At 61.1% G+C, this 57,671-nt stretch carries 38 protein-coding genes, 6 tRNA genes and 3 rRNA genes (2 of these 47 cut by a window edge); 37 read left to right on the top strand and 10 right to left on the bottom strand.

Annotated features, from left to right (window positions below; all coding sequences use genetic code 11):
- Positions 1-1,707, top strand: the 3' portion of a protein-coding gene (locus tag NTU39_RS25355; RefSeq protein ID WP_257958834.1) for a TonB-dependent siderophore receptor. It extends 819 nt beyond the left edge of the window; only the last 1,707 of its 2,526 coding nucleotides appear in the window; the start codon falls outside the window, past its left edge; its stop codon occupies positions 1,705-1,707.
- A 128-nt stretch (positions 1,708-1,835) separates the two neighbouring features.
- On the opposite strand, the gene NTU39_RS25350 is transcribed toward NTU39_RS25355, so the two are convergent.
- Positions 1,836-3,482: a phospholipase D-like domain-containing protein gene (locus tag NTU39_RS25350; protein ID WP_257958832.1), complete on the bottom strand. Its 1,647-nt coding sequence runs from the start codon at positions 3,480-3,482 to the stop codon at positions 1,836-1,838.
- A 697-nt stretch (positions 3,483-4,179) separates the two neighbouring features.
- Here NTU39_RS25350 and NTU39_RS25345 point away from each other — a divergent pair.
- The 21 genes from NTU39_RS25345 (at position 4,180) to NTU39_RS25245 (ending at position 29,869) form a co-directional block, all read left to right on the top strand.
- A 16S ribosomal RNA gene (locus tag NTU39_RS25345) occupies positions 4,180-5,712 on the top strand.
- Positions 5,713-5,776: 64 nt separating this feature from the next.
- Positions 5,777-5,853 (top strand) — tRNA-Ile (locus NTU39_RS25340).
- A gap of 52 nt (positions 5,854-5,905) precedes the next feature.
- Positions 5,906-5,981: transfer RNA gene (locus NTU39_RS25335), tRNA-Ala, on the top strand.
- Positions 5,982-6,279: 298 nt separating this feature from the next.
- Positions 6,280-9,157: ribosomal RNA gene (locus NTU39_RS25330) — 23S ribosomal RNA — on the top strand.
- A 131-nt stretch (positions 9,158-9,288) separates the two neighbouring features.
- Positions 9,289-9,401, top strand: a 5S ribosomal RNA gene (rrf, locus tag NTU39_RS25325).
- The 16S, 23S and 5S rRNA genes sit together here with 2 tRNA genes alongside, the layout of an rRNA operon.
- A gap of 472 nt (positions 9,402-9,873) precedes the next feature.
- Positions 9,874-10,638: a glycosyltransferase family 25 protein gene (locus NTU39_RS25320; RefSeq protein ID WP_174985230.1), complete on the top strand. Its 765-nt coding sequence runs from the start codon at positions 9,874-9,876 to the stop codon at positions 10,636-10,638.
- Between the two features lie 162 nt (positions 10,639-10,800).
- Positions 10,801-10,886: transfer RNA gene (locus NTU39_RS25315), tRNA-Tyr, on the top strand.
- A gap of 75 nt (positions 10,887-10,961) precedes the next feature.
- A tRNA-Gly gene (locus NTU39_RS25310) sits at positions 10,962-11,035 on the top strand.
- A 31-nt stretch (positions 11,036-11,066) separates the two neighbouring features.
- Positions 11,067-11,141 (top strand) — tRNA-Thr (locus NTU39_RS25305).
- Between the two features lie 70 nt (positions 11,142-11,211).
- The gene (tuf, locus tag NTU39_RS25300) at positions 11,212-12,420 is read left to right on the top strand and encodes an elongation factor Tu (protein ID WP_257958831.1); all 1,209 of its coding nucleotides are present in this window, start codon (positions 11,212-11,214) and stop codon (positions 12,418-12,420) included.
- A gap of 65 nt (positions 12,421-12,485) precedes the next feature.
- Positions 12,486-12,561, top strand: a tRNA-Trp gene (locus NTU39_RS25295).
- A gap of 22 nt (positions 12,562-12,583) precedes the next feature.
- The gene (gene secE, locus NTU39_RS25290) at positions 12,584-12,964 is read left to right on the top strand and encodes a preprotein translocase subunit SecE (RefSeq protein ID WP_039393786.1); all 381 of its coding nucleotides are present in this window, start codon (positions 12,584-12,586) and stop codon (positions 12,962-12,964) included.
- Between the two features lies 1 nt (position 12,965).
- A complete protein-coding gene (gene nusG / locus NTU39_RS25285) occupies positions 12,966-13,523 on the top strand; it encodes a transcription termination/antitermination protein NusG (protein WP_039393784.1) in 558 nt (185 codons plus the stop codon).
- Positions 13,524-13,666: 143 nt separating this feature from the next.
- Positions 13,667-14,098: a 50S ribosomal protein L11 gene (gene rplK / locus NTU39_RS25280; RefSeq protein WP_039393782.1), complete on the top strand. Its 432-nt coding sequence runs from the start codon at positions 13,667-13,669 to the stop codon at positions 14,096-14,098.
- Entirely contained in the window at positions 14,098-14,793 is a 696-nt protein-coding gene (rplA, locus tag NTU39_RS25275) for a 50S ribosomal protein L1 (protein ID WP_046290063.1), read from the top strand. Before rplK ends, rplA begins: the two co-directional genes overlap by 1 nt.
- Positions 14,794-15,115: 322 nt before the next feature.
- The gene (gene rplJ / locus NTU39_RS25270) at positions 15,116-15,613 is read left to right on the top strand and encodes a 50S ribosomal protein L10 (protein WP_046290062.1); all 498 of its coding nucleotides are present in this window, start codon (positions 15,116-15,118) and stop codon (positions 15,611-15,613) included.
- Between the two features lie 60 nt (positions 15,614-15,673).
- Positions 15,674-16,051 (top strand): 50S ribosomal protein L7/L12, encoded by a 378-nt coding sequence (gene rplL, locus NTU39_RS25265; protein WP_150666799.1) that lies wholly within the window; start codon positions 15,674-15,676, stop codon positions 16,049-16,051.
- 528 nt (positions 16,052-16,579) lie between these two features.
- A complete protein-coding gene (gene rpoB / locus NTU39_RS25260) occupies positions 16,580-20,686 on the top strand; it encodes a DNA-directed RNA polymerase subunit beta (protein WP_150666800.1) in 4,107 nt (1,368 codons plus the stop codon).
- Positions 20,687-20,712: 26 nt separating this feature from the next.
- Complete coding sequence (gene rpoC, locus NTU39_RS25255) at positions 20,713-24,924, top strand: DNA-directed RNA polymerase subunit beta' (protein ID WP_150666801.1); 4,212 nt, start codon at positions 20,713-20,715, stop codon at positions 24,922-24,924.
- A gap of 247 nt (positions 24,925-25,171) precedes the next feature.
- Complete coding sequence (locus NTU39_RS25250) at positions 25,172-26,596, top strand: mannose-1-phosphate guanylyltransferase/mannose-6-phosphate isomerase (RefSeq protein ID WP_257958827.1); 1,425 nt, start codon at positions 25,172-25,174, stop codon at positions 26,594-26,596.
- 195 nt (positions 26,597-26,791) lie between these two features.
- Complete coding sequence (locus tag NTU39_RS25245) at positions 26,792-29,869, top strand: Fic family protein (protein WP_257958825.1); 3,078 nt, start codon at positions 26,792-26,794, stop codon at positions 29,867-29,869.
- Positions 29,870-29,929: 60 nt separating this feature from the next.
- Here the strand turns inward: NTU39_RS25245 and NTU39_RS25240 are convergent, their stop codons facing one another.
- Positions 29,930-32,089: a TonB-dependent receptor family protein gene (locus tag NTU39_RS25240; protein WP_257958824.1), complete on the bottom strand. Its 2,160-nt coding sequence runs from the start codon at positions 32,087-32,089 to the stop codon at positions 29,930-29,932.
- Between the two features lie 498 nt (positions 32,090-32,587).
- Here NTU39_RS25240 and hpaH point away from each other — a divergent pair, with 498 nt between their 5' ends.
- From hpaH to NTU39_RS25210, 6 genes are all read left to right on the top strand, one after another.
- Entirely contained in the window at positions 32,588-33,397 is an 810-nt protein-coding gene (gene hpaH / locus NTU39_RS25235) for a 2-oxo-hept-4-ene-1,7-dioate hydratase (protein ID WP_257958822.1), read from the top strand.
- Positions 33,398-33,466: 69 nt separating this feature from the next.
- Positions 33,467-34,240, top strand: a complete 774-nt coding sequence (gene hpaI, locus NTU39_RS25230) for a 4-hydroxy-2-oxoheptanedioate aldolase (RefSeq protein ID WP_150666806.1) — start codon at positions 33,467-33,469, stop codon at positions 34,238-34,240.
- A complete protein-coding gene (locus NTU39_RS25225) occupies positions 34,237-35,712 on the top strand; it encodes an aldehyde dehydrogenase family protein (protein ID WP_257958821.1) in 1,476 nt (491 codons plus the stop codon). The genes hpaI and NTU39_RS25225 overlap by 4 nt, the downstream gene beginning before the upstream one ends.
- A gap of 59 nt (positions 35,713-35,771) precedes the next feature.
- Entirely contained in the window at positions 35,772-36,635 is an 864-nt protein-coding gene (locus NTU39_RS25220; RefSeq protein ID WP_150666808.1) for a DODA-type extradiol aromatic ring-opening family dioxygenase, read from the top strand.
- A 12-nt stretch (positions 36,636-36,647) separates the two neighbouring features.
- Positions 36,648-37,601, top strand: a complete 954-nt coding sequence (locus NTU39_RS25215; protein ID WP_150666809.1) for a fumarylacetoacetate hydrolase family protein — start codon at positions 36,648-36,650, stop codon at positions 37,599-37,601.
- 4 nt (positions 37,602-37,605) lie between these two features.
- Positions 37,606-38,607 carry a 2-dehydropantoate 2-reductase gene (locus NTU39_RS25210; RefSeq protein WP_257958820.1) on the top strand — a complete coding sequence of 334 codons (1,002 nt, stop codon included), beginning with the start codon at positions 37,606-37,608 and terminating at the stop codon, positions 38,605-38,607.
- Between the two features lie 78 nt (positions 38,608-38,685).
- Here the strand turns inward: NTU39_RS25210 and NTU39_RS25205 are convergent, their stop codons facing one another.
- Together NTU39_RS25205 and NTU39_RS25200 are read right to left on the bottom strand one after the other, a co-directional pair.
- Entirely contained in the window at positions 38,686-39,972 is a 1,287-nt protein-coding gene (locus tag NTU39_RS25205) for an MFS transporter (RefSeq protein ID WP_150666811.1), read from the bottom strand.
- Positions 39,973-40,053: 81 nt separating this feature from the next.
- Positions 40,054-41,253 carry an amino acid aminotransferase gene (locus tag NTU39_RS25200; protein WP_257958819.1) on the bottom strand — a complete coding sequence of 400 codons (1,200 nt, stop codon included), beginning with the start codon at positions 41,251-41,253 and terminating at the stop codon, positions 40,054-40,056.
- Between the two features lie 128 nt (positions 41,254-41,381).
- Between NTU39_RS25200 and NTU39_RS25195 the strand changes: the two genes are divergently transcribed.
- A complete protein-coding gene (locus tag NTU39_RS25195; RefSeq protein ID WP_150666813.1) occupies positions 41,382-42,314 on the top strand; it encodes a LysR family transcriptional regulator in 933 nt (310 codons plus the stop codon).
- A 272-nt stretch (positions 42,315-42,586) separates the two neighbouring features.
- Positions 42,587-46,048, top strand: a complete 3,462-nt coding sequence (locus NTU39_RS25190) for an autotransporter family protein (protein WP_150666814.1) — start codon at positions 42,587-42,589, stop codon at positions 46,046-46,048.
- Positions 46,049-46,104: 56 nt separating this feature from the next.
- Here the strand turns inward: NTU39_RS25190 and NTU39_RS25185 are convergent, their stop codons facing one another.
- Positions 46,105-46,587, bottom strand: a complete 483-nt coding sequence (locus tag NTU39_RS25185) for a hypothetical protein (protein WP_150666815.1) — start codon at positions 46,585-46,587, stop codon at positions 46,105-46,107.
- Between the two features lie 276 nt (positions 46,588-46,863).
- Between NTU39_RS25185 and NTU39_RS25180 the strand changes: the two genes are divergently transcribed.
- Both NTU39_RS25180 and NTU39_RS25175 read left to right on the top strand, forming a co-directional pair.
- Positions 46,864-47,316: a DUF302 domain-containing protein gene (locus NTU39_RS25180; RefSeq protein WP_257958818.1), complete on the top strand. Its 453-nt coding sequence runs from the start codon at positions 46,864-46,866 to the stop codon at positions 47,314-47,316.
- A gap of 235 nt (positions 47,317-47,551) precedes the next feature.
- Positions 47,552-48,307, top strand: coding sequence for a dienelactone hydrolase family protein (locus tag NTU39_RS25175; protein ID WP_150666817.1), 756 nt, complete (start codon positions 47,552-47,554; stop codon positions 48,305-48,307).
- A 341-nt stretch (positions 48,308-48,648) separates the two neighbouring features.
- Here the strand turns inward: NTU39_RS25175 and NTU39_RS25170 are convergent, their stop codons facing one another.
- The gene (locus NTU39_RS25170) at positions 48,649-48,957 is read right to left on the bottom strand and encodes a DUF4148 domain-containing protein (RefSeq protein ID WP_150666818.1); all 309 of its coding nucleotides are present in this window, start codon (positions 48,955-48,957) and stop codon (positions 48,649-48,651) included.
- A gap of 151 nt (positions 48,958-49,108) precedes the next feature.
- On the opposite strand from NTU39_RS25170, the gene NTU39_RS25165 reads away from it, so the two are divergent.
- Both NTU39_RS25165 and NTU39_RS25160 read left to right on the top strand, forming a co-directional pair.
- On the top strand, positions 49,109-49,507 hold the full coding sequence (locus NTU39_RS25165; RefSeq protein WP_150666819.1) for a CopD family protein: 399 nt from the start codon (positions 49,109-49,111) through the stop codon (positions 49,505-49,507).
- Positions 49,508-49,651: 144 nt separating this feature from the next.
- Positions 49,652-50,443, top strand: coding sequence for an AraC family transcriptional regulator (locus NTU39_RS25160; RefSeq protein WP_150666820.1), 792 nt, complete (start codon positions 49,652-49,654; stop codon positions 50,441-50,443).
- Here the strand turns inward: NTU39_RS25160 and NTU39_RS25155 are convergent.
- The 4 genes from NTU39_RS25155 to NTU39_RS25140 all read right to left on the bottom strand — a co-directional run bounded on the left by NTU39_RS25155 (position 50,391) and on the right by NTU39_RS25140 (position 55,531).
- Positions 50,391-51,113 carry an HAD family hydrolase gene (locus tag NTU39_RS25155; RefSeq protein WP_150578287.1) on the bottom strand — a complete coding sequence of 241 codons (723 nt, stop codon included), beginning with the start codon at positions 51,111-51,113 and terminating at the stop codon, positions 50,391-50,393. The two genes, NTU39_RS25160 and NTU39_RS25155, sit on opposite strands and share 53 nt — an antisense overlap.
- 158 nt (positions 51,114-51,271) lie before the next feature.
- Positions 51,272-52,600, bottom strand: a complete 1,329-nt coding sequence (locus NTU39_RS25150; protein WP_257958817.1) for a hypothetical protein — start codon at positions 52,598-52,600, stop codon at positions 51,272-51,274.
- A gap of 182 nt (positions 52,601-52,782) precedes the next feature.
- Positions 52,783-53,964, bottom strand: a complete 1,182-nt coding sequence (locus NTU39_RS25145) for a hypothetical protein (protein ID WP_257958816.1) — start codon at positions 53,962-53,964, stop codon at positions 52,783-52,785.
- A 172-nt stretch (positions 53,965-54,136) separates the two neighbouring features.
- On the bottom strand, positions 54,137-55,531 hold the full coding sequence (locus tag NTU39_RS25140; RefSeq protein WP_257958815.1) for an aminotransferase-like domain-containing protein: 1,395 nt from the start codon (positions 55,529-55,531) through the stop codon (positions 54,137-54,139).
- Between the two features lie 398 nt (positions 55,532-55,929).
- Between NTU39_RS25140 and rpsL the strand changes: the two genes are divergently transcribed.
- The 3 genes from rpsL to fusA all read left to right on the top strand — a co-directional run.
- Positions 55,930-56,304 carry a 30S ribosomal protein S12 gene (rpsL, locus tag NTU39_RS25135; RefSeq protein ID WP_010804142.1) on the top strand — a complete coding sequence of 125 codons (375 nt, stop codon included), beginning with the start codon at positions 55,930-55,932 and terminating at the stop codon, positions 56,302-56,304.
- 126 nt (positions 56,305-56,430) lie between these two features.
- On the top strand, positions 56,431-56,901 hold the full coding sequence (gene rpsG / locus NTU39_RS25130) for a 30S ribosomal protein S7 (RefSeq protein WP_023593821.1): 471 nt from the start codon (positions 56,431-56,433) through the stop codon (positions 56,899-56,901).
- Between the two features lie 117 nt (positions 56,902-57,018).
- Positions 57,019-57,671 carry the start of an elongation factor G gene (gene fusA / locus NTU39_RS25125; protein WP_150666824.1) on the top strand. The gene runs 1,450 nt beyond the window's last position, so the window shows 653 of its 2,103 coding nt (coding positions 1-653); its start codon is at positions 57,019-57,021; its stop codon lies beyond the right edge, outside the window.

Here is a 57,671-nt window from a genome sequence, read left to right as displayed (position 1 = left end):
CTGCTCTACGGGATCATGGACCCCGGTGGCGTGATCAACGTGGTGAGCAAGCGTCCCCTGCTCAAGCCTTACACCGCAGTGAGCGTGGCGGGCACGACCTATGGGCACGGTAAGAACGGCGTCGAGGAGACGCTCGATACGACCGGACCGATCGGTGATTCGGGACTGGCTTACCGGCTGGTCGTCGATCAGAACAATCAGCAGTACTGGCGCGTCTTCGGTTCGCAGCGTGAGACGCTCGTCGCCCCGACGCTCGCCTATTACGGACGCGATACGCAGGTCGTCGCCTCCTACGAGTACCGTAACTTTCTGACCCCGTTCGACCGGGGCACCGCGCTGGACCCGAAGACGAACCGGCCGCTGGCGATTTCGGCACGGGAGCGTCTGGATGACGTCCACAACGAAATGGCCGGGCAGTCCCATCTGGCGCAGATCACCGTCGACCATCAGTTCAATCCGGACTGGAAGGCGCACTTCGGCTACAGCTACAACACCGAGACGTACGACGCGGGGCAGTTGCGCATTACCGGCGTGAATTCCACGACGGGGATCGTCTCGCGCAGTAATGACGGTACGCTCGGCTCGGACAGCACCGACAGCTTCGGTACGGCGTATCTCGACGGCAAGGTGATGCTCGCAGGCATGCGTCACGACCTGCAATTCGGCGGAGACTGGGAGTATCGACGTATTTATCGGCGCGATCTGCTGCGTCAGGCCGCGAAGTGCACGTTCTCTTATCTGAATCCGGTGTACGGCTGCGAGGTGATCCCGAGTACGGTGTCTGCCGCCGATAGCGATCAGACCGATACGCTGCACGACGCTTCGCTGTTCTTCCAGGACGCCATCCATCTGACCGATCACTGGATTGTCGTCGGTGGCGTGCGGTTGCTGACGTATAGCCAGATCGCAGGCAAGGGGCGGCCGTTCAAGGCAAACACGAACATCAGCGACTCGAAGTGGCTGCCGCGCGCGGGCGTTGTCTATAAGGCTCGGGAGTATCTGTCGTTCTACGGTAGCTATTCCGAGTCGCTCAAGCCGACGTCCACCATTGCGCCGTTGTCGACGGGCGTGGTCATCGACTCGAACGTCGCACCCGAGCACGCGAAGTCGTACGAGGTCGGGGCGAAGCTCGACATGCCGAACGGGCTGAGCGGCAACCTTGCGGTGTTCAACATCGACAAGCGCAACGTGCTCGTGTCGCAGGCGGTGCCCGGGAGCAGTACGCTGGACTGGCGCACCTCCGGGGCGGCGCGCTCGCGGGGCGTCGAGCTGGATGTGTCGGGACGCATCGGGCAGCGCTGGAACGTGATCGCGAGCTACGCATTCATCGATGCGAAGATCACCGACGATCCGATGTACACCGGCAACACGCTGGTCAATGCGGCACGGCATACGGCGTCGCTGGCAGGGGTGTATGACTGGGGGCCGGTGCTGGGCGATGGGAGCGGCAACTTGCGCCTCGGAGCGGTGGGGCGATACATCGGGGCGCGCCCGGGTGATTCGGCGAACAGCTTTACGCTGCCCGCGTACTTCGTCGCTGATGTGTTCGCGACGTACGACACGAAGATCGGACGGCATCCCGTTCACTATCAGCTCAACGTGAAGAACGTGTTCAACAAGACCTACTACCCGTCGAGTGTCAGCCAGACGGTGGTGGCCATCGGCGACGCGCGCTCCGCAACGTTGTCGGCGACGTTCGAGTTCTGAGCGACGGCGCAGGCTCGCATTCCGTCGTCTCTATATATAGAAACCGCCGCACCCGGGAGGCCGGGGCTGCGGTTTTTCGTCCACCGAGTTGACGGTGCGTCGCCGTCGTGCCGACTGACGGTCGGTACTCAGAGCAAGTCGTCGCTCGGAAGCAGCGTGAACGCGCCCGCGACGGCGTTGCGGCTGAAGGTCGCGTAGGGTTCTACGTCGAAGATGCGCGGCTTGCCGTTCTCCTCGCCGACCCAGCGAAGTGCGGGCATTGTCGGTGGCGACGGTGTGGGCGGCGCTGTGCCCGGCGGCGCCAGCTCGACCCGGAAGCTGCTGCGCGGCGACGTCGCCTGGTCGAAGATGCGTGCCATACGCTCGGCGAATTCGGGGCTGTGGATGACGATCGCCAGTTCGGTGTTCAGGCGCACCGAACGAGGGTCGAGGTTGAACGAGCCGAGGACGACGTCGCGCCGGTCGATCACGTACGCCTTGCCGTGCAGACTCGCCTTCGATGACCCGCCGAACGTGACGCGTCGCGTGGGGCGTTCGCCGTTATCGGAGCGGATTGGCTTGAATTCGTACAGTTCGATACCTGCCTGCAGCAGGGCCGGACGGTAGCGCGCGTATCCCGCGTGGACGGGGACGACGTCGGTCGCCGCCAGCGAGTTCGTCAGCACGCGGACTTTGACGCCGAGTTGCGCCAGCGTCGACAGGAACCGGACGCCGCCATCCAGTGGCACGAAGTAGGGCGAGATGATCAGCACCTCCCTTTGCGCCTTGGCGGCGAGCTGGCGGAGTTTGTCGGCCGGGGCGCTTTGGGTTTCGGTGGCGGGGGCGTCGAGTTTGTCCGGAGTGTCGGCGGCGAGTTCGGCAGGCGCCCAGAAGAGTGGGACCGTGCCGTCGCGAAGTCCGGCGGCGAGGGACGGCTGGTTCAGCGCTTCGTGCCCGGCGGGGACATTCTCGGCGTCGTGCCAGTGTTGGGCGAGGGCGTCGCGCGTGGCGTCCAGCGTCTCCTTGTCGATCTTCGATTGGACCTGCTTGAGGGGGTATGACTGGGGGCTCGTCCAGAAGTGATCGAAGCTTCGGGAGACGGCCTCGACCACCGGTCCGGCGCACAAAAGGTCGAAATCGCGGAAGGAGAGATCGGGATTGGCGTCGAAGTATTCGTCTCCCAGATTGCGGCCACCGACGATCGCTAGTTGGTTGTCTGCGATCAGCGCCTTGTTGTGCATACGGCGGTTGAGCTGGTCGAACTGAGTGAGGAGGTTGCCCGCCCGTTCGAGTAGCGTGGTGTCGCGGGTGCCGAACGGGTTGAAGACCCGGACCTCGATGTTGCGATGCTGGTCCAGCGCGGCGAAGGCCGGGTCGGTGTGGCGACGGTTGATGTCATCGACCAGCATGCGCACACGCACACCGCGATCGGCCGCGTAGATCAGCGACTGGAGCAGCAGACGGCCGGTGATGTCCTCGCCCGCACTGTAGTACTGCACGTCGAGACTGTGCTGGGCAGACTGAACGAGCGCGAGACGCGTGGTGAAGGCGGCGGAACCCGTCGAGAGCAACTGGAAGCCGGATTGGCCCGGATGTGTGCGAATGGCGGGGGCGAGGGCGGTGGCCAGTTCACCGGGCGTGGCGGCTGGCGTGTGGGATGTCCACGGCGATGGCTCCGGTGGCGGACGTACCGACGTGCAAGCCCCCGCCAGGATGGCGAGCGGAATGAGCGTCGCGATGCGCCAACGGCGAAACGGCTGGACGAGGCAAGACAGAAGGGCGCGCGCTAGGAACATCTCAAACGCTCTTATATATAGATGGGGGGAACGCACGGAGCCTGCGACGCAGGCCTCGCCTTTCCATATAGGAAAGCTTTCAGGAAGCATATGCGATTTCATTCGTTGCGTCGCCCGGGGTGGCCCGGATACAGTGAACTCGTCTCCTCCATGTGTCCTGTCCCATGGATCTTGGCCCGCTCACGACGCGGGCCTTTTTTTGCCCTTTTCAAATTATTTTCACAAAGTGCTTGCCAGCGTTCCGGGTTTTCACTAATATTCCGTCTCTCGCAACGACAGCGACGCAGCGAAAGCAGCGGCGAAGTTGAAGCGACGGGCCGCAAAGCCCGGTGGTTAGTGGTTTTGGAGCTTGTGAGTCGCTACGGCGACGAGCGAAGAAAGCGAAAAAAACTGTTGACGACGACGAGAAGCTGCGACATAATCTCACTTCTCTGCTGCTGATGCAGCGACGCAGAAAACGAAGCGACGGCGCGGTAATTAAGCGACGAAGTTAAGTCAGATGCGATTGATCTTTAAAAATTAAACAACCGATAAGTGTGGGCACTCGATGAATGGTGCGTCTGCTTCGGCAGATAAGCTTTAAATTTATTGAGGCTCACATAGTAATAGGTAAGTTAAGTAATTAACTTGTCAGCATACTTTGAGAGCGACCGGTTCTAGTGATTTATCACGAAAAACCGAAAACAGTAACAGGTTTAAACTGAAGAGTTTGATCCTGGCTCAGATTGAACGCTGGCGGCATGCCTTACACATGCAAGTCGAACGGCAGCACGGGTGCTTGCACCTGGTGGCGAGTGGCGAACGGGTGAGTAATATATCGGAACGTACCTTGTAGTGGGGGATAGCTCGGCGAAAGCCGGATTAATACCGCATACGCTCTGAGGAGGAAAGCGGGGGACCTTCGGGCCTCGCGCTACAAGAGCGGCCGATATCAGATTAGCTAGTTGGTGGGGTAAAAGCTTACCAAGGCGACGATCTGTAGCTGGTCTGAGAGGACGACCAGCCACACTGGGACTGAGACACGGCCCAGACTCCTACGGGAGGCAGCAGTGGGGAATTTTGGACAATGGGCGAAAGCCTGATCCAGCAATGCCGCGTGTGTGAAGAAGGCCTTCGGGTTGTAAAGCACTTTTGTCCGGAAAGAAATCCTCTGGGTTAATACCTCGGGGGGATGACGGTACCGGAAGAATAAGCACCGGCTAACTACGTGCCAGCAGCCGCGGTAATACGTAGGGTGCAAGCGTTAATCGGAATTACTGGGCGTAAAGCGTGCGCAGGCGGTTTTGTAAGACGGATGTGAAATCCCCGGGCTCAACCTGGGAACTGCATTCGTGACTGCAAGGCTAGAGTATGGCAGAGGGGGGTAGAATTCCACGTGTAGCAGTGAAATGCGTAGAGATGTGGAGGAATACCGATGGCGAAGGCAGCCCCCTGGGCCAATACTGACGCTCATGCACGAAAGCGTGGGGAGCAAACAGGATTAGATACCCTGGTAGTCCACGCCCTAAACGATGTCAACTAGTTGTTGGGGATTCATTTCCTTAGTAACGTAGCTAACGCGTGAAGTTGACCGCCTGGGGAGTACGGTCGCAAGATTAAAACTCAAAGGAATTGACGGGGACCCGCACAAGCGGTGGATGATGTGGATTAATTCGATGCAACGCGAAAAACCTTACCTACCCTTGACATGTACGGAAGTCTGCTGAGAGGCGGATGTGCTCGAAAGAGAACCGTAACACAGGTGCTGCATGGCTGTCGTCAGCTCGTGTCGTGAGATGTTGGGTTAAGTCCCGCAACGAGCGCAACCCTTGTCCTTAGTTGCTACGCAAGAGCACTCTAAGGAGACTGCCGGTGACAAACCGGAGGAAGGTGGGGATGACGTCAAGTCCTCATGGCCCTTATGGGTAGGGCTTCACACGTCATACAATGGTCGGTACAGAGGGCTGCCAAACCGCGAGGTGGAGCTAACCCCAGAAAACCGATCGTAGTCCGGATCGCAGTCTGCAACTCGACTGCGTGAAGCTGGAATCGCTAGTAATCGCGGATCAGCATGTCGCGGTGAATACGTTCCCGGGTCTTGTACACACCGCCCGTCACACCATGGGAGTGGGTTTTGCCAGAAGTAGGTAGCCTAACCGTAAGGAGGGCGCTTACCACGGCAGGATTCATGACTGGGGTGAAGTCGTAACAAGGTAGCCGTAGGGGAACCTGCGGCTGGATCACCTCCTTTCTAGAGCATGCACTGGAAGTTGAGTGTTCACGCTTATCGGTTGTTGACTGCGTAGATCTAAGTCGGGTCTATAGCTCAGTTGGTTAGAGCACCGTCTTGATAAGGCGGGGGTCGATGGTTCGAGTCCATCTAGACCCACCAAGCTTTTTAACCACTGTTCGATAGACTCAAGTGGTGGTAAGTCGGCTTGATTGGGGGATTAGCTCAGCTGGGAGAGCACCTGCTTTGCAAGCAGGGGGTCGTCGGTTCGATCCCGTCATCCTCCACCAAAAACCTTAGATCGCATCGATGTCAGTCAAAAGCGCTTTACGTCTGTAGTAAATCCCCTGTGATGAATTACAAGCAAAGTGAATGCTTTTGAATGACAGCAATGTCATGCAGTTTATGTTCTTTAACAATTTGGAAGAAGAAGTAGTACAACGGAAGCGCGTTAGAGATGGCGCGTGGAAATTGTACGGGTTGTGATTGTATCAACCAGTATTTAAGTGATCGAAAGATGACTTGGAATACGGCACAACGCTAATACTCAACCTATGAAGAATGTGTCGAAAGACGCACTCGTTATAGGGTCAAGCGAATAAGTGCATGTGGTGGATGCCTTGGCGATTACAGGCGATGAAGGACGCGATAGCCTGCGAAAAGTTGTGGGGAGCTGGCAAATAAGCATTGATCCACAAATGTCCGAATGGGGAAACCCGGCCTTTTAGGTCATCCTAGACTGAATACATAGGTCTAGCGAAGCGAACGCGGCGAACTGAAACATCTAAGTAGCTGCAGGAAAAGAAATCAACCGAGATTCCCAAAGTAGTGGCGAGCGAAATGGGACCAGCCTTCAAGATTTAGCACCGGTGTTATCAAAACGGAATGGAAAGTCCGGCCATAGTGGGTGATAGCCCCGTATGAGAAAACCCTGGTGTGGAACTAAGCTTGAGAAAAGTAGGGCGGGACACGTGAAATCCTGTCTGAAGATGGGGGGACCATCCTCCAAGGCTAAATACTCGTAATCGACCGATAGTGAACCAGTACCGTGAGGGAAAGGCGAAAAGAACCCCGGGAGGGGAGTGAAATAGATCCTGAAACCGCATGCATACAAACAGTCGGAGCCTCGTAAGGGGTGACGGCGTACCTTTTGTATAATGGGTCAGCGACTTACATTCAGTGGCGAGCTTAACCGAATAGGGAAGGCGTAGCGAAAGCGAGTCCGAATAGGGCGTTCAGTCGCTGGGTGTAGACCCGAAACCAAGTGATCTATCCATGGCCAGGTTGAAGGTGCGGTAACACGTACTGGAGGACCGAACCCACTAACGTTGAAAAGTTAGGGGATGAGCTGTGGATAGGGGTGAAAGGCTAAACAAACTTGGAAATAGCTGGTTCTCTCCGAAAACTATTTAGGTAGTGCCTCGTGTATCACCTTCGGGGGTAGAGCACTGTCATGGTTGAGGGGTCCATTGCGGATTACCTCGCCATAGCAAACTCCGAATACCGAAGAGTGCAATCACGGGAGACAGACATCGGGTGCTAACGTCCGGTGTCAAGAGGGAAACAACCCAGACCGCCAGCTAAGGTCCCTAAATATTGCTAAGTGGGAAACGAAGTGGGAAGGCTAAAACAGTCAGGAGGTTGGCTTAGAAGCAGCCACCCTTTAAAGAAAGCGTAATAGCTCACTGATCGAGTCGTCCTGCGCGGAAGATGTAACGGGGCTAAGCAATATACCGAAGCTGCGGATGCGAGCTTGCTCGCATGGTAGGAGAGCGTTCTGTAAGCCTGTGAAGGTGTCTTGTAAAGGATGCTGGAGGTATCAGAAGTGCGAATGCTGACATGAGTAGCGATAAAGGGGGTGAAAGGCCCCCTCGCCGTAAGCCCAAGGTTTCCTACGCAACGTTCATCGGCGTAGGGTGAGTCGGCCCCTAAGGCGAGGCAGAGATGCGTAGCTGATGGGAAGCAGGTTAATATTCCTGCACCGTCGTATGATGCGATGGGGGGACGGATCGCGGAAGGTTGTCCGGGTGTTGGAAGTCCCGGTCCCTGCAGTGGAGAAGGCGCTTAGGCAAATCCGGGCGCGTAATTCAAGGCTGTGGGGCGAGTGAACTTGTTCACGAAGCAATTGGAAGTGGTTCCAAGAAAAGCCTCTAAGCTTCAGTCATACGAGACCGTACCGCAAACCGACACAGGTGGGCGAGATGAGTATTCTAAGGCGCTTGAGAGAACTCGGGAGAAGGAACTCGGCAAATTGGTACCGTAACTTCGGGATAAGGTACGCCCTTGTAGCTTAACTGGCCTGCGCCAGAAGGGTGAAGGGGTTGCAATAAACTGGTGGCTGCGACTGTTTAATAAAAACACAGCACTCTGCAAACACGAAAGTGGACGTATAGGGTGTGACGCCTGCCCGGTGCCGGAAGATTAAATGATGGGGTGCAAGCTCTTGATTGAAGTCCCGGTAAACGGCGGCCGTAACTATAACGGTCCTAAGGTAGCGAAATTCCTTGTCGGGTAAGTTCCGACCTGCACGAATGGCGTAACGATGGCCACACTGTCTCCTCCCGAGACTCAGCGAAGTTGAAGTGTTTGTGATGATGCAATCTACCCGCGGCTAGACGGAAAGACCCCATGAACCTTTACTGTAGCTTTGCATTGGACTTTGAACCGGTCTGTGTAGGATAGGTGGGAGGCTTTGAAGCAGGAACGCTAGTTTCTGTGGAGCCGTCCTTGAAATACCACCCTGGCTTGTTTGAGGTTCTAACCTAGGTCCGTAATCCGGATCGGGGACAGTGCATGGTAGGCAGTTTGACTGGGGCGGTCTCCTCCCAAAGTGTAACGGAGGAGTACGAAGGTACGCTAGGTACGGTCGGAAATCGTGCTGATAGTGCAATGGCAAAAGCGTGCTTAACTGCGAGACTGACAAGTCGAGCAGGTGCGAAAGCAGGTCATAGTGATCCGGTGGTTCTGTATGGAAGGGCCATCGCTCAACGGATAAAAGGTACTCTGGGGATAACAGGCTGATACCGCCCAAGAGTTCATATCGACGGCGGTGTTTGGCACCTCGATGTCGGCTCATCTCATCCTGGGGCTGTAGCCGGTCCCAAGGGTATGGCTGTTCGCCATTTAAAGAGGTACGTGAGCTGGGTTTAAAACGTCGTGAGACAGTTTGGTCCCTATCTGCCGTGGGCGTTGGAAGTTTGAAGGGGGCTGCTCCTAGTACGAGAGGACCGGAGTGGACGAACCTCTGGTGTACCGGTTGTCACGCCAGTGGCATCGCCGGGTAGCTATGTTCGGAAGAGATAACCGCTGAAAGCATCTAAGCGGGAAACTCGCCTTAAGATGAGACTTCCCTAGGAACTTGATTCCTTTGAAGGGTCGTTCAAGACCAGGACGTTGATAGGTCAGGTGTGGAAGCGCAGTAATGCGTTAAGCTAACTGATACTAATTGCCCGTAAGGCTTGATCCTATAACCAGTGTGTTTTTCCTGGTGTGAGTATCGCAATGTGCCGATACACTCACAACCCACAATAGTTGTTGTACTACGCTTCTTCCGAATTGGTTTTGTTGACCTCAGGTCAGCAGAACATACAAGTTAAGCCTGATGACCATAGCGAGTTGGAACCACCCCTTCCCATCCCGAACAGGACCGTGAAACGACTCCACGCCGATGATAGTGCGGATACCCGTGTGAAAGTAGGTAATCGTCAGGCTCCCCTTAAAAACCCCTTGCTACATACGTAGCAAGGGGTTTTTGCTTTGCGTTGACGCTTTGTGCCCTCCTTTAATCCATCCACGGATGCGCCGAGCGATCAATGGATTTGCGAGCCCTGGCGCGACGTCGCCCTTCGGCGAAGCATACGGGGTTCATTGACGTGATTCAAACAACTCATCCCGCCTTAGGCCAACACCAGTCCTGCCTCATTCCTGTCGAATCGCGCCAGGACGGACTCTGCCGGTAGCCTTATCCATCCGCCTTTCTGCCCCTTTCACCGCGGGAAATGACTGTTCGTGATGAGTGCTTGAAGAGCGGAAAGGAAGGCGCTCAGTTCGTATAAGACGACTCTGAAAGTGCATGGCTGAGTTGGCAATTCGACATATTTGCGGTTTATGCTGTCATCCGTTTCGAACAGCAATATGAGCGCTTCGCATTCTCGACGCGATGCTCACGTAGACCATAGAAAAATGAACCAGACGTGCATCCCGGGGTTGCGTCTTCCTCCCGTTATCGTCGTGTCATTAGTCGACAGCCATGAGCGTCGCGCTCATATCACTGCGCAACTGACCAAAGCGGGCGTCCCGTTCAGATTCTTCGATGCGCAGCGCATTGACCAATATCCGGCGACGTACGACGAAGCGACACGCCTCAAAATGTATTCCAGCCACCTGACGCTCGGGGAAGTGGGCTGCTATGACAGTCACTATCGAATCTGGGAAGCGCTGGCGCGCTCCAATGACGATATCTGGTGTGTCCTGGAGGATGACATCGAGCTGACGCATGACTTCTCTGGGCGCCTTGCCGCGGCGCTGGATGTCTCGATCCGCTGGGGCATCATGCGTTTAAAGAGTGGTGGAGATTCCGGGCGTTGGAAGGTGGGTGAGCTCCCGGATGGCGGCATCCTCCATGACCACCGCAAGCAGCCTGGCGGCACACAAGGCTACCTTATCCGTCGCGACGCCGCGTTGGCCCTATTGGACTACGCTAAACGGATGATCCATCCGGTCGACGACATGCTGAACCGCAATTGGGAGCACGGCGTCCGCATGATTTCGATGTCGCCAGACATTGTGGTGGACGTGGGCAACGATCTCGGTACCACGATCACCGGCCGCCGAAAGGCAGAACGAAGCCTCGCACAAAAGCTGCGGCGAGAATTTCACATGGGAAGAGACTGCCTGAACAGCCACATGGACGTTTTGCGCAGACGACTGTTGGCGGGCGCTCGCTAACCGCCTGCTGTCGATTATCCGAAAATCAAGATAATCCAACAAATCAAAGAGTTGCCGCGTTCTCGTGAATTTTTCTGGGCCGCAGGCATAGAAACTGCATATTTAATGCGTGGAAGGTGTTGACAAGGCAGGGGGACATCTCCATAATTGCAAATTCTCTGCGGAGGGGTGCCCGAGTGGCTAAAGGGGGCAGACTGTAAATCTGTTGGCTTACGCCTACGTTGGTTCGAATCCAACCTCCTCCACCAGAATGCGGAAGTGATGAGCGCCGGAAACATAAGTTCTCCGGCGCTTGTTACCAAGTGGCGAGAGTCGAAATCCAAGCGGGTGTAGCTCAATGGTAGAGCAGAAGCCTTCCAAGCTTATGACGAGGGTTCGATTCCCTTCACCCGCTCCAGGTGACGCGCAGAAGCAGTAGTACAGGATTCGCCCATGTGGCTCAGTGGTAGAGCACTCCCTTGGTAAGGGAGAGGTCGGCAGTTCGATCCTGCCCATGGGCACCAAAAGATAGTGAGGCGCGGCAATCAACATGCCGAGCAACCTCGGCAATAGATAACCCGTTAGGAGTCGGAAATGGCAAAGGAAAAATTCGAGCGGACTAAGCCGCACGTGAACGTCGGTACCATTGGCCACGTTGACCATGGCAAGACCACCCTGACGGCTGCTATCGCAACGGTTCTGTCGGCCAAGTTCGGCGGCGAAGCCAAGAAGTACGACGAAATCGACGCGGCGCCGGAAGAAAAGGCACGTGGTATCACGATCAACACGGCACACATCGAGTACGAAACGGCTACGCGCCACTACGCACACGTTGACTGCCCGGGCCACGCCGACTACGTCAAGAACATGATTACCGGTGCTGCCCAGATGGACGGCGCAATTCTGGTTTGCTCGGCAGCTGACGGCCCGATGCCGCAAACGCGTGAGCACATCCTGCTCGCCCGTCAGGTCGGTGTGCCGTACATCATCGTGTTCCTGAACAAGTGCGACATGGTCGACGACGCCGAGCTGCTCGAGCTGGTCGAAATGGAAGTGCGTGAGCTTCTCTCGAAGTACGACTTCCCGGGCGACGACACCCCGATCATCAAGGGTTCGGCCAAGCTGGCGCTGGAAGGCGACAAGGGCGAACTGGGCGAAGTCGCGATCATGAACCTGGCCGACGCGCTGGATACGTACATCCCGACGCCGGAGCGCGCTGTTGACAAGCCGTTCCTGATGCCGGTGGAAGACGTGTTCTCGATCTCGGGTCGTGGCACGGTGGTGACGGGTCGTATCGAGTCGGGCGTGGTCAAGGTCGGCGAAGAAATCGAAATCGTCGGTATCAAGATGGACGGCGACAAGCCGCACATCGACAAGACGACCTGCACGGGCGTTGAAATGTTCCGCAAGCTGCTCGACCAAGGTCAGGCAGGCGACAACGTTGGCCTGCTGCTACGCGGCACGAAGCGTGAAGACGTCCAGCGTGGTCAGGTTCTGGCCAAGCCGGGCTCGATCAAGCCGCACATGAAGTTCACGGCCGAAGTGTACGTGCTGTCGAAGGACGAAGGCGGCCGTCACACGCCGTTCTTCAATAACTATCGTCCGCAGTTCTACTTCCGTACGACGGACGTGACTGGCTCGATCACCCTGCCGGAAGGCAAGGAAATGGTCATGCCGGGCGACAACGTGTCGATCAGCGTCAAGCTGATTGCACCGATCGCCATGACCGAAGGTCTGCGCTTCGCAATCCGCGAAGGTGGCCGTACGGTGGGTTCGGGCGTCGTTGCAAAGATCGAAGCTTAAGCCGGTACCTTAACGGTCCGCGCTTACGGGGGTCAGCTTTTGGCAGCTGACCTCTCTGCTGTTTTAGGGGTATAGCTCAACTGGCAGAGCGTCGGTCTCCAAAACCGAAGGTTGGGGGTTCGATTCCCTCTGCCCCTGCCAAACAACTGTCTGCAAGCTGGAAATGGCGAATTCTCCCGTAGAAACTGTACGTACGACTGGCGATAAGCTGCTGCTGGCTCTGGCCGGCCTGCTGGTCATTGCTGGCGTCGTGGCGTTCTACGCGTTGGAGCAACAAGCACTGTATGTGCGCGTTGCTGCCATCGTCGTCGTTCTGGCCATCGCAGCAGGTGTTGCATTGGCATCGCAAACTGGCAAAGGCTTCCTGGCTTTTGCCAAGGATGCGTATCGGGAAGTGGGTAAGGTCGTTTGGCCGACCCGTAAAGAGGCTGCCCAAACGACCGCGATTGTCTTCGCGTTCGTCATCATCATGGCGCTGTATCTGTGGATCAGCGACAAGACGATTGAGTGGGCAGTGTTCTCTTTGATTCTTGGCTGGAAGTGATATGTCTGATACCGGAGCTGCACCGAGCAAGAAGCGCTGGTACGTCATTCATGCCTACTCCGGCATGGAAAAAAGCGTAGCCAAGCAACTGCAAGAGCGCATTACGCGTGAGGGCATGCAAGATTACTTTGGTCAGATTCTTGTTCCGACCGAAGAAGTTGTTGAAACTACGGCTGGCCATAAGAAGGTCACCGAACGTCGTTTCTTCCCCGGCTATGTGCTGTGTGAGATGGAAATGACGGATGAATCGTGGCACTTGGTGAAGAACACCCCCAAGGTCACGGGCTTTATCGGCGGCACGGGCACGCGTCCGATTCCGATCCGACAAGCCGAAGTCGACAAGATCATGTCGCAAATCAAGGACGGGGTTGAAAAGCCGCGTCCCAAGACGTTGTTCGAAGTGGGCGAGCTGGTTCGAGTCAAGGATGGTCCGTTCACGGACTTCAACGGCTCGGTGGAAGAAGTGAACTACGAAAAGTCCCGCCTCCGTGTCTCCGTCACCATTTTTGGACGGGCAACTCCAGTAGAACTGGAGTTCGGACAAGTCGAAAAGATCTAAGAATAAAATGCGCCGGCGCGACGTCCGGCGCGTTTTTGCGTTGGTGACACCCGTCGCCGAGGAGCGTCAGTAGCCCGTTTTTGGTGAACGCGCGCTATGACTCAACCCCGAATATGCGCCACATATTCGTTCCGGAGTAAACCATGGCAAAGAAAATCATCGGCTTTATCAAGCTGCAGATTCCTGCAGGTAAAGCCAATCCGTCGCCCCCCGTGGGCCCGGCCCTGGGTCAGCGTGGCCTGAACATCATGGAGTTCTGCAAGGCGTTCAACGCGCAAACGCAGAGCCTCGAACCGGGTCTGCCGATTCCGGTGGTGATCACCGCCTTCGCGGACAAGAGCTTCACGTTCGTCCTGAAGACCCCGCCGGCAACGGTGCTGATCAAGAAGGCTGCCAACCTGCAAAAGGGTTCGGCCAAGCCGCACACCGACAAGGTGGGCAAGATCACCCGCGCACAAGCGGAAGAAATCGCGAAGACCAAGATGCCTGACCTTACCGCCTCCGATCTGGACGCCGCGGTTCGCACCATCGCTGGCAGCGCACGTTCGATGGGCATCACGGTGGAGGGTCTGTAATGGCTAAGATCTCGAAGCGTCAACAAGCACTGGCCGCAAAGGTCGACCGCAACAAGCTGTACCCGGTCGGCGACGCTCTGGCCCTGGTCAAGGAATGCGCAAGCGCCAAGTTCGACGAGTCGATCGACGTCGCCGTTCAACTGGGCGTCGATGCGAAGAAGTCGGACCAAGTGGTTCGCGGTTCGGTCGTTCTGCCGGCTGGTACCGGTAAGTCGGTTCGCGTTGCCGTTTTCGCCCAAGGCGAAAAGGCTGAGCAAGCCAAGGCTGCCGGCGCTGAAATCGTCGGTATGGAAGACCTGGCCGAGCAGATCAAGGCCGGCAACATGGACTTCGACATCGTGATCGCTTCGCCGGACACGATGCGTATCGTCGGTACGCTGGGTCAGATCCTCGGCCCGCGCGGCCTGATGCCGAACCCGAAGGTTGGCACGGTCACCCCGGACGTCGCTACGGCTGTGAAGAACGCCAAGGCAGGTCAGGTGCAGTACCGTGTCGACAAGGCCGGTATCATCCACGCCACGATCGGTCGCGCTTCGTTCGAAGCCGCTGCTCTGCAGCAGAACCTTTCGGCGCTGCTGGAAGCCCTGACGAAGTCGAAGCCGGCTTCGAGCAAGGGTGTCTACCTGCGCAAGATTGCCCTGTCGAGCACGATGGGCGTTGGCGTGCGCGTGGACCAGGCCAGCCTGTCGGCCTAAGCGATAAGTATCGCAATCGCAGGGTGATGGCGTCCCCTGCGATGGCTGAGATCCTGGAGATCGACAGCCTGTAGCAAAAGACTTTGGGCGGAAGCGGATTCTTCGGAAGACGCTTCCGGTTATCAAAGACCGTTGGCGGGAATGGGCATTCACTGACGCTCCCTTAATACGCCAGCCAACGCAGATGGCGAACCCGAACAAGTTATGCAGTCACACCGTCGCACGCGGGCAACCGGGCGCGAGGGTTGAAACTCCAGACATGTCGGTAAGCCGTTAGTGGAACGACATCACCATGAGGTGATGTCAATTTTGGAGGTTAACCGTGGCACTTAATCTTGATGATAAGAAAGCCGTCGTGGCAGAAGTATCGGCGCAAGTCGCCGGCGCTTCGACCATCGTTGTGGCTGAATATCGCGGAATCACGGTTGGCGATCTGACGAAGCTTCGCGCCAATGCGCGTCAGCAAGGCGTCTACCTGCGCGTTCTGAAGAACACGCTGGCACGCCGTGCAGTGGAAAACACTGCATTTGCTGATCTGGCTGAGCAGATGACCGGTCCTCTGATCTACGGTATCTCGACGGATCCCGTAGCCGCTGCGAAAGTCTTGAACGACTTTTCGAAGGGCAACGACAAGTTGATCTTGAAGGCCGGCTCGTACGACGGCAAGGTGATGGACAAGGCAGGCGTGCAAGCGCTGGCCTCGATCCCGAGCCGCGACGAACTGCTCGCGAAGTTGCTGGGTGTCATGCAAGCGCCGGTTTCCGGCTTTGCTCGCGTCCTGGCTGCCGTGGCAGAGAAGAAGCAAGCGGAAGCTGCTTAATTCTCTCCCCGGTTACACGATCGCTGACTTCGGTCCGAACACAATCTAGGAGTTTTACAAATGGCAATCACGAAAGACGAAATCATCGAAGCCGTAGGCGCGATGTCGGTTATGGAACTGAACGACCTGGTCAAGGCGTTCGAAGAAAAGTTTGGCGTGTCGGCTGCCGCGATGATGGTCGCTGGCGGTGCTGCTGGCGGCGGTGCTGCTGCAGCTGCTGAAGAGCAAACCGAATTCAACGTCATCCTGGCAGAAGTCGGTGCAAACAAGGTCGGCGTCATTAAGGCCGTCCGCGAAATCACCGGCCTGGGCCTGAAGGAAGCCAAGGATCTGGTTGATGGCGCTCCGAAGGCTGTCAAGGAAGGCGTCGACAAGGCTGCTGCTGAAGAAGCCAAGAAGAAGCTGGAAGAAGCCGGCGCCAAGGTCGAAGTTAAGTAATTCGACTCTGCGCGTAGGGAAGGCTGGCGACGAAATGTCGTCAGCCTTTTTGTGCTTTCAGGAGATGCAAATCCCAAAAGCGGGATTTCAAATTCGAAAGCGGGCTTGAAGCTAAGCCAAGTGGTTGAAATTGAAGTGATTTCGCTGTGTCTGGTGTGACATGCACGGTTTCAAACGGGTGTTCGCCCAATGAAACGAGTCCAGGGACATGCGATAGCGGCCGACGTGCCGCACTGGGGAAGTAAGCGAGAGGCCAAAGAAAAAATCGCGACGGGAAGCGTATTCGATGCGTTATGCATCGGCCCGTGACGGTTTTCTCTTTGTCTTCTGAAGCGACTGCAGAAGGCAAGTTTGGTCGGGCGACGGGCAACACAGGCATCCGTCGCCGTCAGCCAGCGGTTGGTAGCGGCCAACCACCAAGCTCGTTGCTCCGCGGCAAGCCCGCCGTGGGGGACGTCTGGTCTCAGTCGATGAACACCCGTTGGCGATGCCTGCCGTCGTCGTCAGCGTAGTGATTCGGAGATCGTAATGCACTATTCCTTCACCGAGAAGAAACGCATTCGCAAGAGTTTTGCGAAGCGTCCGACCGTGCACAAGGTGCCGTTTTTGCTGGCCACCCAGCTCGCCTCGTACACATCGTTCTTGCAAGCCGATGCGCTTGCATCGGAGCGGAAGCCGGAGGGTCTGCAAGCAGCCTTCTCCTCCATTTTCCCGATCGTTTCTCACAACGGGTTCGCACGCCTGGAGTTTGTCAGCTATCTGCTTGGCACGCCTGCGTTCGATGTCAAGGAATGCCAACAGCGCGGCCTGACCTTCTGCTCGGCCCTGCGCGCCAAGGTTCGTCTGGTGATTCTCGATAAGGAATCGCCGAATAAGCCGGTAGTCAAGGAAGTCAAGGAACAGGAAGTGTACATGGGCGAAATTCCGCTCATGACCTCGACGGGTTCCTTCGTCATCAATGGCACGGAACGTGTCATCGTCTCGCAGCTGCACCGTTCGCCGGGCGTGTTCTTCGAACACGACAAGGGCAAGACGCACAGCTCGGGCAAACTGCTGTTCTCCGCGCGTATCATCCCCTACCGCGGCTCGTGGCTCGACTTCGAATTCGATCCGAAGGACATTCTGTACTTCCGCGTTGACCGCCGTCGCAAGATGCCGGTCACGATCCTGCTCAAGGCCATCGGCCTGACGCCGGAACAGATCCTCGCGAACTTCTTCGTGTTCGACAACTTCAAGCTGATGCCGGAAGGCGCACAGATGGAGTTCGTGCCGGAGCGTCTGCGCGGTGAAGTGGCTCGCTTCGACATCACGGATCGCGAAGGCAAGGTCATTGTCCAGAAGGACAAACGCGTCAACGCCAAGCACATCCGCGACCTCGAGAACGCCAACACCAAGTTCATCTCGGTGCCGGAAGACTATCTCCTCGGCCGTGTGCTCGCGAAAAACGTGGTCGATGGCGACACCGGCGAAGTGATCGCCAACGCTAACGACGAAATCACCGAAAGCGTGCTGCTCAAGCTGCGCGAGTCGGGCGTGTCGGACATCCAGACGCTGTACACGAACGATCTGGACCAGGGTTCGTACATCTCGGCCACGCTGCGTATCGACGAGACCGCCGACAAGACGGCTGCGCGTATCGCGATCTATCGCATGATGCGCCCGGGCGAGCCGCCGACCGAAGATGCGGTCGAGGCGCTGTTCAACCGTTTGTTCTACAGCGAAGAAGCGTACGACCTGTCGAAGGTGGGTCGTATGAAGTTCAACCGTCGTGTCGGCCGTGACGAAGTGCTCGGACCGATGACGCTGGACGACGACGATATTCTCGCGACCATCAAGATCCTCGTGGATCTGCGTAACGGCCGCGGCGAAGTCGACGACATCGACCACTTGGGTAACCGTCGTGTGCGTTGCGTCGGCGAACTGGCAGAGAACCAGTTCCGCGCCGGTCTCGTGCGTGTCGAGCGCGCTGTGAAGGAACGTCTGGGTCAGGCCGAGTCGGAAAACCTGATGCCGCACGACCTGATCAACAGCAAGCCGATTTCGTCGGCCATTCGCGAATTCTTCGGTTCGTCGCAGTTGTCGCAGTTTATGGACCAGACCAACCCGCTGTCGGAAATCACGCACAAGCGTCGTGTTTCCGCACTGGGCCCGGGCGGTCTGACGCGCGAGCGTGCGGGCTTTGAAGTTCGCGACGTGCACCCGACCCACTATGGCCGCGTGTGCCCGATCGAAACGCCGGAAGGTCCGAACATTGGTCTGATCAACTCGCTGGCACTGTACGCTCGCCTGAACGAATACGGCTTCCTCGAGACGCCGTATCGCAAGGTGGAAGACGGCAAGGTCACCGACCAGATCGACTACCTGTCGGCCATTGAAGAAGGTCGTTACGTGATCGCCCAGGCGAACGCGTCGATCGGCGCCAGCGGCGAACTCACCGACGAACTCGTGTCGTCGCGTGAAGCCGGTGAAACGCTGATGGTCACGCCGGACCGCATCCAGTACATGGACGTGGCACCGTCGCAGATCGTCTCGGTCGCAGCCTCGCTGATTCCGTTCCTCGAACACGATGACGCGAACCGCGCATTGATGGGTTCGAACATGCAGCGCCAGGCCGTGCCTTGCCTGCGTCCGGAAAAGGCGGTCGTCGGTACGGGTATCGAACGTACGGTGGCCGTTGACTCGGGTACGACCGTGCAGGCGTTCCGTGGCGGTGTGGTCGACTACGTCGATGCAGGCCGTGTGGTGATTCGCGTGAACGACGACGAAGCCGTTGCCGGTGAAGTCGGCGTGGACATCTACAACCTGATCAAGTACACGCGTTCGAACCAGAACACCAACATCAACCAGCGTCCGATCGTGGAAGTGGGCGATAAGGTTGCGCGCGGCGATGTGATCGCCGACGGCGCGTCGACCGACCTGGGTGAGCTGGCGCTGGGTCAGAACATGCTGATCGCGTTCATGCCGTGGAACGGCTACAACTTCGAAGACTCGATCCTGATCTCGGAACGTGTCGTCGCGGAAGACCGTTACACGTCGATCCACATCGAAGAACTGAACGTTGTCGCTCGCGACACGAAGCTCGGACCGGAAGAAATCACGCGCGACATCTCGAACCTGGCGGAAGTGCAACTGAGCCGTCTGGACGAGTCGGGCATCGTGTACATCGGTGCAGAAGTCGAAGCCGGTGACGTGCTGGTGGGCAAGGTCACGCCGAAGGGCGAAACCCAGCTCACGCCGGAAGAAAAGCTGCTGCGCGCGATCTTCGGCGAGAAGGCTTCGGACGTGAAGGACACCTCGCTGCGCGTGCCGTCGGGCATGAGCGGCACGGTCATCGACGTGCAAGTGTTCACGCGTGAAGGCATTCAGCGCGACAAGCGCGCTCAGCAGATCATCGACGATGAACTGAAGGGCTACCGCCTCGACCTGAACGACCAGTTGCGTATCGTGGAAGGCGACGCATTCCAGCGTCTGGAGCGTTTCCTGGTGGGCAAGACCGCCAATGGCGGCCCGAAGAAGCTCGCCAAGGGCACCAAGATCACCAAGGAATACCTGGCCGATCTGGATCGCTACCACTGGTTCGACATCCGTCTGGCAGAAGACGAAGGTGCGCAACAGCTCGAACAGATCAAGGAATCGATCGAGCAGAAGCGTCACTCGTTCGACCTGGCTTTCGAAGAGAAGCGCAAGAAGCTTACGCAAGGCGACGAACTGCCGCCGGGCGTGCTGAAGATGGTCAAGGTGTACCTGGCGGTCAAGCGTCGTCTGCAGCCTGGCGACAAGATGGCCGGCCGTCACGGTAACAAGGGTGTGGTCTCGAAGATCGTGCCGATCGAGGATATGCCGTACATGGCCGATGGCCGTCCGGCAGACATCGTGCTCAACCCGCTCGGCGTGCCGTCGCGGATGAACGTGGGTCAGATTCTCGAATCGCACCTCGGCTGGGCAGCGAAGGGTCTGGGCTGGCGTATCGGCGAAATGCTGCAAGCGCACACGAAGGTCCAGGAGCTTCGCAAGTTCCTGACGAAGATCTACAACGAGAGCGGTCAGCAAGAAGATATCGACAGCCTGTCGGACGACGAAATCATGTCGTTGGCACGCAACCTGCAGAACGGTGTTCCGTTCGCGACGCCGGTGTTCGATGGCGCGCATGAAGAGGAAATCCGTCGCATGCTGGATCTGGCGTTCCCGGATCACATCGCGAAGGAACTCGGCATGACCAAGTCGAAGAACCAGGTCACGCTGTTCGACGGTCGCACTGGCGAAGCCTTCGAGCGTACGGTCACTTGCGGCTTCATGCACATGCTCAAGCTGCACCACTTGGTCGACGACAAGATGCACGCACGTTCGACCGGTCCGTACTCGCTGGTGACGCAACAGCCGTTGGGCGGTAAGGCTCAGTTCGGTGGTCAGCGCTTCGGTGAAATGGAAGTGTGGGCACTGGAAGCTTACGGCGCATCGTATGTGCTGCAGGAAATGCTGACGGTGAAGTCGGATGACGTGACGGGTCGTACGAAGGTGTACGAGAACCTCGTTAAGGGCGATCACGTGATCGATGCCGGCATGCCGGAATCGTTCAACGTGCTGGTCAAGGAAATCCGTTCGCTCGGTATCGATATCGACCTGGAGCGCGGTTAATCGCGTTCAGGCAACAGGAGAAAGCAATGAAAGCTTTGCTCGATCTATTCAAGCAAGTCCAGCAGGACGAACAGTTCGACGCGATCAAGATCGGTCTGGCTTCGCCGGACAAGATCCGCTCGTGGTCGTTCGGTGAAGTGAAGAAGCCGGAGACGATCAACTACCGGACCTTCAAGCCCGAACGCGACGGTCTGTTCTGCGCCAAGATCTTCGGTCCGATCAAGGACTACGAGTGCCTTTGCGGCAAGTACAAGCGCCTGAAGCACCGTGGCGTGATCTGCGAGAAGTGCGGCGTTGAAGTGACGCTGGCCAAGGTGCGCCGTGAGCGCATGGGCCACATCGAACTGGCTTCGCCGGTCGCGCACATCTGGTTCCTGAAGTCGCTCCCGTCGCGTCTGGGCATGGTGCTCGACATGACGCTGCGCGACATCGAACGCGTGCTGTACTTCGAAGCATACGTGGTCCTCGAGCCGGGCATGACGCCGCTTAAGCGTTGCCAGATCATGACCGAGGAGGATTACTACAACAAGGTCGAGGAATACGGCGACGAATTCCGTGCCGAGATGGGCGCGGAAGGCGTGCGCGAGCTGCTGCGCTCGATCGACATCGACGCACAGGTCGAGCATCTGCGCGCCGAGCTGCAAGCCACGGGCTCGGAAGCCAAGATCAAGAAGTACGCCAAGCGCCTGAAGGTTCTTGAGGCATTCCAGCGCTCGGGCATCAAGCCCGAGTGGATGGTGCTCGAAGTCCTGCCGGTGCTCCCGCCCGAGCTGCGCCCGCTGGTGCCGCTCGACGGTGGCCGCTTCGCGACCTCGGACCTGAACGATCTGTATCGCCGCGTCATCAACCGTAACAACCGTCTGAAGCGTCTGCTCGAGCTCAAGGCCCCGGACATCATCGTGCGCAACGAAAAGCGCATGCTGCAAGAGTCCGTGGACTCGCTGCTCGACAACGGCCGTCGCGGTAAGGCGATGACCGGTGCGAACAAGCGCCCGCTCAAGTCGCTGGCCGACATGATCAAGGGTAAGAGCGGTCGTTTCCGTCAGAACTTGCTGGGTAAGCGCGTTGACTACTCGGGCCGTTCGGTGATTACCGTGGGCCCGACGCTCAAGCTGCATCAGTGCGGTCTGCCGAAGCTGATGGCGCTCGAACTCTTCAAGCCGTTCATCTTCCACAAGCTGGAAGTGATGGGCGTGGCCACGACCATCAAGGCCGCGAAGAAGGAAGTCGAGAACCAGACGGCGGTGGTGTGGGACATCTTGGAAGAGGTGATCCGCGAGCATCCGATCATGCTGAACCGCGCACCGACGCTGCACCGCCTGGGTATTCAGGCGTTTGAGCCGGTGCTGATCGAAGGCAAGGCAATTCAGCTTCACCCGCTGGTTTGCGCGGCGTTCAACGCCGACTTCGACGGTGACCAGATGGCTGTTCACGTGCCGCTGTCGCTCGAAGCGCAGATGGAAGCGCGTACCCTGATGCTGGCCTCGAACAACGTGTTGTTCCCGGCTAACGGCGATCCGTCGATCGTGCCGTCGCAGGATATCGTGCTGGGTCTGTACTACGCGACGCGCGACAAGATCAACGGCAAGGGCGAAGGCCTGTCGTTCATCGACGTGTCCGAAGTGCTGCGTGCGTACGACAACAAGGAAGTCGAACTGGCTTCGCGCGTGAACGTGCGTATTACGGAGTACCTGGTCGACGCGGAAACGGGCGAGAAGACGCCGAAGATCACGCTGTACCCGACGACCGTCGGCCGCGCGATCCTGTCGGAAATTCTGCCGCCGGGCCTGCCGTTCTCGGTGCTGAACAAGTCGCTCAAGAAGAAGGAAATCTCGAAGCTGATCAACACGGCGTTCCGTCGTTGCGGTCTGCGCGAGACGGTGATCTTCGTCGACAAGCTGATGCAGTCGGGCTTCAAGCTCGCAACGCGCGCCGGTATCTCGATCTGCGTCGACGACATGCTCGTGCCGACGAAGAAGGAAGAGCTGATCGGCGAAGCGTCGAAGAAGGTCAAGGAATACGACCGTCAGTACATGTCGGGTCTGGTCACGTCGCAAGAGCGTTACAACAACGTCGTGGACATTTGGGGTGCTACCGGTGACGCCGTGGGTAAGGCGATGATGGAGCAGCTCTCGAAGGAAAAGACCACGGATCGCGATGGCAACGTCGTGGATCAGGAGTCGTTCAACTCGATTTACATGATGGCCGACTCCGGTGCTCGCGGTTCGAGCGCCCAGATTCGCCAGCTCGCCGGTATGCGTGGCCTGATGGCCAAGCCGGACGGCTCGATTATCGAGACGCCGATTACCGCGAACTTCCGCGAAGGCCTGAACGTGTTGCAGTACTTCATCTCGACCCACGGTGCACGTAAGGGTCTGGCCGATACGGCACTGAAGACGGCAAACTCGGGTTACCTGACGCGTCGTCTGGTCGACGTGACGCAGGATCTGGTCGTGGTCGAAGACGATTGCGGCACGAGCAACGGCGTGGCGATGAAGGCGCTGGTCGAGGGCGGTGAAGTGGTCGAAGCCCTGCGTGACCGTATCCTGGGTCGCGTGGCTGTGGCTGACGTCGTGAATCCGGAAACGCAAGAGACGGTGTACGAAGCCGGTACGCTGCTCGACGAAGACATCGTCGAGAACATCGAAGCGCTGGGTATCGACGAAGTGCGCGTGCGCACGCCGCTGACCTGCGATACGCGTTTCGGTCTGTGCGCACTGTGCTACGGCCGTGACCTGGGTCGCGGTACGCGTGTGAACGTCGGCGAAGCTGTCGGCGTGATCGCAGCACAGTCGATCGGCGAACCGGGCACGCAGCTGACGATGCGTACGTTCCACATCGGTGGTGCGGCATCGCGTGCGGCAGTGGCCTCGTCGATCGAAGCCAAGTCGAACGGTACGGTTCGCTTCACGGCAACCATGCGTTACGTGACGAACGGCCGCGGCGAGCAGATCGCGATCTCGCGTTCGGGTGAAGTCCTGATCACGGACGATCACGGTCGTGAGCGCGAGCGTCACAAGGTGCCGTACGGCGCGACGCTGCTGCAACTGGATGGCGCACAGGTCAAGGCCGGTGCCCAACTGGGTACGTGGGATCCGCTGACGCGCCCGATCATTACCGAACACGGCGGTTTCGCCAAGTTCGAGAACGTCGAGGAAGGTGTCACGGTTGCCAAGCAGATCGACGATGTGACGGGTCTGTCCACGCTGGTCGTGATCGATCCGAAGCGTCGTGGTCCGGCGTCGAAGAACGTGCGTCCGCAGGTCAAGCTGCTCGACGAGAACGGCGTGGAAGTGAAGATCCCGGGTACGGATCACCCGGTGACGATCGGCTTCCAGGTCGGCGCACTGATCACCATCAAGGATGGTCAGCAAGTGCCGGTGGGTGAAGTGCTCGCACGTATCCCGACCGAAGCGCAAAAGACTCGCGACATTACCGGGGGTCTGCCGCGCGTGGCCGAACTGTTCGAAGCGCGTGCACCGAAGGACGCCGGCATTCTGGCCGAAGTCACGGGTACGACGTCGTTCGGTAAGGACACGAAGGGCAAGCAGCGTCTGGTCATTACCGATCTGGACGGCAACCAGCACGAATTCCTGATTCCGAAGGAAAAGCAGGTGCTGGTGCACGACGGTCAGGTGGTGAACAAGGGCGAAATGATCGTGGACGGCCCGGCCGACCCGCACGACATCCTGCGTCTGCAGGGTATCGAAGCGTTGTCGCGCTACATCGTCGATGAAGTGCAGGACGTGTACCGCTTGCAGGGTGTGAAGATTAACGACAAGCACATCGAGGTGATCGTTCGCCAGATGCTGCGTCGTGTGCAGATCACCGACAACGGCGATACGCGCTTCATCATCGGCGAACAGGTCGAGCGTTCGGACATGCTCTACGAGAACGACGCCATGAATGCCGCGGACAAGCGTCCGGCGCAGTACGAGAACGTGCTGCTGGGTATTACGAAGGCGTCGCTGTCGACGGACTCGTTCATCTCGGCTGCATCGTTCCAGGAAACGACGCGCGTGCTGACCGAAGCCGCCATCATGGGCAAGAAGGACGACCTGCGTGGCCTGAAGGAAAACGTCATCGTTGGCCGTCTGATCCCGGCAGGTACCGGTCTGGCGTATCACAAGGCCCGCAAGGCCCGCGAATCGTCGGATCGCGAGCGTCACGACCAGATCGCTCTGGAAGAGGCATTTGCCCCGATCCCCACTTCGGTGGAAGAGCCGACGGCAGAGTAAGCCGGACGCAGGCGGCGCTGGCGCAAGCCGGCACCGCCGGTTCGGCACTACGCCGTATCGCTGTACCGTTGTACGAAAGCGGCACCCTTTGCGGGGTGCCGCTTTTCTTTTGCGCGACGGCAAAGCGTGGCCCCGATGCCCATCCGCGGCCACCTTCCGTCATCGCAATGTCGTTTTAAGTCTTTGAAATGACGATATAATTTTCGCTTCCCTAAGCGATGTGGCGTAACTTTCTACGAACCGGAATATGGCGATAACTCCTGTAATTCTGTGCGGCGGTAGTGGTACACGTTTGTGGCCTTTGTCGCGAGCCAGCTATCCAAAGCAGTATCTCGCGCTCGCCGGTTCGGACACATTGCTCCAGCAGACGGTCAAGCGCGTCGGTGCGCTCGACGGCGTGGCCGCACCGCTGATCATCTCCAATAACGAGCAGCGCTTCCTCGTGGCCGAACAGCTGCGCGCGATCGACACGACGCCGGGCGCTATCGTGCTCGAACCCGTGGCACGCAACACCGCACCGGCGGTCGCGGCGGCGGCGCTGGTTGCCCTGCGTCAGGACGCCGACGCCACGTTGCTCGTGTTGCCCTCCGATCACGCCATCGCCAACGAGGCCAAGTTCCTCGAAGCGGTGCGTGCGGCCAAGACACTCGCCGACGACGGCTATCTCGTCACCTTCGGCATTCCGCCGACGTCCCCGCACACCGGTTACGGCTACATTCGTCGCGGTGCCTCCACGCAAGTGTGCGCGAGCGGTTTCAACATCGACCAGTTCGTCGAGAAGCCGGACGCCGACAAGGCCGCAGCACTCATCGCCGCTGGCAACTGCTACTGGAACAGTGGCATGTTCATGTTCAAGGCGTCGGCGTATCTCGACGAACTCGAACGTCTCGCCCCGGCGATGCTCAAGCAGGTGAAAGCGGCGGTGGAGCGGGGCGCGGTGGATATCGACTTCTTCCGTCTGGACAAGGCGAGTCTCGAAGCGTGCCCGTCGGACTCCATCGACTATGCCGTCATGGAGAAGGCGAAGCGCGCCGCCGTGGTGGATGCCGACGGTCTGGGATGGAACGACATCGGCTCGTGGTCGGCGGTTGCGGAGATTGCCGAGCGTGACGAGAACGGCAATAGCCTGATCGGCGATGTCGTGACGCACGGCGTGAAGAATAGCTATGTGCGTGGCGAGAGCCGGATGGTCGCGGCCATCGGAGTCGAGAATCTCGTGATCGTGGAAACGCCGGACGTCGTGCTGGTCACATCGAAGGATCACGTGCAGGACGTCAAGCGCGTGGTCGAGACGCTGATCGCCGAAGGCCGCTCGGAGTCGGTATTCCATCAGCGCGTGTTCCGGCCGTGGGGCGACTACGAAGGCATTTGCGTGGGCGACCGCTTCCAGGTGAAGAAGATCGTCGTGAAGCCGGGTGCTTCGCTGAGCTTGCAGATGCACTTCCACCGTTCGGAGCACTGGATTGTGGTCAAGGGCACGGCGCGTGTGGTGAACGGCGACACGACGACGCTGCTGACCGAGAACCAATCGACGTACATTCCGCTGGGCACGACGCACCGCCTGGAAAACCCCGGCCGCGTGCCGCTCGAACTGATCGAAGTGCAGTCCGGCGCGTATCTTGGTGAAGACGATATCGTCCGCTTCCAGGACGACTACGGCCGCACGAAGTAAGTAGGCAGGAAGTATGTAGGAAGCACGCAGGAAGCACGCAGGAAGCACGCAGGAAGCACCAAGCAGTCCCGCTCGCCCCGATGAAGGGGCGAGCCGCACGACGAAGGCACGCGCAGCACAGAAGCCGTTGTTCGATAAATGCACGAATGACACGGGGCAGCGATGAGCGAGGGGGCGAAGGCACGAAGGCCAGCGGTGAGTGTGCGCCAGGAGGGCGTGCCGGTCGTCGGTGATGCATCCGCCGCGACGCCCGCACTCGTCGATAATCGCCCTATCAGCCGCGCTCACGCGCAAATGCGTACCACCATCGACGCCAGCCCGCGCACCCGCGCGGTGGCGCAGCGGCAAGCGCTCGCTTCGCCGCCCCCGCCTTCGTCAGCGCCTGCGCCCATCCAGCGCGTCATCAATTTTTCGGCCGACGTCGAGCGCCAGTACACCAAAGACGCCTTTCTGACGAAGCTCAAGCACGTCAGTGCGCTGACGTTCGACGAGATTCGGCGGACATGGATCGCTGCCGAAAACGCCACAGAGCAGATCACACTGCCGGACAACATCGAACTGGCCTGGGCCATGCTGGCGCCGTTCCGGCCGAAGCCGCCGAGACGCCGGGGTGCCAAAGCGCCTGTTCTGCCTCAGTACCCCGAGAACGATGTCCGTCTGCTCGATCAGGCCGCCAGGGCCATTCCGATGACGTCGCGCTTCGACGTCGGCAAACATCAGGCCGCCATCAGTAGCCACTTTCAGACGATTTTTCCGCCTGCGAAAGAGGAGTCGGAGCAAGCGCAGCAGCCCTGGAACCCTGAGGAACCGGGCGAATTCGAGGAGCATTTGTCCACAGTCGACTTCACGACGTGGGACAACCTCGTGCCCGAACAGAAGCGGCTGCTACTGCGGAACCGGAACAATCCGAAGGTGCTGATGCGCGAGCTGAAAGACCTCGTCACCCACACCTCGGACGCCACGAACGACTACCTCATCGCGCTTTACAGTCATCTCGCCGCGTTGCGGGGAGACGCCCGTGCCATAGGCGAGGAGGCGGGGCTGCACGATAAGGGTGAATACCTTCAGACGATCGTCGACATCCGAAGCGGGAAGGCGCTCGGTTCTGAACCGTACAAACCGCCGAAATACAGTCAGGTGTCGTCCATCGACTGGACCGACAGGGACGAACTGGTCGAGGATCATCCGTTCCTGCGTCAGCGAAGCGAGCAGCTCTATAAGCATCTGGATGCGCGGCGCGACAGGAATGCGCTGGACGTTCTCACCAAGTGGGCGTCGCCGGCTACGGGGGTGCAGAAGAACAACGTGGGCATGGATATCGGTCTCTCGGCCAAGAGCCACGACCCGGGACACGCTGGCGACGACATCGCGTTGCTGGATTCGACGCTCGCACGGATTGCGCCCATCGAAGGCACCCTTTACGCCGCCTATCCGAGAAACGATTCGCTCCAGCCGGGCAGACTTTTTACTCAGGGGACGCCACTGAGCGCAAGCGAGTCCGCCGGCGGTACGGTCGCGTTTTCGAAGGGCGGCATGAAGAAGAAAGGCGATCCGATGGATCGCTATCGCATCTACGCCAAGGGCATGAACGGTATTCCGATCAGCCCCGTCGCACCGGATATCGGGCACGGACAACGGGAGGTCGTCTTCCGGGCGAGTGCGACGTTCAAGGTGCTCACCGTTGAGGAGGGCAACTACGGGGCGGGCGTCACACGGCTCGTGACGATGGTCGAGCAAGGCGAGTCGACCTCGCAGATCGATGCCGTTAAGCAAAGTCAGGAAGCGCTGCTCAACAGCAACGACCGGTGGCTCACACGGCTCGGCGACGTTGACGTGGATCAGCGCACGCAGTCGTGGTTCATCTCCAACAGTACGGGCGGCACCGTGGAGGGGCAGCGCGACGCCAGCTTTGCGTTCCCGTACGGGAAGAAGACCGCGCAGGCATGGCACGACGTCATTACCGACAATGGCATCGATATCTGGTCGATCGACGGATTCCGTACGGTGGCAGCGCGTCTGGCGGGAGAGACCCGCAGCGAAGTCGAATTCATCACGCAGGACGACGACCCTTCATTCTGGGGCGCACCGGTGCGACTGACGTCGCCGGAGAGGAAGACGCTGACCGGCCACGGCCTCTCGGTGACGAGCGCGAAGGGTAAAGGCAACAAGGGCCTGTTCAATGTGAGTTACCAGCAGGAAGACAAGGCATCGGCACTCGGTGATCTGCTCGCGCAAAGCAAGGAGGCGTTCGACGCCATTCTTGCCCCGAAGCCCAAACCGAAAGGACGTCGCCGGATCGATCCCGAGACGGAAAAGGAAAACGACATTGCCCGGCTGGCGGCGCGGGTTCAGCAGCAAATCAGTGTGCTGCATCCGCTGCACGATACCAACGGGCGCGTGAGTCGCGCCTATGCGTATCTGATTCTTCGTCGTGCGGGATATGGCGACAGGCCGCTACGGTTGTTCGATCAGGACAAGGATCAGACCACGTCGCGCGCGGATTGGGAAAACCAGTTCGCCAGCTATCAGCCGGAAGAAGAGGAAGAAGACGACTGGTTGTCGAGTGCCGGTCCGGTAACGGACATGGGCGGCGCGCGTACTTTTATCGGCACGTTAGCGGGCGGCACCATGCCCCGACGGCTATCGGAGGTCGAGAAAGAGGAAAAGACGCTCAGCGCTGCGCAGGACGTCGAAGACGACGATTTGTGGGTCGAGCGCGAGATGTTGGCGTTTGCGTCGCACCGGCCGCCATGGCTACCGCCCGAGTTGGGGTTGGAGATGGACGCCTTCGTCGCGTCCGACCTGAAGCGCAGGGAGGCGGAGGAGGAAGAGGAGCCGGAGAAGAGGGGTAAGAAGAACAAGAAGAAGCGGGTACGCGCGACGCCGCCGACAAAGCCCAAACGCTATGCCGATGCGGTGGCGCTTCAGCATCGCGTGACGATTGCGATATCGAACAGGATTCAGACCAGTCTTAACCGGAAGCGAAACTTCGACGAGGTCGACGAGCAGGGTGCGTCGGAGGAAGACGCTTCCGACCGGGACGACAACGCGTCGGATATCGAGGACGATGAAGAGACGCACTTCTCGGCGCGTCGTGTGCATGTTGGCAGGCGTGGCCGACGTGGCGGTCGTGACCTTCCGGAGGAGTCGGAAGACACCGATGACGACGCATACGAAGTGGACCACGACGAACAGGACGAGGACGACGAGGAGGAGGACCCGGACTACCGGCCCGGCAACCAGAGGACGTACAAGAAGCCGAGGCACCGTTGACAAAAAAGCCCCGCCGTCGAATCGAAGGCGGGGCTTTGTGCTTACGTCGGCAAACGTCGATCAGAATCCGAAGTGCCCTTGCACGTAGACCATGCGCGGTGCGCCGACCATACGGCCCGCGTTGCCATCGACGTTACGCGTGTAAAAGCGCTTGTCGAACACGTTGTTCAGACCCACGGTGACATCGGCGTTCTTGTAGAACGGGATCTTGTAGCTCGCCTGCAGGTTCCACACGCGGAAGCCCGGCACCTTGCCGTTGCTGCCGTCGGCGGATTCCGCTTCAGTGTTCGCCAGATCCGAGTACTGCGAGCTTTGATGCGTGGTGGAGACGTTGAACGTCCACTGGCCGATCGCGTAGCGCGCGCCAAGGGTGTCGGTGAAGCGCGAGTAGAACGGCACGTCCATACCCGAGGTCGCGCCGGACTTCTGAATTGCCCGCGTGAACGTGAAGTTGGCGTAGACGTTCAGGCCGCGCAGAACGCTGTCGCGATCGAACGTGTAGTCGATGGCGGTTTCGATGCCGTCGTGGTCCGTCGCACCGATGTTCTGGAAGACGGCCGGGTTTGAGCCGGGCACCTGCAGAATCTGGTTGTCGAACTTCATCTTGAACGCCGTCAGTTCAGCCTTCCAGCGATTGTCCGTCCAGCGCGTACCGATTTCATACGTGCGCGCCAGTTCCGGCTCCAGTGGGTTCGTGGCCGACATCGAGTTCAACTGTGTGTTCTGCACCGGGCCGAACGACGTGCTGTAGTCTGCGAACACCGTCCACGCGCTGTTCACGAGATACGACAGGTTCACCGACGGCAACGCCTTGTTGTTGTCCGAACGGAAGGTCGCCCCCGAGGCGTTGTCGACACGTTGCGAATTGATGAATTCGTAACGCAGACCCGGCGTGAAGCGCCAATTGCCCCACGCCATGCGGTCGTCGATGTAGAACGCGTTCGCGCTGGTGTAGTTGTTGAACGTTTGCGTGGCCGAGTTCTTGCCGGTGGCGAGCGTCGTCGTCCAGTTGTTGTCGTCGCCACGCTCGTGGATGTAGCGATAACCCACGGTGACGTCGTGCGCGGTCGGGCCGAAGAACAGACGCTGCGTGAAGCGCGGCTCGATGCCGAACGTCTCGTAGTTGCGCGGCTGATGCGTCGTCGACGTACCGGCTGCATTGATGAGCGTGCTCTGACGGTAGCTCGAGTTGTAGAACGTGCGAATCTCGAATTCCTGCGTCTCCGAGATCGTATTCAGATAGCCGAAGTCGAGCCCCGTGCGATTGCCGCTCCAGTAGTCGTTAGGACGCGTGTTCTGGAACGGATCCGCATTGAACTGCGCGACGCTCAGGCCGCCCGGCGTCTTCGATTTCACGTCGTAGTACGAGAGCTTGCCGTACACCTGCTGGCTGGGCGTGATGTCATAGCGCCACTTGAGTGCGACGTCGTTCACGTGCTCGTCGCTGCCCTTGCGCCAGTCGCGTCCGACCATGCCCGAGTACAGCAACGCCAGACCGAGACCGTTGTCCATCTGCGTGCCGAGGAACGCACCGTACTGCGTGTTCGCGCCGCCACCCGCCGTGTAGATGTTCTCGCGCACGGTGGCGTCGGCGGTCAGGCCCGGCGTGTTCGGGATCGAACGCGTCTTGAAGTTGATCACGCCGCCCACGTTTTGCGGGCCGTAGCGAACGGCACCGCCGCTGCGCACGACGTCGATGCTCTCAATGTTGAACAGGCTCACCGGCGCGAACGACAACTGCGGCTGACCGTAAGGCGCGACGGCCATCGGAATGCCATCGAGCAGCACCGTCGAGCGCGGCGAGTATCGGCCGGTGAGGCCGCGTACCCCGATGTTCAGCGAGATGGCGCTGCCCGCCGTGCCGGAGTTGTCGCTCGCTTGCACGCCCGGGATGCGGCGCATGACGTCGCCGATGCTCGTCGCACCGGACTCTTCGATCTGCTCCTTCTTCACGACCGTGCGTGCGCCGGGGAAGGTCTTCGCGCTGTTGTCGAGGCCGGTGCCGAGCCAGTCGCCGGAGACGTTCACTGCACCGAGTTCGACGTCGGCCTTGGCTTCGGCCGCCGACGTGGCTTGTTGCGCGTGCGCTGCACCCAGCGTGGCCATCAGCAATGCGGCGGCGCAGGCGGTCGCGCGGGGCAGGCGTTGCAGACGACGGGAGGGAACAGTGGCAGAAATAGCGGCAGGAACAGCGGCACGGCGACTAGCAGACATCTTCATCTTGGCAGACCTTCGTAACTTCGGGCGGTGGCGAGCGAGGCCGCTGAGCGATGTGCGCGTGACGACAAGCACATCTGCGGCGTGCGGATTGTTATGAGTAAGACGTTGTAATAAAGCGACGCGGATTATAAATGCAAATCACTCTCATTTTTAATGGGTGTCGGCGAACGTCTGTCGGTATTGGCGGAAAGGCATTGCGTAGCGACGCTGGCAGTCGGGGAAGCAGGGAGAAATGCGCGACATTGCGCCGAGATATCGTGCAATGTCGGACGGAAACGGGAAGAAGCGATGACAAACACCACCTCCGTGTTTTCTTCAACGGTCGATTGAGACTGTGGCTTCAGCACCACAACCGCACGGTAGGTGGGGGTTAAAGGGCGATATCGGATTATCCAGTTTTGCTTATCACTCGCCCAAAATCGATTGATTGTTCGTGGCTCGCGTGACGGCAAGAATGGGGGACTATTCAAGACGATGCCGACAACGGAGACCCCCGCGATGCCGAAGCTCGACGCCTCGACCCATCAGGCCCTTGCCCGCGAACTGCACGAAGCCGAGCGTAGCCGCAAGCCGGTGATGCAGTTTTCCCGCCGTTATCCCGAGATGACGATTGCCGACAGTTATGCGATTTCGCAGGCGTGGCTCACGCTGAAGTTCGCCGAGGGGCGTCGCGTGATCGGGCACAAGATCGGGCTGACGTCGCGTGCCATGCAGGTCGCCGCCCAGATCACCGAACCCGATCACGGCACGCTGCTCGACGACATGCTGGTCGCCGACGGCGCAACGCTGGAGGCGTCGCGCTTCATCGTGCCGCGTCTCGAAGTGGAGCTGGCGTTCATTCTCGCCAAGCCGCTCAAAGGCCCGGGCGTGACGCTGTTCGACGTGCTCGGCGCCACCGCCTGGGTGACACCCGCGCTGGAACTGATCGACGGTCGTATCGAGCTGTTCGACCGCGACACCAAAGCGCCGCGCAAAGTCTTCGACACGATTGCCGACAACGCGGCGAACGCCGCCGTGATTCTCGGCGGGCGCCCCGTCAAACCGGATGCCATCGACCTGCGCTGGGCGGGCGCGCTGCTGTATCGCAACGGCGTGATCGAAGAGTCCGGGTTGAGTGCCGCCGTGCTGAACCATCCGGGCAACGGCATTGCATGGCTCGCCAACAAGCTGGGCGCATTCGACGAAGGGTTGCAAGCGGGCGAGATCGTGCTGGCGGGCTCGTTCACGCGACCGGTGGCTTGCACAGCGGGCGACGTCTTCCATGCGGACTACGGTCCGCTCGGCGCCATCGGTGTGCGCTTCATCTGACGCTTCTTTTGCACTCGGATGCGGCCATTCACTACATCCGAGCGCCCCTCACATCAGGAATCCCCCGTCATGAAAACACCTCCGAATACCTTTCGTCAGGCGCTCGCACGAGGCGAGCGTCGGATCGGCCTGTGGATGGGACTCGCCACGCCGTACGCCGCTGAATTGTGCGCGGGCAGCGGGTTCGACTGGCTCGTGATCGACGGCGAGCACGCGCCCAACGATCTGCGCACGATGCTGGCGACGTTGCAGGCCATCGCACCGTACCCCGTGCACCCGGTCGTGCGTCTTCCGCACGGCGATGCGGCCCTCATCAAGCAAGTGCTGGAAATCGGCGCAACGACGGTGCTCGTACCGATGGTCGAGTCCGCCGCGATGGCGCGCGATCTCGCGAGCGCCACGCGTTATCCGCCGCAGGGCATGCGTGGTGTAGGCAGCGGGCTGGCGCGCTCGTCGCGCTGGAATCGCTACGAGGACTATCTGCACGCGGCGAATGACACGACGTGCCTGCTCGTTCAGGTGGAGACGGCCGATGCACTCGCGCAGGTCGAAGAGATTGCTGCCGTCGACGGCGTACACGGCGTGTTCATCGGTCCGGCCGACCTCGCCGCGTCGATGGGCTATCTCGGGCAGGCCACTCACCCCGAAGTGCGCAAAGCCATCGAAGATGGCATCGCACGCATTCGTCGCGCAGGTAAGGCGGCGGGCATTCTGTGTGTCGACGAGACGCTGGCGAAACATTACCTCGACCTCGGGGTGACGTTCATCGCTGTCGGTATCGACACCACGTTGCTCGCCAACGCGAGCCGCGCGCTGGCCGCGAAGTTTGGAGACAAGGCATGAGTGATACCCGTCTTGACGTCGCCGGTGTGTCGGTGTCGCCCGACCACTACATCGATGGCCGCCGCGTGGCGTCGGCGGAGACGTTCGAGTGCGTCTCGCCCATCGACCAAACGCATTTGGGCAATATCGCCAGCGGCAACCTCGGGCATGTCGATGCGGCGGTGACGTCGGCCTCGCTGGCGTTTCCCGCATGGGCGGCGCTGAGCGCGGCGCAACGTCAGCCGTATCTTCAGCGCTTCGCCGACGCCATCGGCCGACGCGCCGACGCGTTCGCCACGTTGGAGAGCGCAGACGCTGGCGTGCTGCGCTCGCGTATGGCACACGGCGTCGTGCCGCGCGCCATGCAAAACATCACATGGTTCGCCGAGCACGCGCTGACGTTGCAGGACCGCGTGATCGAGACACCGCAGGCACGCCACCTCGTGCGTCACGATCCGGCCGGTGTCGTGGCCATCATCACGCCGTGGAATTCGCCGTTGATGCTGGCGACGTGGAAGATTGGCCCGGCGTTGGCGTCCGGCAACACGGTGGTGCTCAAAGCGCCCGAGTGGGCCCCGCTGACGTCGTCGCTGCTGGCGGATTGCGCGCATGAGGCAGGATTGCCGCCGGGGGTCTTCAACCTGTTGCAGGGCTCGGGCGCGCAGACCGGGGCGGCGCTGGTCAGCGATGCAAGGCTCGCGCGTATCTCGTTCACCGGGTCGGTGGCCACGGCCAAATGGATTGCGAAGACGGCCGCCGACAACTTGGTGCCGTGCAGCCTCGAACTCGGTGGTAAGTCGGCGTTCATCGTGCTGGCCGACGCCGATCTCGATGCCGCTGCCGCCACCGCCGCACTGATGTACCGCAACGCCGGACAGGTGTGCCTCGCGGGGACGCGTCTGCTCGTGCATGCGGACGTGGCTCCTGCGTTCATCGAAAAGCTGCGCGAGGTCGTCGGGCGTCTCGTCGTGGGCGATCCGCGCGACGCCGTGACCGAAGTCGGGCCGATCATCCATATGCGTCAGTTGGAGCGTGTGCAGGGGTTCGTCGAACGAGCGGTCGCGGGCGGCGCTCGCCTGCTGTGGGGCGGCACGCGACATGACTTCGGTGCGCAGTACTTCGCGCCGACCCTGCTCACCGATCTGCGCCAGCACGACGAGATCGTGCAGCAGGAAGTCTTCGGCCCGGTGCTCACGCTGCAAACGTTTGCGAGCGACGATGAAGTCGTCGGCATGGCCAACGGCACCGACTACGGGCTGGGCGGCGTTTGCTACGGCGAGGAGGCGCATGCCATTGCGATTGCCGAGCGTGTGCGCACGGGTTTCATCTGGATCAACAGCTTTGGCATTCGCGATCTGGCCGCGCCGTTCGGCGGCATCAAACGCTCGGGCGTCGGACGCGAAGGCGGCGACTGGAGCTTTGAATTCTTCTGCGACGTGAAGGATGTCGTCGTACCGAAACAGCCGTTCAAGGCGAGCTTCAGCCATCGCTGATGGCGCGCGGTCACATCGTCAAAACAATCAGCAAGACAACGGGACAAGAGGAGAGCAGCATGGGACAGATCGTTGGCGCGGCGCTGGTGTCGCATCACCCCGGCCTGATGCAGTGTGAGGAGTTTCGCGTGTTGCAGGGCGCGGGTGCGGATTCGGACCTGATTCCCGGTTATGCGCGGGTTCGCGAACGCATTGAAGCGGTGCGTCCGGACGTCGTCATGATTTTCGATTCGCACTGGTTCACGACCGGCTATCACCTGGTCGACGGCGGCGCGCGTTACTCGGGCATGTACACGTCGGACGAGATGCCGTGGTATCTGCACGGCGTGCCGTACGACTATCGCGGGCACCCGGAGCTGGCACTCGCCATCGACGGTGTGGCGCGTGAGCGTGGCGTGCGTGCGCGCGCAGTACAACATCCGGATCTCGCGCGGCATTACCCTACGATCAACGTCATCAAACAGATGCGTCTCGACGCATGGCCGATCGTCACCGTGAGCTCGTGCCAGAACTGCGAGACGCAGCATTTCCTGCAATCGGGCGAAGTGATCGGCGAGGCGATTCGCCGCAGCGATCTGCGGGTGGTGATGCTCGCGTCCGGTGCGCTGAGTCACAAGTTCAACGGCATCGACTGGAAGCCGAATCATCCGCGCATCTTTCACGAGAGCAATGTGTCGCGTCCGGAGAACATCGAGAGCGACAAGCGCGCCATCGAAGCGTTTCGCGAGGGACGTCACGACCGGATTCTGGCGGACTGGGATACGGACTACCGGAAGCGTCCGTGGGAAGCGCACGGCGCGCACTACTTGCAGATGGTCGGTGCGCTCGGCGGGGCCGAATGCCGTAGCGCGGGCACGGTGCTGTCCGACTACGAGAACGCGCGCGGCACGGGCAACGTGCATATCTGGTTCGATACGATCTGACGAGGCGACATCATGGATTTCGAATTTCCGTTGCGTGAATTGCCTGCGGTGATGCGCGGGCCGCGTGTCGAGCGTCGCCATATTCTGCTGGGTGGCAGCGCGTACTGGGGCACGATGGTCGAAGAGACGGGAGAAGCGCAGGGCATGCTCCGGCTCGACGATGGACGTCTTGTCGACCCGCAAACGGTGACGCATCTGCCGCCGGTGAATCCGTCGAAGATCATCGCCGTGCACATCTCCTATCGCTCTCGTAGCATGGAGACGCGCAACAAGCCCAAGCCCACCGACACGCCGACGTACTTCATGAAGCCGACGACGTCGCTGAACGGCCATGACGGCCAGATTCTGAAGCCGACGGATTGCCGGTATCTGAACTACGAAAGCGAGTATGCCGTGGTGATCGGGCGCACGTGTCGCAACGTGCTGCCGGACGAAGCATGGGATTACATCGAGGGCTTCTGCCCGGCGCTGGACATGGGCTTGCAGGACTTTCGTGACACCGATCAGGGGTCGATGCTGCGGGTGAAGGGCGCGGACACGCTGCTGCCCATCGGACCGGGTATCGTGCGAGGCGTGAATCTGTTCGAACAGACGTTGCGCACCTATCGCAACGGACGCGTCGTGCAGGAAGCGCATATCGGCGACGAGACGATCTGGGGCCCGCATTACGTGATTGCGGACATTGCGCGTCACATCACGCTGATGCCGGGCGACGTCATTCTGATGGGCACGCCGTGCCACTCGCGTTCGGTGGATGCGGGCGATCTGGTGGAGTGCGAGATTACGGGATTGGGAAGGCTGTCCGGGCGGGTCGTGCAGATCGATGCGCCGCGTGCGGCGGCGCTCGGTGTGGGACATCCGCCGGGCGACAGTCCGGAAGTGCGCCGTGTGGCGCTGGGTTTTGACGAACGTGTGCCGGAGCGATTCAAGGAGAACTATCGTCTCGCGGCACATCAACCGGAGTGAACGGATGAAGGTGACGATCATTGGCGCGGGCGCCATCGGTGGACTGATCGGGCAACGACTCGCGGCGACGGGCGAAGCGCAGGTCAGCGCGCTGGCGCGTGGCGCGACGCTGGCCGCATTGCGCGAGCGGGGCTGGCGGGTCAGGCAGGGCGACAAGCAGGGCGAGACGCTGGCGACCGGCCCGGTGGCGGCGGCGCATCCGTTGGAAGACGCTGCGAAGCTTGGCGAGCAGGATCTGGTCGTGATCGCGGTGAAGGGGCCGGCGCTGGCGCAGGTCGCGGCGTCGGTGGTGCCGTTGCTCGGCCCGCAAACGCTCGTATTGCCCGCGATGAACGGCGTGCCGTGGTGGTTCTGTCAGGGCGTACCAGGGTTTGGCGATGCGACGCTGACGAGCATCGATCCGGACGGCGCAATCGGTGCGGCGATTCCGCTGGCGAACGTGATCGGTTGCGTGGTGCACGCGAGTGCTTCGACGCCGGAGCCGGGGCTGGTCGATCACAAGATGGGCCGCGGGCTGATTATCGGCGAGCCGGGAGGCGGTGCGAGCGATCGCGTGCAGCGTCTGGCGGCGTTGCTTGAGCGCGCGGGGTTCGAGGCGAAGGCGTCGGAGAACGTGCGTCTGGACATCTGGTACAAGCTCTGGGGCAATCTGACGATGAATCCGGTATCGGCGATCACGGGCGCGACCATCGACCGGTTGCTCGACGACCCGCTGGTGCGCGATTTCTGCTCGGCGGCGATGCGTGAGGCAGCGGCCATTGGTGCGAAGATCGGATGCGCCATCGACCAGTCGCCGGAAGACCGGCATCAGGTGACGGCAAAGCTGGGGGCGTTCAAGACGTCGATGTTGCAGGACGTGGAAGCGAATCGTCCCATCGAACTCGATGCACTGGTTAGCGTTGTGCGCGAGATCGGCCAGCGGGTGAGCGTTCCGACCCCGAACATCGATGCGCTGCTGGGCCTGACCCGATTGTTCGGTCGGGTGCATGGGTTGTACCCGCAGTAAGTCGTTCGTCGCTAGCAGGGCATAAAAGAAGGGGCACCTCGGTGCCCCTTTCTTATGGGTTCGGATGACGCGCGCTGATCAGCGCACGCCCGTGTGGCGGTACACCTGACTCAGCGCCATCAGTCCCACGGCGGCCGCGGCCATCATGTAGAAGCTCGGGGCCAGTTTGCTGCCCGTCGCGGTGATCAGCCAGGTCAGAATGAACGGGGCGAAGCCGCCGAAGAACGTCACCGACAGGTTGTACGACAGCGACAGACCCGTCGTGCGTGTCTTCACCGGGAAGATCTCCGAGGCCAGTGCAGGGAGCGGCGCGAAGTACATCGTCATCAGTACGCCCAGCACCGTCTGCAACGCCAGCATCACGCCGAAGCTCGGGTGCGTCGACAGCAACCAGAACATCGGCCAGATCGTCACGAGCAGAAGCGCGGCGGCGATCATCATCGGTTTGGCGCGTCCCACACGGTCCGACCACGCGCCGACAACCGGCGACAGGAACATCTGCACGATCCCCGTTGCGACCGTCGCCGCGAATGCCACTGACGCAGGCAGGCCCAGTTGCTTGATGGCGTACGTCGGCATGTACAGCACCAGATACGTCGAGACCGTGGCGACGACGACCGCGCCGACCGCCAGCAACAGACGCATCTTCTGATGACTCAGGGTGTCGCGCAGCGGTGTTTGTGTCGGTTCAGATTCCAGAAACTCCGGCGTCTCGCTCACGTGACGGCGGATGTAATACGCCACCGGGCCGATCAGCAAGCCGAACAGGAACGGCACGCGCCAGCCCCAGCTCATCATCTGATCCGGGGTCAACGTGCTCGTCAGCACTGCACCGAAGCCCGCTGCCAGCAGCGTCGTCAGCCCCTGACTCGCGACCTGAAAGCTTGCGAAGAAGCCGCGCCGTTGCGGTGCGTGTTCGGCGAGGAACGCGGTGGCACTGCCGAACTCACCGCCCGCCGAGAAGCCCTGAATCATGCGCGCCAGCACAATACCGGCCGGTGCGAGCAAACCGATGGTCTCGTAGGTCGGCATGAAAGCGATGATCGCCGTGCCCGCCATCATCAGCAAAATCGTGAGCGTCAGCGCTTCACGACGTCCCCGTCGATCTGCATAGACGCCGATCACAATCGCGCCCAGCGGCCGCATGAAGAACGACACGCCGAACGTGCCGAGCGTGAGTAGCAGCGAGGTCGTGTCGTCGTGCGTGGGGAAGAACAGTTTCGAAATCGTGACGGCGAAGAAACCGTACACGACCAGATCGAACCATTCGAGCGCGTTACCGATGGACGCCGATATCACCGCGCGCCAGGTGTGGGAAGTCGAGTGCCCGCGAATATGGGCGTCGGCAGCCGTTGCAGTGTTCATGAAGTCTCCGTTCGTTGTTTTATGTGTTGCGCATGCTTTTTGGCGTTCTTCGGCGAGCATGCGCGCCGCGCCAATGCCCGGTCAGCGCTGCGTGAGCACCTGTGCGATGGCGTGCGCGACGGTGTCGACGTTGCGCGTGTTCAGGCCCGCGACGCACATGCGTCCCGAGCGCAGCACATAGACACCGTGCGTCTCGCGCAATGTGTCCGCCTGCGCGGCCGACAGGCCCGTGTACGTGAACATGCCGCGCTGCGCGATGTAGCGCGACAGTTTCTCGCCGGTCACGTGCGGTGCCAGACGCGCATGAATCTGCTCGCGCATCGCTGCGATGCGCGTGCGCATGCCGTCGAGTTCGGTCTGCCACGCACTGCGCAGCGACGGCGTCGTCAGCACTTGCGCAACGAGCCGCGCACCATGCGTCGGCGGATTGCTGTAGTTCGCGCGCACGGTGCCCATCAGCTGGCCGAACACACGCGAGGCTTCGTCTGCCGTGGCGCAAACCACCGACAACGCGCCGCAGCGCTCACCGTACAGCGAGAAGTTCTTCGAGAAGGAGTTGGCGACGACCGTCGGCACACCTGCGTCGGTCAGCGCGCGAACTGCGAAGGCGTCGGCGTCGAGCCCGTCGCCGAACCCCTGATACGCCATATCGACAAATGCGATGAGCCCGCGCTCGCGCAGCACCGGCACGAGTGCTTCCCACTGCGCCTGCGACAGGTCGACGCCGGTCGGGTTGTGGCAGCACGCATGCAGCAGCACGATGCTCTGCGGCGGCAGCGAGGACAGTTTGTCCATCATGGCGTCGAAGCGCAGGCCGCCAGTGGCGTCGTCGTAATAGGGGTAGGACTGCACCGGGAATCCGGCGCTCTCGAACACCACGCGATGGTTGTCCCAGCTCGGATCGCTGATCCAGAGGGTGCTCTCGGGGAAGTAGCGTTTCAGAAAATCGGCCCCGACACGCAACGCGCCGCCGCCGCCCAGCGTCTGCAAGGTGGCGATGCGCTGTTCGCGCCGTGCAGCGTTCTGATCCCCAAAGACGAGCGCTTGCACGGCGTCGCGGTACGCCGGGGTGCCCGCCATCGGGAGATAGGGGCGCGGGCCAATGTCGGCGAGCACTGCCGACTCGGCATCGCGCACGGCCTGCATGACCGGCAGACGACCGTCGTCGTCGAAGTAGATGCCGATGGACAGGTTGACCTTGTGCTGGCGGGGATCCTGACCGAAGGCTTCGTTCAGGCTGAGGATGGGGTCGCCAGGATAGGCGTCGACATGGGAAAACATGAGGCTCGCTCCGTCTCGATCTTCGGTTCACGGGGGAATTTTGAAAATCGATTGTGGGCGACGCCCCTTTACGGAACAATCAATCGATTCTGGTCCATTCGTAAGTGAAACTTGATAATCGAAACGCCATGCCCCTGACCCGTGTCACGCTGCGCCAGTTCGAAGCACTGGTGGCCATCGCCGAATTGCATAGCTTTGCCGAGGCGGGCAATCGCCTGGGACTCACGTCCTCCGCCATCAGTCAGTTGGTCGCCGAGCTGGAGTCGGTACTCGGTTTTCGCATCTTCGACCGCACCACGCGGCGCGTCGCGCTTTCCAGCGCCGGGCGCGATTTTCTGGCGTCCGCCGAGTCGGTGCTGCGTTACGTGCAGGCGGCCGAGAAAACGGCCGACGACTTGCGCAACCGCGCCGCAGGCATCGTGCGTGTCGGTGCACCGCTGGTGCTGGCCAGCATGGCACTGCCCGCTGCGATTCGCGAATACGCCGCCTCGCGGCCGAAGGTTGTGGTGCGTGTGGTCGATACCCCCGTCGATGCGCTCATCGATCATGTCGCCAATGGCGATCTCGACATTGCCATCGGTCCGAATCGCGCGACGGGGGCGCATGTGGCCGGTACGCCCGCGTTCGATAGCCCGTGGGTGTTGTGGTGCGCGCCGGAGCATCCGCTTGCGCGTCGCAAGCGCGTGCGATGGACTGACCTGCGCGACACGCCGCTCGTCGCCGCCGGTCGCGATCACGAGCGCAGCGTCGCGCAGATGCGTCAGTCTGCGCCGCCCGACGCGCGCATCACGTCCATCGATGTCGTCGACAACGTGACGACGGCGCTCGGCGTCGCCTCGCAGGGATTGGCCGCGACGCTGACACCCGGCTATGTGGCGGCGCTTGCCCATCCGTTCGGTTTGCTGATGCGTCGTGTGATCTCGCCCGAAACGATTCGGCAAGTGTGTGTTTACCGACCGGTGTCGCGCGCGCCGTCGCCAGCGGCGGAAGGGTTCGCGCAATTTCTGCTGGAGTGGCTGCCGCAGTGGAATGCACGGATCATGGAGACCGCCAAGACGTGATTCACGACGTGGGCATGACGATGTCAGGCGCACCACATGCGCGAGAAAGCAACATTTCGGTAATTAAAATTACGAAAAGAAAACCGGATTCGATGATTTAAATAGTTAGTTCTCGATACGCGCTGAAATGTCGGCGTATCGATGCGTGAGCGTGTTGTAGTTTTCGATGCGATTGGTTTAGTGTTTACTCAAGCGTCCTCTGAGATGCTGCGCTTCCAATGCTTCGTATTGCTACTGATGTGTCTGCTTGACTCCATCCCCCAGGAGGTAGAGTGACTCACGCCAAGCACGAATGCTTACCCCGTCGCCGTTCCCTCGCGACGGCGGTTTCTCTGGTCTTTCTTCTCGCTGGTGCTGCCCACGCGCAGACCTATCCGCTGCCCGAAATCGTCTCCGGCACCACGCTCACTTACGAGCAGTATTACGACGGCAATGTCGTGCCGGTCGGTGTGATTCAGGGGAGTGTGACGATTCACCCTGTGCCGCCGTATCCGGCACAACTCGGCGGTGCCGGGATCTCGGTGTTTCGCGGCGCGAGCGTCACGATCAATCCGAATCTCGGTGTTCCCGGCGTCGTGGCGGTGACATCGGACTACCGCGCGGGTGCGCCGAACGACGCGCTTTACATCGCGAACGGCACCGTCAATATCGTGGCGAGTCAGGCGGGCGTGCTGCTGACCGGTGTCGGCGAGCAGGTGCACGGCGTCTACATGCCTGAATCGTCGCAAGGCAGCTCGGTACTGACCGGTGCCAATGTGACGATTGTGACCACGGGCCTGAAGGCCGACGGCATGCGCCCCTACGGCGCATCGTCGACCATCAATCTGAGCGACACGTCGATCACCGTGAACGGTCAGGACAGCTGGGGCGTGCGTTCCTGGGGCGGCAGCAACATCACGCTCACGAACTCGACGGTGACGTCGAACGGTGCGGTCGGTACGGGCACCGGGGCAGGCGCGGGCGGTGTGCAGGTGTACAACGGCTCTATCGCCAACATCAATGGCAACTCGACCATCACGACTGCGGTGGCAGGCAATCTCGGACTGAACGCAGAGTCGGGCGGCACGCTGAACACGAACACCGACCCCAACACACCCGGCACCGTGACCGTCAGCACGACCGGCGCGGGCAGCCACGCCGTGCGCATCGGTACGGCGAACGGCAATCTGAACCGGTTGAGTCTTTCGACCACGCAGAACTCGACCTACGGCTTGCTCGTGAACGGCACGTCGACCGTCACTGGATCGCAGGTCGCGGTGAACACGCAAGGCACCTCCGCCTATGGCATGTGGATCTCCGGCAGCACGACGGCCACGCTGAACGGCGGTTCGATCACCACGCAGGGACAAACGGCCTACGGTCTGCTTTCCGGCAGCGGCGCGGCGACGGTGAATCTCTCCGACTTCGCCATCGCCACGCACGGCACGCAGGCCTACGGCATTTATGGGTGGACGGGTAGCACGACCAACTTTGCCGGTGGCGCCATCACGACCGATCAGGCGAGCACTTACGGCATCTACGCCAACGCGGGGACGGTCAACCTGCTGCGTAGCAGCGCGACCGGCGCGGGGACGTCGATCACCACGGCTGGGACCAACGCGTACGCCGTGCGCATCCAGAACGGCGGCATATTCAATGCGACTGGCGCGACGATACGTAGCACAGGCGCTGGCACGGCGGCCATCGTGTTCGACGCACCGCAGACGCTAAGCGGTGTCCTGATATCGGCCCCGACGCCGGGCCTGCCGACGCTGCCCGCGACGACCCCGTTGCTCCCGTCGTCCGATCCGGCACCGCCGTTCGCCATCGACACACCGGTCCCCGCTGCGCCGACGGATCTCGGCAGCGATGTTCCATCGCCCGCGCTGACCGCCGTGTCGCGCGCAGGCATCGCCGCCCCGTTGCGCGCGGGCGGCTACAACATGACCTTGCAGGACACGACGGTGACGTCGGACAACGGCGTCGCGTTGTGGATCTACGGCGGCATCGCCAACGTCAATCTGACGAACTCGACGCTGAGCGGCGGTGGTGGTGCGATCAATGCATCGGCCCGCTCCGGTTTGGGAGCGACGCTCAATCTCGACGCCAGCAACTCGACCATCACGGGACGTATTTACACGGACAGCAGCAGCACGTCGGTCGTGAACCTGAGCAACAACAGCGTCTGGCATGTGACGGCGTCGTCCAACGTCACCGAGCTGAACAATGCCAACAGCCTGATCGATTTTCCGGTGACGGCGTTGCTCACCTCCGCGCCGACCAGCCAAGGGTCGTATCGCAATGTGACGATCGGCAACGGGTACACCGGCGGTAGTGGCGCGGTCGCGCTCAACACGTATCTGAACGAAGGCGGCGCGCTGTCGAATCAGTACACCGACCGTCTGCTCATTCAGGGCAGCGCGATCGGCACGACGACGCTGCGTATCAGGCCGACGACGGGCAGCCCGGGCGCGCTGACGTCGCCCAGCGGGGTGATTACCAACAACGAAGGGATTTCGCTGGTGCAGGTGGCAGGGACATCGACGTTCAACGCGTTCAGTCTGCCGGGTGGCTACGTGGTCGCACCGAATTCGCCGTACGAATACCGGATCTACGCCTACGGTCCCGGTTCGGCACATGGGGCGGCCGACCCGACGCAGAACCTTGTCAGTACTGGCGCGGGATATTGGGACTACCGGTTGCAGAGCGCTTACGTGTCGCCTGGCGGTGGCGTCGACCCCGAGGAGCCGGGCAACCCCGGGGGCGGTGTCGACGAGCCGGTGCCCCCGGACGCGCGGCGCGAGGTGGCGCCGCAGGTGGCGTCTTATCTGAGCGCACCGGCGGCCTTCCTGCAAGCGGGGATGACGGATATCGATTCGTTGCACCGACGTCTGGGCGAAGTGCGCGACGACCGGATCCTCGGCCGCGATCGCGGACCGGGTGAGATGTTCATGCGCGGTTACGGCGGCAGCTTCAAGTACCGCTCCAACCAGAGCTTTCAGGCGTTCGGCTACGACATGAACGCCGACTACGGTGCGATTCAGATCGGCGGCAATCTCTTCAAGCATTTCACCGACAACGGCACGTGGCGCTTCGGTGCGGCCGGCTCGATGGGATGGCTGCATTACGAGCCGAACGCCATCGACGGACCGAGTACCACGCGCGCGAGCGTTTATCGTCTGTACGGCTATGGGACGTATCAGAGCCAGCAGGGCTGGTACGTGGACGGCATTGCGTCGGTCGGCTGGTTCAACGGGCGCACCACGACCGAGGCGCGCGGCGATGTCGCGCCGATGCGGGGCAATAGTTACGCGGCGTCCATCGAGGCCGGGTATCCGCTGGCGCTCGCGTATGGCATGAATCTCGAACCTCAGTTGCAGTTCGTCGGCCAGCACCTCGGCTTCGACAACGTGACCGATGCCGATGGACTCTCCGTCAACATCGGCTCACAGAACCAGTTCACCGGGCGGCTTGGCGTGCGGCTCACGCGTCCCTTCGATGTCAGCACCGGACGCATCACGCCGTACTTCGGGTTCGACGTCATCCACGCGTTCGTGGGCGGCACCAGCGTTCAGGTCAGCGACGCGATGTTCCAGACCGGAAGGTACGGCGATTCGATGATGTTCTCGCTGGGGGTGAACAGCGTGCAGGGCGCGAGCTTCTCGCTGTACGGTCGTGTGTCGTATCAGAAGAGCTTCGGCACGGGCGGCATGCGCGGCGTGCTGGTGAACGTTGGCGCGAAATACGCCTTCTGAGGCGCGAGTGGCGCACCCGTCGACGCAGTGTCGCCGGGTGCGGTGAACGTCGGAACTTAGCGACGCTTGGCGTCGGGCGACGGGAGTGCCGCGAGGTCTTCGCTCAGTTGCGCGCGCAACGTGGCGATGGCCGCAGTGGTGTCGGCGGGCTTCAATTCCTCACGCGCAATGGCCTCGCGCAAGTGGTGCCGCAGCATTGGATCGCGCGTTTGCGTCAGCGTCTCGCGATAGAACGGCAGGACGTTCTCCGGGTGGCCGCCGATGCGATAGAGATGCGCGATCTCCTCGGTGGTGCGAACCGCAGCGAAGCCCGGACCGCCGTGACCGGCCGGACCCATAGGGCCACGCGGTCCGGGGCCACCGAAATGCGGGCCCATGCCCGGCGGCGGTGGCGGCATCTCGCCCGGCGTAGCGGCTTGCGTGCGGGCAGGGGGCGGGGCGTCGGTGGCGGCCGCAGCGGGCAGGCTGACGCCGGTAGCCGTCAGCGCGAGCATCAGCGCAAGCCCGCTGACGGTCTTACGCATCGAAATCTTGATCATATGGACTCCATATCAAATGCGTTCACTGAATTGTCGAACGACGGGGCCAAGCGTAACGCGCCTCGAATGGCGGACAGCGGAGCGGTAACGACGTGTAAGGCGGCTAGCGGGTGTGAAGGTCGGTGCGGGTGGCTGGCGAAGACGATAGACGCCCGTGGTCGGCGCTTCTTTGAGGGGATGATGCGCACCGGAGTGCGGCGGTACACTGGCGCGGCTGCCCGGCAAACTTTGCGTGGGCGTTGTTGTCTATCTCGCCTCAGCGTTCGAGGAGCCTGTATGACCACCGAAGCCACCCAAGCCAACGAATCTGCCGCATCCACCGGCCATGCGCATCCAGCGAGCGTTACGTCGCTACGCAGCCCGGTCGACTTCTACGTCACGCTCACTCGCGTGATCGACACGCTTAAGCAGCACGGCATGACCATCTTCGCCGACATCGACCAGAGCGCGGCGGCGGCCTCGGCGGGGACATCGCTGCGTCCGACCCGGCTGGTGCTGTTCGGTAATCCGAAGGGCGGTACGCCCGTGATGGCCGCAAACCCCCACGCAGGACTGGAACTGCCATTGAAAGTGATGGTGTGGGCAGCGAGCGCCGACGACGTGCGGGTGGATTTCCTGAATCCCGGACCGTCGCTGAGCGCGCTGTACGGCATCGACTCCGCGCAGGTGGCGGGGTTCGGCGGTGTGGTGAAACTGCTGGAAGCGGCGCTCACGAAAGCGACGGGATGAGCATCAGTGGGTTCGGATGTCGAAACGACATATAGCGCTGGACGGACGACACGCGTGATTTCTACGTCAGGAGGTCGCGGGGCGCATCGCGTGAGGAGGCTTCGAGCCTTATCTGGTGGGCTTTCCGACGCGCTGTGAATCGTCTCAAAAGTCCCTATACTGATTCGGCCTAACTGCGTCTGGCCAGTTCGAACGTGTCGAGTGGCCGCGCCCGATCCCCCGCGGGCGTTGTTCGATGTCAGGGCGCAGGCATTTCCCCCTTTTTGATGGAGCAACTTCCGTGTCGAACAGTCAATGGATCCGTGTTGAAACCGTGGATGGCGCCTTCGATGCCTATCTGGCATTGCCGCCGAATGGTAAGACGGCCAACGCCCAGGGCGTCGTGCTGGTGCAGGAAATCTTTGGCGTGAACGAGCACATTCGTGGCGTGGCCGATCAGTACGCGATGGACGGCTATGTGGTGCTCGCGCCGGACATTTTCTGGCGCTCGGCACCGCGCATCGAACTCGGCTACTCGGGCGACGACTGGGGCCGTGCGATGGAACTGCGCAAGGCGGTCGACGTCGAGAAAGCGGTGAAGGACGTCGAAGCGACGGTGAAAGCGCTGCGCGGCAAGCTGGATGCGGGGGCCAAGGTCGCTGCCATCGGCTACTGCTTCGGTGGTCTGCTGTCGTACCTGAGCGCTGCACGCGGTCTGGTCGACGCTGCCGTGCCGTACTACGGCGGCGGCATTCACAACTATCTGAGCGAAGCGGCCAACCTCGACGTGCCAACGCAGTTCCACTATGGCGCGCTCGACAGCCACATCACGCCGGACATCGTCACGCAGGTGAGCGAAGCCGTGAAGTCGCGTCCGAACACCGAAGTGTTCGTGTACCCGAACGCCGATCACGGCTTCAATTGCTGGTCGCGCGAGTCGTACCACCAGCCGTCGGCCGCGCTGGCCCACGGCCGTGCGCTCGAATTCCTGGCGAAGTCGTTCGCGAAGTAAGGCGTTGTTTTCCCCTCGATGGCCATGTGCGGCCATCGAGTCGGTCAACGCAAAGAAGCCCGCCGATGCGGGCTTCTTCGTTTTCGTACGTCCTGCTTCATCGACCTACTTCCGACCTGCCGTCGGCTTTTAGCGGGTGGCGTCCCGGCTAAAAAAGCCCGTCGCCGAAGCGACGGGCAAAGTCCTGTGCGTCGAACCGCTACGCACAGCGACAGGAGTCTTAGGTCGGGAAAGACCGGAGATCACACTGAGCACCGGCAACCGGTGCGTCGTTATGCGCAGAACGCGCGCCGCGCCGCGGCCTCTCGTCAGGCAAGAGGTCCGCAGCGCGGCGAGTTACATTACGAACCGAAGTAGGTCGTGCCGGCACGTTGCTGGCCGCCCACCGAACCCATCGTGATCGGGGCGCTGGCTGCAACCGGCTGTGCGCTCGGCGCTGCCTTCGGGTAGACGGCGTCGTGTTGCACCACGAGACCGGCTTGCTGCGCCTGAACGAGTTCTTCACGAACCTGGGCGCGGCTCAGGGCGCTGGTTTGCGGAACCCACGAGAATTCCGAGGGGCCGTCGAATGCATCGCTGGCGAAAGCCGAACCGGCCGAAACAGCCAGCATTGCAGAAACCAGAGCCGAAGTAATAAGGGTGCGCTTCATGATATTTCTCCTGTCTTTTGAAGGGGGCGATGTTCAATTCATCGTCGACAGTTGAAGTGTATTAATGCGACCCTTCGCGATAAAGGCGACTTATTACAAGCAACTGTTGCTTAGATAGAAATAATCGTTCGGACCTTATAGGAGACACCCGATGCTCTATCTCTGGATCAAGGCGGTGCACCTGATCGCCGTCATCACATTCATTGCGGGGCTTGTGACGATGGCGCTGGGCGGGCGTCTGGCGCAGCCCGAGTGGCGTCGCGTGGCGCGACGGGCGGACTACGCACTCGCGTCACCGGCATTGATCGTGGTGTGGATCACGGGGCCGACGCTCGCCATCATGGCCAACTGGTGGCACGCCCCCTGGCTCATGGCCAAGCTTGTGTTCGTGATCGTCGTGTCTGCATTACACGGTCGGCTGTCGGCCACGTTGCGACGTCTGGAGCGCGACGGGGGCACGCAGCCACCCGCCGTGTTCGGACGTGCGCTGCCCGTCACCCTCATTTCCATGGCGATCATCGTCGCGCTCGTGATCGTGAAACCGTTCTGAGCGGTGCGAGGATTGCAATGACGCGGTAAGGGATTCGACCCGGATTCGGCCGGGTCGGGGCTTGGTAGGGGCGTGTGGGCGGTGTTACGCTGACGACGTCGCCAAATACGTCCCAAATTTCGCCTTTTTTGAGGCTTGGTCCCAATGCCGATCACCAGTGCGATACCCCTGGAGTTTCAGGCTCACGACCGCCCTGTCGGCGCGTTGGCGAAAGATTACCCCGATGGCCATGTAGTGCGCCCTCACAGTCATCGACGCGCGCAATTGATGTATGCGAGCGCCGGTATTCTGGAAGTCCGCACCGATACGTCGTTTTGGGTGATTCCGCCGCAGCGCGCGTTGTGGATTCCGGCTAACGTCACGCATGAAGTGCGCATGCGCGGCAAGGTGGAGATGCGCACGATCTATGTCGATGTCGAACGACTCGGCATGGCAGCCTCCGAGGTGCCCGTCGTCATTCGTGTCTCGGCACTGCTGCGCGAGCTGATTCTGCGTGCGATGACGTTGCCGCCCGACTGGTCGACGCAGGGCAAGGATGCGCTCGTAGTTGCGTTGCTGCTCGAAGAGGTCGAGTGGAAAAGCGATTCGCCGCTCCACCTGCAGGTGCCGCGCGATGCGCGTTTGCGCAAGATCTTCGACACCTATCTGACAACACCCGCCGACCCCCGCAGTCTTCAGGACTGGGCCGTGGAGGTGGGGGCGTCGAGCCGTACGCTGGAGCGTCGCTTCATGACGGAGTTCGGTTTGCCGTTCCGGGAGTGGCGTCAGCAGATGCGCTTGCTGGGTGCGTTGCCGTTGCTGGGGGCCGGGCGGCCCATCACGCAAGTGGCGCTCGAAGTCGGTTACGACACGCCGAGCGCCTTTTCCACCATGTTCCGCCGCTTTATGGGCGTGACGCCAAGCGAGTACCTGACGCGCGCCCGCGGCCCGGAGTGAGCCAGTGCATGGCGTCCCACATGTCGTCGTAGACCGGGACGCCTTCGTCGAGCAGCGGCGAGCGCTGACGTTTCGAGCCGATGCCGACGAAGTCGATGCCGAGCTTGCGCGCGACCTTCAGATCCCACATCCCGTCGCCAATCGAGACCACCGCCCGCGGGCGCGTAATCCCGTAGCCCGCCTGCGCCCGTTTGATCGCCTCGGCCACCAACTGGTCGCGTGAGCTGTATTCGGACGCTGTGATGAGCATCGCATCCGTGTAATCGATGGCGACGGAGCGCAGCTTGCGGTGACTGACCTGCCGGATGCCGCCCGTGGCGAACACCACACCCCAGCGCGAGCGGTGCGCGGCCTCGACGAAGGCGCGCGCACCGGGGATCTCGGCCAGCCCGTGCGCATTGAGCAAGGCGGTGAAGCGCTCGTCGATTTCATGCTCGAAGCGGGCAAGATCGTGCGGCTGCGGCAAGGCGCGGCCGTTCTCGGCGTGGGCGTGAATCAGGATGCCGGTGTCGGTGTGATGCGGATAACTTCCCCAGTCGGTGTTCAATTCATCGAACGCCAGCGATTCCATCGCACCAAGCAAGGCGCGTTGATGGATGCGCACCGAGTCGGTCAGCGTACCGTCGACATCGAGGACCAAAATACTGTCTTTCTCGAAACTTGCCTGCATGGCGGGTAGTGGACTCGTGTCAGGGCGGAGTGGGGGAGCTGCCGCCGAAATGTGGGAGTGTACGAATTCGCCAGAGTAAGTAAAACGTGCCGAGTGACAGTGGCTACGCCTGATGCGACAGATCGGGCTACGGGAAATGATAGCTTGACGTCATCCCGTCATTTTCCGAAGCGGGGTCGGCCAAGCTGGCGGTACTTCCGATCCAACTGCTCAAGCATCGCGACGGCCTTGGCCATGTCATCGAGCGACACGCTATTGCTACGCGACGTACGGCGCTTAGGCAGAGGGCCGGGAGGTTCGATGGCTTGCGTTGCTTCTGCCGCTTCTGCGGGTGTCAGGGGCATCGCGGGTGCCGGCTCGGGCGCGCGGCGCGAGCGCATCATTTCCGACGATGTCGACTCGCTCTGTGGGGCGTCGCGATGCTCCGCGTCCGGAGGCGCCTCTTGCCCGCGCTGCGCGCAGAGCGGTTGCCTGACGTCGGAGTGCGATATCGGTGCGAGCGACTCACGGGTCGCGCCGTAGGCGAAGTCGTGATAACGCCGATGTCCGTCATGAAGATGCTTCGCGAGGGTCCGGACGAGATTGGGGCGTCGCAGCTCAGCATGCATCGGTAACGGCGTTGCATCGAAATTCCCGGGGATGTCGCCGAACAACTGCTGCTGGTGCCGGGCGGCGTGGGTTTTGACGTCCTGATCGACCCATTCGACCGTATCCGGCGTGGCCAGCGAGACGAACAGGAGCAACTGCCGGTCAGGGGCAGGAATGCGAATGTACGCGCCTAGCGTGGCGCGTTGGATCTCCGGTGCACCCAGAGGCAGACGCAGATCGGCCTGTTGGAAGGGGATGTCGATGCCATGCCGCCGGGCTTCCGGCACGCTCGTGACCAACCGCGTCACCGACAACTGCGGAATTTCGATATAGGCCCCGGCGTCCTTCAGCAGACGTCCCATGCCGGGCAACAACTGGTTCAGCCGCTTGGTCAGACGCTGTTCGATGGAGCGAACGGAATATTGGCCTCGCGACTCCGCAGCGCGGGCCGTGGAGAACTCGCGCTCCAATGTCGCGCTGTTACGCCGCTCACGCGACAGGGTGTTGCGCATCTCCGGTCCCAATGACGCCTCACAGCCCGCGAGCAGCAGACGGCTTGCGTCGACGTCGACACGAACGTTAGGGGGCAGATCGAGCAGGCAATTCTGTGCATCGTCGCGTGCGCCGACAACGCACACCGGCCGCACGTCGGCCAGCCGCTGCGCGAAGACGCGAGCCCGTGTGACCGGCGGTTGCGACCAATTGGAGGTCGCGGTGTTTTGTTCGACGCGCCAGTCCCGGACGACCGGCGCGATCATGGTGGACGAGATCGGCGCGGACGTGGCGCGTGTCAGGTCGGTTGCGACGCTTAGCGTGTGGGCTTGTACGTGCAGTCCCGGGAGCGCCTTGGCTGCGCTTGCGGCCGACGTCAGCCAATCGGACATTGAGGTGAGGATCATCGTCACTCCAGTTGAGGTCACGGGGATTTCCGTGAACCGGAGTATTCCTGCTGAGGCAAATCGGATTGTCGTGTTGAGGCCGGGATGTTTGCAGATGCGGATCGGCGCTTTCGCCGCGCATGCACGACGTCGGCGCCGACCATCCGGTGGAGCCCCTCGTCGGGGGCGGCGCATGGTGGCCGTCAGGCGCTCTGCTCCTTGTCCATCCAGCGACGCATGCGCTCGAAGACCTGTGCCCGTTGTCGGGGACTGAGGCCGTCGAACGTGCCCGCGTCACATAGCGCCTGACGGGCGTTGCGGTGACTGTTCCGGGCGACGCGCTCCCGTGGACCGGCTGCGGCGAACCGGTAGTAGCGCCTCACGCCATTGTGCAGGTATCTGGCCAGCGTCTGTTCGATGCTGCCCTTACGGGGAATGGTGTGGAAGGTGGTAGCTTCGGGGGATTCCGCCAGATAGTTGGGACGGTGACCGAACGTATGCCCGGAGTGACGAAAGAAGTGCTCATGCAGGGCCCGGAATTCGACCTGAGAATCGGGATACGGTCCCGAATCGGCAAGCCATTCCTCGTAGCTGTTATCTGCTGGCGGACGCGACGGTCGGATGTCGTCGATGAGGTAGAAACCCGCAAGCGAAACGATGAACGGCTGCACGGGGTGATCCTTCGGTGGCACGACATACGCGCCCAGCATGGCGTTGCGAAGGAAGCCAGGCCCGTCCATCACGAGCGAGGTGGCATCGGGAGGATTCGGTTTCACGCCATTGCGGCGGGCCTCGTCAACGCCGGAGTAGAAGCGATGAAAACTGTGACGTGGCACCACGATCTTGGTTTCGCTCAGGCGAAACGCCTGCTGGACGTCGGCCGGCATGGCGCGAAGCGCGTCTTTGATCTGCGTCTCCAATGTCGCAATCGAATACTTGCCACGTAAGTCGCGGCTGTATTGCTTTCGATACGCTCGTGCGAGTTGCCAGGCTTCGCGGTCCGTGCTGGCCAGCTCGCACGCAATCGCCGGTGGCAGAGACCGGCTGCATCCCGACTCGATCATGCGGCTGACCGGCACGATGCTCGGCTCGCCTGGGGGCAGGTCGAGCAGGCAGTTCTTTCGGTCGTCGTGGTTACCGACGACGCACACGTCGACCAGATCCGCCAATCGGCTTTTCAGGAAATGGTGATAGGTCTGCGGTTCGAGCCCGATCGTCGGCAAAACCGGTTTGGGTACCTCGCGTGTTACGTGGGGGCATCGCGAGCCGGACGTGATATTGCGTGCGCTCTCGAAGGTCTGGCCGGGGCGATCCCCCGCTCCGGCGAACCATGTCAGGCCGCTCGCCGCCGCCAACACCTGCGTCGCAATATGGCTGATGTGCATGCGCTTGCTCCGGTAGATGGCGCGCGCAACACGGCGCGCCCGACCGGACTTTGCGCGAGCCCGTTGGCGTGGGCTTCTGCCGCGCGTGCTGACCCTGTCGGTATCGGGACGGAAGCAGGACGGAATCAGGGGCAGGGGCAATGCGCCCCGTGCCCGCTGCCAACGGCAAGTCTCAGACGATCGCGGCGCGCAGGCTCGGCGGCGCTTCGCGCAGCAGCGACCGGAGACGCTTGAGCGCACTCGCCAGACGCTCCGGATCACGCACGCCACCCAGTGAGATGCGGATCGCGTTGGGCGCATCGGGCGACAGGCAGAAGGCGTCCGCAGGCGTGACGGCGAGTCCCTCGGCGCGGGCGGCCATCGTCAGTTCGCGGGCCGTCCACGGGGCGGGCAACTCATGCCAGAGGTGGATGCCCTGAATCGACGGGGCGTTCGCGTCCCCCAGAATCTCGGCAGCGATGGCCTGACGCTGCGCGGCGGCTTCCTTCACACCGTCCATGAGACGGTCGGCCGTGCCGTCGTGGATCCATTGCGTTGCCAATCCCGCCATCAACGGCGGCGCCATCAACGCGAACGAATGCAGCGTACTGAGGAAGACGTCGCGCTTGCGTCCGTCTGCCAGACGGACATACGCGGTGCGAAGGCCCGGCGTCAGACATTTCGACAGCGTGGACACATAGTGCACGCGATGCGGCGAGAGGCGGGCGAGCGGCGGCGGGGCGTCCGGCATCAAACGCCAGTAAGGATCGTCTTCGATGAGCGTCAGATCGAGCTTGTCCGCCACGGCGAGCAGTTCCTTGCGGCGGCGCTCGGGCATCGTACGCGTGGTCGGGTTCTGGAGCGTGGGGTTCAGATAGACGAGGCGCGCGCGGTGCTGGCGCGCGGCAGCGGCCAGCGCATCGGGGAGCATGCCGTCGGCGTCGGCGGCAACGCCCTCCAGACGGCGGCCGAGCGAGCGTGCCGCGCTGCGTATCCCTGGGTAGACGATCGGCTCACACAACACCGTTTCGTCCCGTTCGGTCTCGGTGAGCAGCAATGCCGCCAGCGTGGCCTGTGCACCGGGGCAGACAAGCACGTCCGTCGGGTCGAGGGTGCCGAGCATGGGCGCGAGCCAGAGCGTACCGGCCTGACGGTCGGCAACGCCTCCGTCCCCCAATTGGTACGCCATGAGCATCGAGGCATCGGTATGCCGCAGGACTTCGTCGATCCCCTTTTGCAACAACTCGCCAAGGAACTGCCCGGCCGGTGCGGGCGGAATGTTCATGCCCAGATCCAGCACCTGATCGAGCGCCACGCGCGGCTTGCTGACGAAAGTGCCGAGCGGGCCGCGCCCCTCAATGGCGCTCCGGTCGCGCGCCCGGTTGTAGGCGCGCGTGACCGTAGTGAAGTCGATGCCCAGCCACGACGCCAGCTCGCGTTGCGCGGGCAGGCGGTCGCCGGGGCGCAGGCGGCCGTCCGCGACCGACTGCTCGATGAAACTCGCCAGTCTCAGATAACGGGGGCCTTTGCCCGCGGTGAGTGCAGGTTTCCAGAAGGTGGCGCGAAGCGTGTCGTGAGAAGTGTCCATAGCGATGTCGGTGTTATGTATGGAAATTCGTACGTAAATCAGCTGTGTATGCAGTGTAGTTTGCATACATGTGAGTCGCAAGTCTTGAATTTGGGAGGGGGAGACGCACCTTGAGGCGGTGCCTGCGGCGGCGTGATCCGTGGTGACGAAGACCATGATCGTTAACAATCAACGACTTACGGCGAGAATTTGCGCGAGAGTGCGTTGACACTTGCCAAGAGCGGGGGTATAGTCGCAGGCTCCGGTTTTTCCGGCGGCATGCCCGTGCCTAATGCAAAGTGCTTATGCATCAAGCGTTTAGATGCGGGCTATCCGCAAGAGCAGCCGGGGAGTACGCAGTAAAGTCGCATGACGGCCCGCCTTGGCTTTCATGCTTTTGACACGTTTAGGAAATCACAATGCCAACGATTAACCAATTGGTCCGCAAGCCGCGCACCTCTGCTCAAATCAAGAGCAAGAGCCCGGCCCTGCAGGACTGCCCGCAGCGTCGCGGCGTGTGCACCCGTGTGTACACCACGACGCCGAAGAAGCCGAACTCCGCACTGCGTAAGGTTGCCAAGGTGCGCCTGACGAACGGTTTCGAAGTCATTTCGTACATCGGCGGTGAAGGCCACAACCTGCAGGAACACTCGGTCGTGCTGATTCGCGGCGGTCGTGTGAAGGACTTGCCGGGTGTGCGTTACCACATGGTGCGCGGTAGCCTCGACACGCAAGGCGTCAAGGACCGTAAGCAAGCCCGTTCGAAGTACGGCGCGAAGCGTCCGAAGGCCTAAGCGGCTTAGCGGATATACGTTCGGTGATGGTGGTACATCGTCACTGAGTAAGTGGTCACTCGGCCAACGAATGGCTAGTAGGTGGCCTGGAGCTCTGCTCCAACTGAATTGATTAAGGAAGAAATCATGCCGCGTCGTCGCGAAGTCCCCAAGCGCGAAGTGTTGCCCGATCCGAAGTTCGGCAACGTTGAAGTCGCTAAATTCATGAACGTGCTCATGCTTGCCGGCAAGAAGTCGGTTGCAGAGCGCATCGTTTATGGTGCTTTCGAGCAGATCCAAACCAAGGCGGGCAAGGATCCGCTGGAAGTCTTCAACACGGCTCTCGGTAACGTGAAGCCGGTGGTTGAAGTCAAGAGCCGCCGCGTTGGCGGTGCAAACTATCAAGTTCCGGTCGAAGTGCGTCCGTCGCGTCGTATGGCATTGGCGATGCGTTGGTTGCGTGAGGCCGCGAAGAAGCGTAGCGAGAAGTCGATGGCTCTGCGCCTGGCTGGTGAGCTGATTGAAGCCTCGGAAGGTCGTGGCGGCGCCATGAAGAAGCGTGACGAAGTTCACCGCATGGCTGAAGCCAACAAGGCCTTCTCGCACTTCCGCTTCTGACGCTGGCAAGCAGTACCTAGAGCAGAAACCGGGGCGGGTGCGCATGAGAAATTGCGCCTCGCCCGTTTGTGTTAGTAGCCCCCTCAAAAATGGCGGCTACATTGAAAGAGGCTTAAAGTGGCTCGTACAACCCCTATCGAGCGCTACCGCAACATCGGTATTAGCGCTCACATCGACGCAGGTAAAACCACGACGACCGAGCGCATTTTGTTCTACACCGGTGTGAACCACAAAATCGGTGAAGTGCACGATGGCGCGGCGACGATGGACTGGATGGAGCAGGAACAAGAGCGCGGCATCACGATTACGTCGGCTGCCACGACCTGCTTCTGGTCCGGCATGGCCAACAACTATCAAAAGCACCGCATCAACATCATCGACACCCCGGGTCACGTCGACTTCACGATTGAAGTCGAGCGCTCGATGCGTGTTCTCGATGGCGCGTGCATGGTGTATTGCGCTGTGGGTGGCGTGCAGCCCCAGTCGGAAACCGTGTGGCGTCAGGCCAACAAGTACGGCGTGCCGCGTCTGGCGTTCGTCAACAAGATGGACCGTACCGGCGCGAACTTCTTCAAGGTCTACGACCAGTTGAAGAACCGTCTGAAGGCCAACCCGGTGCCGGTGGTGGTGCCGATCGGCGCTGAAGAAAACTTCAAGGGCGTGGTCGACCTCATCAAGATGAAGGCGATCATTTGGGACGAAGCTTCGCAAGGCATGAAGTTCGACTACGTCGACATTCCGGCCGAGCTGCAAGCAGACGCCCAGAAGTG

Source organism: Pandoraea commovens (genome assembly GCF_024704525.1).
GTDB classification, from domain to species: Bacteria; Pseudomonadota; Gammaproteobacteria; order Burkholderiales; family Burkholderiaceae; genus Pandoraea; species Pandoraea commovens.
The sequence above is the reverse complement of the archived record's forward strand: the minus strand, read 5'-3'. Positions and strand labels throughout refer to the sequence as shown.

Excerpts from the sequence above, each read along its gene's own strand:
- NTU39_RS25195 (WP_150666813.1), top strand. The coding sequence starts at position 41,382 with ATGCCCCTGACCCGTGTCACGCTGCGCCAGTTCGAAGCACTGGTGGCC.
- NTU39_RS25170 (WP_150666818.1), bottom strand. The coding sequence starts at position 48,957 with ATGAAGCGCACCCTTATTACTTCGGCTCTGGTTTCTGCAATGCTGGCT.
- NTU39_RS25175 (WP_150666817.1), top strand. The coding sequence starts at position 47,552 with ATGTCAGGGCGCAGGCATTTCCCCCTTTTTGATGGAGCAACTTCCGTG.
- NTU39_RS25250 (WP_257958827.1), top strand. The coding sequence starts at position 25,172 with ATGGCGATAACTCCTGTAATTCTGTGCGGCGGTAGTGGTACACGTTTG.
- NTU39_RS25150 (WP_257958817.1), bottom strand. The coding sequence starts at position 52,600 with ATGATCCTCACCTCAATGTCCGATTGGCTGACGTCGGCCGCAAGCGCA.
- tuf (WP_257958831.1), top strand. The coding sequence starts at position 11,212 with ATGGCAAAGGAAAAATTCGAGCGGACTAAGCCGCACGTGAACGTCGGT.
- NTU39_RS25215 (WP_150666809.1), top strand. The coding sequence starts at position 36,648 with ATGGATTTCGAATTTCCGTTGCGTGAATTGCCTGCGGTGATGCGCGGG.
- rpsG (WP_023593821.1), top strand. The coding sequence starts at position 56,431 with ATGCCGCGTCGTCGCGAAGTCCCCAAGCGCGAAGTGTTGCCCGATCCG.
- NTU39_RS25200 (WP_257958819.1), bottom strand. The coding sequence starts at position 41,253 with ATGTTTTCCCATGTCGACGCCTATCCTGGCGACCCCATCCTCAGCCTG.
- NTU39_RS25180 (WP_257958818.1), top strand. The coding sequence starts at position 46,864 with ATGACCACCGAAGCCACCCAAGCCAACGAATCTGCCGCATCCACCGGC.
- NTU39_RS25220 (WP_150666808.1), top strand. The coding sequence starts at position 35,772 with ATGGGACAGATCGTTGGCGCGGCGCTGGTGTCGCATCACCCCGGCCTG.
- rpsL (WP_010804142.1), top strand. The coding sequence starts at position 55,930 with ATGCCAACGATTAACCAATTGGTCCGCAAGCCGCGCACCTCTGCTCAA.
- hpaH (WP_257958822.1), top strand. The coding sequence starts at position 32,588 with ATGCCGAAGCTCGACGCCTCGACCCATCAGGCCCTTGCCCGCGAACTG.
- rplK (WP_039393782.1), top strand. The coding sequence starts at position 13,667 with ATGGCAAAGAAAATCATCGGCTTTATCAAGCTGCAGATTCCTGCAGGT.
- NTU39_RS25140 (WP_257958815.1), bottom strand. The coding sequence starts at position 55,531 with ATGGACACTTCTCACGACACGCTTCGCGCCACCTTCTGGAAACCTGCA.
- rpoC (WP_150666801.1), top strand. The coding sequence starts at position 20,713 with ATGAAAGCTTTGCTCGATCTATTCAAGCAAGTCCAGCAGGACGAACAG.
- NTU39_RS25205 (WP_150666811.1), bottom strand. The coding sequence starts at position 39,972 with ATGAACACTGCAACGGCTGCCGACGCCCATATTCGCGGGCACTCGACT.
- secE (WP_039393786.1), top strand. The coding sequence starts at position 12,584 with ATGGCGAATTCTCCCGTAGAAACTGTACGTACGACTGGCGATAAGCTG.
- NTU39_RS25210 (WP_257958820.1), top strand. The coding sequence starts at position 37,606 with ATGAAGGTGACGATCATTGGCGCGGGCGCCATCGGTGGACTGATCGGG.
- NTU39_RS25350 (WP_257958832.1), bottom strand. The coding sequence starts at position 3,482 with ATGTTCCTAGCGCGCGCCCTTCTGTCTTGCCTCGTCCAGCCGTTTCGC.
- NTU39_RS25165 (WP_150666819.1), top strand. The coding sequence starts at position 49,109 with ATGCTCTATCTCTGGATCAAGGCGGTGCACCTGATCGCCGTCATCACA.
- NTU39_RS25225 (WP_257958821.1), top strand. The coding sequence starts at position 34,237 with ATGAGTGATACCCGTCTTGACGTCGCCGGTGTGTCGGTGTCGCCCGAC.
- hpaI (WP_150666806.1), top strand. The coding sequence starts at position 33,467 with ATGAAAACACCTCCGAATACCTTTCGTCAGGCGCTCGCACGAGGCGAG.
- rpoB (WP_150666800.1), top strand. The coding sequence starts at position 16,580 with ATGCACTATTCCTTCACCGAGAAGAAACGCATTCGCAAGAGTTTTGCG.
- NTU39_RS25185 (WP_150666815.1), bottom strand. The coding sequence starts at position 46,587 with ATGATCAAGATTTCGATGCGTAAGACCGTCAGCGGGCTTGCGCTGATG.
- rplL (WP_150666799.1), top strand. The coding sequence starts at position 15,674 with ATGGCAATCACGAAAGACGAAATCATCGAAGCCGTAGGCGCGATGTCG.
- nusG (WP_039393784.1), top strand. The coding sequence starts at position 12,966 with ATGTCTGATACCGGAGCTGCACCGAGCAAGAAGCGCTGGTACGTCATT.
- rplA (WP_046290063.1), top strand. The coding sequence starts at position 14,098 with ATGGCTAAGATCTCGAAGCGTCAACAAGCACTGGCCGCAAAGGTCGAC.
- NTU39_RS25240 (WP_257958824.1), bottom strand. The coding sequence starts at position 32,089 with ATGAAGATGTCTGCTAGTCGCCGTGCCGCTGTTCCTGCCGCTATTTCT.
- NTU39_RS25320 (WP_174985230.1), top strand. The coding sequence starts at position 9,874 with ATGAACCAGACGTGCATCCCGGGGTTGCGTCTTCCTCCCGTTATCGTC.
- NTU39_RS25160 (WP_150666820.1), top strand. The coding sequence starts at position 49,652 with ATGCCGATCACCAGTGCGATACCCCTGGAGTTTCAGGCTCACGACCGC.
- NTU39_RS25145 (WP_257958816.1), bottom strand. The coding sequence starts at position 53,964 with ATGCACATCAGCCATATTGCGACGCAGGTGTTGGCGGCGGCGAGCGGC.
- NTU39_RS25155 (WP_150578287.1), bottom strand. The coding sequence starts at position 51,113 with ATGCAGGCAAGTTTCGAGAAAGACAGTATTTTGGTCCTCGATGTCGAC.